Source organism: Curtobacterium sp. ZW137 (assembly GCF_003762905.1).
Lineage (GTDB): Bacteria > Actinomycetota > Actinomycetes > Actinomycetales > Microbacteriaceae > Curtobacterium.
The window spans coordinates 1-56,814 of record NZ_RJKS01000004.1 but is presented as its reverse complement, the minus strand read 5'-3'; the positions used below and the strand labels follow the sequence as shown (position 1 = coordinate 56,814).

The window sequence follows — 56,814 nt, the reverse complement described above, 5'->3', positions numbered from 1 at the left end:
GCTCCGGCGGCGACCAGCGGATCCGTGGACGGAGCGGCTACCAGTACGTCGGCGACGAGGGTGCTCCGCCGGAGGGCGTCGACCCCGCTGCGGCGCAGGCGTCGATGGGCCGGCTGCACATCCTCGAGGTCCAGCGGCTCATCCGGATGATGCCGAAGGTCGTCATCGCGGTGGTCCCCGGGTGGGCGGCCGGCGGTGGGCACTCGCTGCACGCGATCTGCGACCTGACGATCGCCAGCGCCGAGCACGGGAAGTTCAAGCAGACCGATGCCGACGTGGGCTCGTTCGACGGCGGGTACGGCAGCGCCTACTACGCCAAGCAGATCGGGCAGAAGCTCGCGAGAGAGGTCTTCTTCCTCGCCGAGGAGTACTCCGCACAGCGCGCCTACGAGATGGGTGCCGTCAACCGGGTCGTCCCGCACGAGGACCTGGAGCGGGAGGCCATCCGCTGGGGCGAGATCATCCTCGGCAAGTCCCCGACGGCGATCCGGATGCTCAAGTACGCGTTCAACGCGGTCGACGACGGCATGGTCGGCCAGCAGGTCTTCGCGGGCGAGGCCACCCGTCTCGCCTACGGCACCGACGAGGCGGTCGAGGGCCGCGACTCCTTCCTCGAGAAGCGCAAGCCCGAGTGGACGTCCTTCCCCTGGCACTACTGATGGTCCGGCCACTGGTCGCGCTGGGCACGTCGGACCCGTCGGCGGTGCTCCGCGGCCTGGAGGCTGCCCTCGCCGGCGGCCCCGCGCTGCTGCCCGTCGCCGAGAGCGCTCCGGCACTGCCGACGCCGGCCCCGGCCGACGTCCCGCGGCGGGTCGCCCTGGTCGTCGAGACGAGTGGGTCCACCGGCACCGGCAAGCGCGTGGCGCTGTCCTCCGAGGCGCTCCTCGCCGGTGCGGCCGCCGCCGACGCGGCGCTCGGCGGCCCGGGTGGCTGGGTGCTGGCGTTGCCGACCCACTACATCGCGGGCCTCAACGTCCTGACGCGGTCGGTCGCCGCGGGGACCACCCCGTCGATCGTGGCACCGGGGCACTTCGACGCGGCGGCGTTCGCGGACGCCGCCGACCGGCTCGTCACCGGACCGGCCGCGCCGCGTCGGTACACCTCGCTCGTGCCGGTGCAGCTCGCCCGGGTGCTCGACGACGAGCGTGCGACGTCCGCCCTCGCCGGGTTCGACGCGGTGCTCGTCGGTGGGCAGGCGACGCCGGCCCCGCTCCGGCAGCGCGCCGTCGACGCGGGCGTGCACGTCGTCACCACGTACGGCGCGAGCGAGACGAGCGGGGGCTGCGTGTACGACGGCGTCCCGTTCGGCACCGTCGGCACCGAGCTCGTCGACGGGGAGCTCTGGCTCCGCGGTCCGATGCTCGCCGAGGGGTACCTCGGTGACGACGAGCGCACCGCATCGACGTTCGTGGAGCGGGACGGCCACCGGTGGTACCGCACGGGGGACGCCGCGACGATCGAGGACGGCACGGTGCGGGTGCTCGGACGCCTCGACGACGTCGTCATCTCCGGCGGCGAGAAGGTCCCGCTCGGTCTGGTCGAGCGCCTCGTCCGCGAGCTGCCCGGTCAGGAGTCCGCGGTGGTGACCCGGCGGGCGTCGGGGGAGTGGGGCGAGGTGCCGGTCGTCGTCACGGCACGCCCGCTCGACCTGGAGCGCGTCCGGGCCCACGTCGGTGCCGCCCTCGGCCGGGCTGCCCGACCGGCCGATGTCCTGGTGCTGGACGAGGTGCCGATGCTCGCATCGGGCAAGCCGGACCGCCGCGCGATCCGCTCGATCGCCGATCCGTCAGCGGCTTCATAGCGGTGCGGGGCGTCGCGTCCGCGCAGCCCGAATAGGATTGACGGTCGTGGCACGATCGAAGAACGAGACCCAGAAGCAGGGCCGCTCCGGCAACCCGGCGAAGGCAGCTGCCCCGGCACGCACGAAGCGACGGGCGACCGCCAGCGACTGGATCGGCGGCGCACGGCTCCGCACCCTGACGCTCGGTGTCGTCCCGGTCGTGCTCGGCACCGCCGTGGCCTTCGTGGACAGCGGGATCACCGGCGACTTCGGCGACTACATCGCGAAGGACGGTCACCTCGCGATCGCCCTGCTCGCCCTCGCCGTGGCACTGTTCCTGCAGATCGGTGTGAACTACAGCAACGACTACTCCGACGGGGTCCGGGGCACGGACGAGTTCCGCGTCGGCCCCGCCCGGCTCACCGGCGCCGGCCTGGCGAAGCCCCGCACGGTGCTGACCGTCGCGCTGACGTTCTTCGGCCTCGCGGCCGTCGCCGGCATCGTCATCGTGGTGCTCACCCAGCTGTGGTGGCTGCTCCTCGTCGGTGCCGCAGCGATCGTCGCTGCCTGGTTCTACACCGGCGGCAAGAAGCCCTACGGCTACAACGCGCTCGGCGAGGTCTTCGTCTTCGTGTTCTTCGGCCTCGTCGCGGTCCTCGGCACCCAGTACGTGCAGATCCGGGAGATCACGCACAGCGGCTGGGCGGCGGCGATCGCGGCCGGGTTCTTCGCCTGCGCGGTCCTGATGGTGAACAACATCCGCGACATCGACGAGGACCGGCTCGCCGGCAAGCGGACCCTGGCGGTCGTCGTCGGCCGTCCGGTCGCCCGCGTGCTCTACGGCGTGTTCCTGATGCTGCCGTACGTCGCGCTGCTCTGGTTCGTGCTGCTGTACTTCCGGACCGGCTTCACGTACTTCTCGCTGCTGCTGGCACTGCCGGCGCTCGCGATCGGGGTGTCCTCGCGGAAGCCGCGCGAGCTCATCACGGCGCTCCAGCTGTCGTCGTTCGCGTCGCTGGCATTCGGCCTGGTGCTCGGCATCACGCTGGCCCTGCAGCCGTAGGCCCTGCAGCCGTAAGCCCTGCAGCCGCAAGCCCTGCGGCTGTTGACGCCGGAGCCTGGGCGCGGGAGCGGTAGCGGCTCAGTCGGCGGCCGGGTGGTCCCGGCGCTCGGCGTGCCGATCGGCATCCGAGACCGGCCGCGCGGTGGGAGCGTCGGTGTCCTCGGCGTCGACGAAGTCGTCCTCGAAGTCCGAGTCGGCGTCGTGCTCCGGACGCCCGCGCCGGTTCGCGAGGTTCGTCGTGACCTGGCCGCGCAACCGGGGCAGTGCGATGTACGACACGAGCAGCCCGATGAGGGCCGCGCCGATCGTGGCCCAGTACCAGGGCAGCCCGATCACGAACAGCACGACGAGCGCCGCCGCGAAGATGCCGAGACGGGCGAGGGTGTAGACGAGCCACGCTTTCACGCGGCAAGTCTACGGACGCCCGACCGTGAGGTCGGTCACAGCCTCACGACGTACGCTGCACCGCATGATCCGCTTGTGGCTCGTCGTCGTCGTCGCCGCCGTGGCGTTCACGGTGTACGCGCTCATCGACTGTGCGACGATGCCGAAGCAGCGCATCCGGTCGCTCCGTCGCGGTCTCTGGCTGCTGCTCATCGTGATCCTGCCCGTCGTCGGCAGCCTGCTGTGGTTCGTCCTCGGTCGTGCACCTGCCGCTCCGGAGCGCACGGCCCGGTACCGTGGTCCCGAAGACGACCCGGACTTCCTCGGCGAGCAGGCTCCCGAGCGGCCCCGCACGGACAAGGACCAGGACGACGCGACCCTCCGAAACCTCGAAGAACAGTTCCACGACACGGACGACGACGGCCGCACCGATCGCTGACGGCGACGGACACCCCGCGTCCGGCAGTCCGGCGTCGGACTTCGCCCTCGCGCTGCTGCAGGAGTTCGCCCGCGCCGGTGTGACCGAGGTCGTGGTCAGCCCGGGCTCACGCTCCCAGGCGCTGGCCCTCGCCGCCGTCGCGCTCGAACGCGCCGGCGGCATCACCGTGCACGTCCGTCTCGACGAGCGGACCGCCGGGTTCTTCGCGCTCGGCCTGGCGATCGAGACCGGCCGACCCGCGCTGGTCGTCACGACCTCGGGCACCGCCGTCGCGAACCTGCACCCGGCCGTGCTCGAAGCGCACCACTCCGGCGTGCCGATGCTCGTCGTGTCCGCCGACCGGCCGAGCGAACTCCGCGGCATCGGCAGCAACCAGACCACCGTGCAGCCCGGCATCTTCGCCGACGCGGTGTCGTTCGTCCGGGAAGTCGAGGCGCCGACCGCCCACGGCGTCGACGACGGCACCCGCGAGGTCGTCCGGGGCATCGCCCGCGAAGCCGTGGCCGCCGCCTCCGGACACACCGGTCAGCCCGGTCCGGCCCAGGTGAACGTGGCGTTCCGTGAACCCCTGTCGGCCACACTGCACGACGTCGCGGGCGTCCCCGACGACGAGATCGACACCGCCTACGCCACCCGACGCGTGCACACCGGCCTGCCCGTCGCGGAACTCACGCCGGACGACGACCCCGCGACCGTGGTGATCGCCGGGCACGACGCCGGCGAGGACGCCGAGCGGGTCGCGTGGGAGCTCGGAGCGCCGCTGCTGGCGGAGGTGTCGAGCGGGGCGCGCTACGGCCGGAACCTCGTCGTCACCTACCGCGAGCTGCTCCGCGACCCGGAGTTCGGCGGCCGGGTCCGCCGCGCCGTCGTGCTCGGACACCCGACGCTCAGCCGAGAGGTCCCGGCGCTCCTGCAGCGCGACGACGTCGAGGTGGTGACCGTCCGTGGGGCGGGGGCCGACCCGTACGAGCCGAGCCGAGCCTCCCGTCCGGACGAACCGACCACGCTCGTGTCCGACGTCCGCGTGACGGGCCGGACCAGCCCCGGACACCGTGCGTGGGTGGGACGCTGGGTCGCTGCCAGCCGTGCCGTACTCGGCGACGGCGACGCCGGGCCAGACCTCGACGCGAAGCGGTCCGAGGACCGCGCCGAGCGGAACCGGTTCCTCAAGGACGAGGTGGCGCTCCGTCGTCGACCCGTCGACCGCGCCATGCTCGCCGACGCCGTGTGGGGTGTGACCTGGCCGCACGACCGGCTCGTGCTCGGCGCGTCGCAGATCATCCGCGTCGCGGACGGCCGCGTCGCCGGCAAGAAGATCCGGGTGCACGCCAACCGTGGGCTCGCCGGCATCGACGGCACCGTCTCGACGGCGCTCGGCATCGCCGCTGCGCTCGAGACGACACAGGCGGCGGGCGGAACGACACGGGTGCTGCTCGGCGACCTGACCCTGCTGCACGACGTCGGTGCACTGGTCACGGGCACCGAGGAACGGACCCAGCGGGTCCAGGTGGTCCTCGGCAACGACGAGGGCGGCGCGATCTTCCGCGGGCTCGAGGTGGCGGAGACCACCCCGGCCGCGGACATGCGGCGGATGATGACGACGCCGCAGCACGTCGACGTCGAGCGGGTCGTCACGGGGCTCGGGTGGGAGTACCGCCGGGCCGCGACCTGGGGCGACCTCGAACGGGTGCTCACCGACCCCGCCGAACGGGTCGTCATCGAGGTGCCGCTGGCCGACTGAGCGGCGCTGCGGCGGGCCGGGCGGTGCGCGTCGGCGCCGTTCCGCTACGCCAGTGCGTCGCGGATCGGGCGGAACTTCAGCGCGGTCTCGGCGACCTCGCGCGCCGGGTCCGACCCGCCGACGATGCCGGCACCGGCCCACGCGGTGACCGTCCCGTCGTCGTCGATCTGGGCGCTGCGGAGCGCGAGCATCCACTCGCCGTCACCCGACGCACCGAGCCAGCCGACCGGCCCGGCGTAGCGTCCGCGGTCGATGCCCTCGAGCTCCGCGACGAGCCGCACCGCGACGTCGGTCGGGGTCCCCGCGACCGCGGCCGTCGGGTGCAGCGCGTCGGCGATGTCGAGGGACGTCGTGTCCTCCGGCAGGGTGGCCTGCACGTCGCTGGCGAGGTGCCACAGGTTCGGCAGCTGCAGCCGGAACGGCTCCGGGTCGACGCGGAGGTCCGCGGCGAGCGGTCGGAGCGCGTCGACGAGGGACGCGATGGCGAACGTGTGCTCCTCGACGTCCTTCGCGCTGGATGCCAGCGCCTCGGCGGCGGCACGGTCCGAGACGGCGTCGCTCCCACGGGCCGCGCTGCCCGCGAGGACCCGCGCGGTCAGACGGGTGCCGTCGGTGCGGGCGAGGGTCTCGGGGGTCGCGCCGACGAGCCCGTCCACCGCGAACGTCACGCACTGCGGGTACGTCGCGGCGAGGTCGAGGAGCAGCGCGCGGCGGTCGGCGCCGGCAGGGAGGGTGCCGACCAGGTCGCGGGCGAGCACCACCTTGCGGGCATCGCCTGCGGTGATGCGGCGGACGGCCTCGGCGACGGACGCGGCGTAGGCGTCCTCGTCGATCCGGCCGGGAACGAGCGCGACCGACAGGTGCGGGCCGACGTGCGGCACCGGTAACGAGGTACGCGTGAAGGTCAGGGGAGCGGGGTCCGGCGTCGTGTCGATCGCGGTCAGCCACGCCTTGCCGCGGCGGCGCCCCACGACGACACGGGGGACGATGAGCACGCTCGTCGCCGCGGAGTCGTCGGCGAACGCGAAGGCGCCGAAGGCCACGAGCCCGGAACCGCGGAGCTGCACCGGGTCGTCGACGACGGCACGCTCGACGATGTCGCGCCACACCTCGGCGGCGTCGCGCATCCGGGACGGGCCGGTGAACTCGAACCGCAGCGCCTCACCGATCCCGATGATGCCGTCGCCGTTGCGCACGAAGGCGAGCGGCTGGTCGGGGAGGGTGTGTCGGAGCACGGCGCCCGGGTCGTCGAGGATCCGGGTCGAGACCGTGAGCGGCGGAGCCGCCGTGGCGGTACGGGTCACGGACCGATCGTACGCGCCGGACCTGCCGGGCAGCGCCGCGCCGGACCTGCCGGGCAGCGCCGCGCCGGATTCGCCGGACAGCGCCGCGGCGGGTGTACCGGCAACGTACGGGACGGACCTCTAGGATTGGTCGGGTGAGCAGAGCGGACATGCACAAGCGGCCGGACGAGGTGGCGGCCATGTTCGACGACGTCGCGGAGAAGTACGACCTGACCAACGACATCCTCTCCGCCGGCAACGCCCCGCTGTGGCGGGTCGCCACCGTGCGCGCCGTCGATCCCCAGCCCGGCGAGCGCGTGCTCGACATCGCGGCCGGCACCGGCACCAGCGCCGCGGCCCTGGCGAAGAAGGGCGCAGAGGTGAGCGCGCTCGACCTGTCGGCCGGGATGATCGCCGTCGGCCGTGAACGCCACCCGGAGATCACCTTCGTCGAGGGGGACGCGGAACACCTCCCGTTCGACGACGACACCTTCGACGCCGTCACGATCTCGTTCGGTCTCCGCAACGTGAACGACCCGATGCAGGCGCTCGGCGAGATGCTCCGGGTCCTGAAGCCCGGCGGCCGCGTCGTCATCTGCGAGTTCTCCACCCCGCCGCTCGCCGCGCTCCGGTTCGGCTACGGCACGTACCTCAAGCGCGTCCTCCCGGGCATCGCGCGCCTGTCGAGCAGCAACCCGGCGGCGTACCGCTACCTCGCCGAGTCGATCGAGGCATGGCCGGAGCAGCAGGTGCTCAGCCAGTGGCTCCGCGGCGTCGGGTTCACGATGGTGGCGTACCGAAACCTGACTGCCGGCATCGTCGCGCTGCACCGCGGCCGGAAGCCGGTCGCCGGCACGGTCCGCGAATCGGTCGCACGCCGCGCGAAGGCCCGGCGCGAGCACCAGGCCACCGGCGAACAGCCGCGCGTCGAGCCGACCGACGGCTGACCTGCCCCTCCATCCGCACACGGACCCCCGAACCACGGAGCAGCACTTGAACCCGAGCGTCCCGGTCGCACGTCGCGCACCGAGTCTCCGAGCCTCGCTCGGCATCGGCGAGCGGTTGTTCGCCAGCCCGGCCGAGCGTCGGTTCATCACCGCCGTGGACGACGGGCTCGAGCTCGTCGAGCAGGGGCTCGAGGACGCGATGCGTTCCGCCGACACCCTGGCCGACACGACCAGCCGGTACCTGCTCTCCGCGGGTGGCAAGCGCATCCGGCCGACGCTGACCCTGCTCATCGCACAGCTCGGCAACGGCGTCACCGACCACGTCGTGAAGGCTGCGGTGAGCGTGGAGACGACCCACCTCGCCTCGCTGTACCACGACGACGTGATGGACGAAGCGCCCGTCCGCCGCGGGGTCCCGGCAGCGCACGTGACCTACGGCAACAACGTCGCGATCCTCACCGGCGACCTGCTCTTCGCCCGTGCCAGCCTGATCACCGCCGACCTCGGGCCCGAAGGCATCCGGATGCAGGCCGAGACCTTCCAGCGCCTCTGCATGGGCCAGCTGCACGAGACCACCGGGCCGCAGCCGGACGACGACCCCGTCGAGCACTACATCCAGGTCCTCAGCGACAAGACCGGATCGCTCATCGCGACCGCCGCCCGCGCTGGGATCCTGTTCTCCGGCGCCGACCGTGCCTACCTCGAAGCGGTCGGGACCTTCGGCGAGAAGGTCGGCGTCGCCTTCCAGCTCGTCGACGACGTCATCGACCTCGCTCCCGCCAAGGACAAGACGGGGAAGATCGCCGGCAACGACCTCCGCGCCGGCGTCGACACCCTGCCGTTGCTCCAGCTCCGTCGCCGCGCGGCCACCGAGCCGGGCGCCGCAGAGCTCGTGGCGCGCATCGAACGGGACGTCACCGGCGCCCCGGACGACGCGGTCACGACCGACACGTACCTCTCCGCGGTCGCCGCGCTCCGCGAGCACGAGGCCACGGCCGCCACGCGGGCGCTCGCCGCGCAGTGGGCGACGGAGGCCGTCGTGGCCCTCGCACCGCTGCCGGACGGCGTCGTCAAGCGCGCGCTCACCCGCTTCGCGGAGTCCGTGGTCGACCGCAGCCGCTGACGCGGCCGACCGCAGCCGCTGACGCCGCACCCCACAGACCAGCACAGCCACCGGGAGCACCCCACCCGAACGAACTGGAGACGATCAGTGCCCACCCTCCGCCTCGCCATCGTCGGCGCCGGCCCCGCCGGCATCTACGCCGCGGACATCCTCCTGAGGGAAGCGCACGCGTACGACGTGTCGATCGACCTCTTCGAGCAGCTCCCGGCCCCGTACGGTCTCGTCCGCTACGGCGTCGCGCCGGACCACCCCCGCATCAAGGGCATCATCAACGCGCTCCGCGACGTGCTCGACCGCGGGGACATCCGGATCTTCGGCAACGTCGAGTTCGGCAAGGACATCACCCTCGACGACCTCAAGAAGCACTACAACGCGGTCGTCTTCTCCACCGGCGCGATCAAGGACGCTGACCTCGACATCCCCGGCGTCGCGCTCGAGGGCTCGTACGGCGCCGCGGAGTTCGTGAGCTGGTTCGACGGCCACCCGGACGTCCCGCGCACCTGGCCGCTCACCGCGGAGAGCGTCGCGGTCATCGGCAACGGCAACGTCGCCCTCGACGTGTCCCGCATCCTCGCGAAGCACGCCGACGACCTGCTCCCGACCGAGGTCCCGGACAACGTCTACCAGGGTCTCAAGGCGTCCCCGGTCACCGACGTCCACGTCTTCGGACGTCGTGGCCCGGCGCAGGTGAAGTTCACCCCGCTGGAGCTCCGCGAGCTCGGCGAGGTCCGGGACGTCGACATGGTCGTGTACGACGAGGACTTCGACCACGACGAGGCCTCGCTGACCGCGATCCAGACGAACAAGCAGGTCATGGTCATCAACCGCGTGCTCGAGCAGTGGCGGAAGCGTGAGGTCGGGCAGGCCAGCCGTCGTCTGCACCTGCACTTCTACGCGAAGCCCCTCGAGTTCGTCGGCGAGGACGGCAAGCTCACCGCGATCCGGTACGAGCGCACCCGGCCGAACGGCCAGGGCGGCGTCGAGGGCACGGGCGAGATCCGCGAGATCCCGATCCAGGCCGCCTACCGCGCGGTCGGCTACTTCGGCTCGCCGCTGCCGGGGGTCCCCTTCGACGACCGGCACGGCGTCATCCCGAACCACGAGGGCAAGGTCCTCGACGACGACAACCGCCAGATCCCGGGCATCTACGCCACCGGCTGGATCAAGCGCGGACCGGTCGGGCTCATCGGGCACACGAAGTCCGACGCGATGGAGACGGTGCAGCACATCGTCAACGACCAGGCCAGCTGGTGGACGCCCGAGGACCCCTCCGACGAGGCGATCCCGGCGCTCCTGGCCGAGCGTGGCGTGGAGTACACCGACCTCGAGGGCTGGCACCGCCTCGACGAGCACGAGATCGCGCTCGGCGAGCCGCACGGTCGCGCCCGCGTCAAGGTCGTCCCGCGTGACGAGATGATCGACGCGTCGCTCGGACGCACCTCCGACCGGGTCTGACGGGTCCGGCCCGTGACCACCGTGCGCCCCGCCCTCGCCACCGAGGTGCGGGGCGTGCGTCTGACCGGGGTCGACGTCGCACGCGCGATCGCCCTGCTCGGGATGATGGTCGCGCACGTCGGCGGGGCCGCCGAGCAGCTGGACTGGTCGGACCCGTCGGCCTGGGACGCGGTCGTGAACGGCCGCTCCTCGACGCTGTTCGCGGTGCTCGCCGGGGTGTCCGTCGGCCTGGTGAGCGGTCGGACGTCACCGCCCGGTCCGCCGGAGATCACCCGGATCCGCGTCCGGCTCGCGCTCCGAGCGGTGGTCGTGGTGGTCATCGGCATCCTGCTGATGGCACTCGGCACCGACGTCTACGTGATCCTGCCGACCTACGGCGCGCTGTTCCTCCTGGTGATCCCGGCGCTCCGGTGGCGTCGACGGACACTGCTCGTCGCGGCCGGTGTCTGCGCGCTGCTGTCGGCTCCGGTCGCGCTCGCGATCGTCCCGCTCTACGCGGGCGGCGGGGTGTTCGGGGCGCAGCTCGGGCTGGTGTACCCGGTGGTCACCTTCCTGGCGTACGTCCTGGTCGGGCTCGCGGTCGCCAGATCCGGTGTGGAGGCCCGGATCACCCAGGTCGCGCTCGTCGCGATCGGCGCACTGGTCGCCACCGCGGCGTACGTGCTCGGCGTGCTCGCGGCGCCGGTCCCGCCGGATGCGGCGAGTGCGTTCCCGGGGGTGCCGTTCGTGCCCCTCGGTTCGTCGTCCGAGCAGGCGTTCGCGCAGGTGTTCCTGTCGCCGCGGGACCACTCGTCTTCGATCGTCGACGTCGTCGGCACCGCGGGGATCGCGGTCGCGGTGATCGGGCTCTGCTCGCTGGTGTTCGACGGGCGCGGGCGTCTGCTCGAGCGCATCGCGTTCCCGCTCGCGGCGGTCGGGTCGATGCCGCTGACGATCTACGCGCTGCACCTCGTCGTGCTCGCCGTGCTGCCGCCGCTGCCCGACTCCGCCGGGACGTGGTGGTGGTTCGCGATCGGGACGATCCTGTTCGCGATGCTCTGGCGCCGCTTCCTCGGCCGCGGCCCCGCCGAGCGCTTGATCACCCGCCTGACGGCGCTCGCGCGCTGACCGCAGCCGGCGGGACGGCGGCGAGCCGGGCCTCCCGGCGGTCGACTACTGCAGGGCGGCGGTGAGCCGCGCGACGTTGTCGAGTACCTGCGAGCGACGCGTCCGGGCGAGCCAGGTGTCGAGGTCGAGCTCCGTGCTCTCCTGCCGGTAGGAGCTCTGCACGCTGCGGAGCGCGTTCACGAAGCGCTCCCCGCGCACCATCACCGAGATCTCGAGGTTCAGGCTGAACGAGCGCATGTCCATGTTGCTCGAGCCGATGACCGCGACGTCGTCGTCGATCGTGAAGTGCTTCGCGTGCAGGATCGTCGGTGCCTTGTACAGCCAGATCTTCACGCCGGCGCGGAGGAGTCCCTCGTAGTAGGAGCGCTGGGCGTGCCACGTCATCGCGTGGTCGCCGATCTCGCCGACGAAGAGCTCGACCTCGACCCCGCGCTGCGCGGTCGTCGTGATGGCGTAGAGCATCGAGTCGTCCGGGACGAAGTACGGCGAGGTGATCGACACCTTCTTCTGCGCCGAGTAGAGCAGCGCGTTGAACAGGCGCAGGTTGTTCTCACCGTCGAAGCCAGGGCCGGACGGGACCACCTGGCAGTCCAGGGCGTCCCCGCGGTCCGCACGCTGCACGGGGTCGCTCTCGCGGAGCAGCAGCTCGTCGGTCTCGCTGTACCAGTCCGTCACGAAGAGCGCGTTGATGCCGGCGACGACCGGACCCTCGAAGCGGGCGAAGAGGTCCTTGTACGCCAGGCCCTTCTCGATGTGCGCCTTGAGGTCGTACGACTTGTCGATGAGGTTCTGCGACCCGGTGAACGCGACCGAGCCGTCGATCACCATGATCTTGCGGTGGTTCCGGAGGTCGGGGCGCTGGAACTTCCCCTGCAGCGGCTGCAGGGGGAGCATCAGGTGCCACTCGATGCCGGCCCGGTCGAGGAACGCCAGCGTGTCCTTGTACCCGGGGTACCCGCGGCTCGCCCAGTGGTCCATGAGGAACCGGACCGTCACGCCACGGGCCTGCGCACGGGCGAGGGCGTCGAAGAAGTCCTGCGTCGTCGCGTCCATCGTCGCGATGTAGAACTCGACGTGGACGAACCGGCGGGAGTCGTCGATCGCCCGCGTCATCTCGGCGATGGACTCCTCGTAGTCCGGGTACAGCTCCGCGGAGTTGCCACCGACGAGGGGCATCGCGCCCAGCTTGCGGTTCAGCTCCGTGATGCTCTCGAACCACGGCGGACGGGGGTGGTCACGGCGGACGCGCTCGATCCCCTCGGTCTGTTCGAGGATGTACGCGTTGATCTCGGTCTGCTTCTCACGCCGCGCCTTCGGCAGCTTCGTCGACCCGATGACCAGGAAGACGATGAACCCGATGTAGGGGATGAGGAAGATCGCGAGCAACCAGCCGGTCGCCGTCTGCGGCTTCCGGTTGATCGGCACGTAGATGATCGAGAACGCACGGATCGCCAGGTCGAGCAGGACGAGCAGGACGGTCAGGGTGACGGTGAGCCAGTGCTCCACGGGGATGTCGAGTCGTCGGTGCTGCGCGCGTCAGCGGAAGTTGATGAACTGCAAGGGGACGTCGAACTCTTCGCCCTTGAGCAGCTGGATGGTGTTCTGCAGGTCGTCGCGGCTCTTCGAGGAGACCCGGAGCTCATCACCCTGGATCTGGCTCTTCACGCTCTTCGGTGCCTCGGCCCGGAGGAACGCACCGATCTTCTTCGCAACGTCCTGCTCGATGCCGTTCTTGAACTTCGCCTCGATCCGGAACTCCTTGCCGGAGGCGTACGGCTCGCCGGCGTCGATGCTCTTCAGGCTGATGCCGCGCTTGATGGCCTTGGACTCGAAGACGTCGAGAACGGCCTTGGCGCGCTCGGCGGAGTTCGCCTTGATGAGGACGTCCTCGCCGCTGAACGCGATCGAGGCGCCGACACCCTTGAAGTCGTAGCGCTGCTCGATCTCCTTGGCGGCCTGGTTGAGGGCGTTGTCCGCCTCCATCTTGTCGACCTTGCTGACCACGTCAAAGGAGCTGTCTGCCATGCCCGACAGCCTATCCGGCGGCGCGGAGGTCGGTTGGTCACGAGCACGTTCGGCCATCCGGTATGCTGTTGTGGCGCCTCCGGTTGGTGACTACACGGGCTGGGTGCGCACATGGCGAGTTACCCAAGCGGCCAAAGGGATCTGACTGTAAATCAGCCGGCGTAGCCTTCGGGGGTTCGAATCCCTCACTCGCCACGTGTCCATGTGCTGAAGAACTCACTGCGCATGGTGACGAGATACAACAGGGCCCCGTTTCGACGGGGCCCTTTCTCATTGGTCCCGTGTCTGATTGGTCCCGTGTCTGATTGGTCCCGTGCGAGGCGCCGGGTCGTCCTGGGAGGATCGGGGCATGACTGCTGCGCCGACCCCGACCGAGCTCGCCGACCTCGCCGAAGCGATCGCCACGGAAGCCGCGGCGCTCGCCGCCCGCCGACGAGCGGAGGGTGTCGAGGTCGCGGAGCGGAAGTCGAGCATCGTCGACGTCGTCACGGCCGCCGACCAGGAGGTCGAGGCGCTGGTGCGGACCCGCCTCGCCGAGGCCCGCCCCGACGACGGCTTCTTCGGGGAGGAGACCGGGGCCAGCACCGGCACCTCCGGCATCACCTGGGTCGTCGACCCGATCGACGGCACCGTCAACTACCTCTACGGCAGCCCGCTCTACGCCGTCAGCATCGGCGTGGTCCGCGGCGAGCCCGACCCGGCGGTGTGGGAACCGATCGCGGGCGTGGTCGTCGCGCCGGCCACGGGCGACGTGTACCGCGCCGTCGCCGGGGGACCGGCGCTCCTGAACGGCGTTCCGGTGCGCGTCGCCCAGCCTGCGTCGCTGGCCGAGGCCCTCGTGGCGACCGGCTTCGGCTACACGGTGGAACGACGGCGCGAGCAGGTCGCCGTCCTCGCCGGGCTCCTCGGCGAGGTCCGGGACATCCGCCGCGGGGGATCGGCTGCGCTCGACTGCTGCGCCGTCGGCACCGGGGTCGTCGACGCCTACTACGAGCGTGGGATCAACCCGTGGGACATGGCCGCCGGGTCGATCGTCGCCGCCGCGGCCGGTGCCGTGGTCCGCACGTGGGACGCCGGTGGGACGCGGTCGTTCCTGTTCGGGTCGCCCGCGATCGCCGACCCGCTCGAGGCGCTGGTCCGTGCAGCGGAGACCGAAGCGCTCGGCAGCTGACCCCCGCTCTGGGGCGTCCGTGTGGTCATGACCACGACTGGCGTCACGCTACGACCCCTGGTACCGTCGCTCGGGTCCCGTTATCTGCTCGTTACACACGAGCGCCACTGCCTCGATCAGGATCCTCGCCGAAACGCATGCCCGAAGCTCCCGCCACGCCCATGTCCACCGACCGTTCCGATGCCCCGGCCCCCGCTGTGCACCTGACCCGACGGGCACGGATCGAAGCGGAACGCGCGGCAGTGAAGCACGACGTGCAGCGGGTCGACGCGCTCGGCACCGGGCCTGCTCGGGCAACGGCCGCCGTTGCGGACGAAGCAGCGATGCCCGTGACTCCGCCGGCGCCCGCGTCCCCGGTCCTGCCGGCGTCGACGCTCGCACCGGAGACGCCGCCGGCTCCGAGTTCGCCCGTCGTGGCTCCGGTCGCAGCGCGTCCGACCACCCCGGCTCGTCCCGCGGCAGCGCCGTCCGTCGCCGCTCCCGTCCGTCCGGCGGCTCGCCGCTCGACCCCGCAGGGTGCCCGCGTCGAGGCAGCGCGAGTCGACCGCGCGACCCGGCACCTCGGTGCCGGCCGTCCCACGACACGGCCCGTGTCCACCACCGCCCCGCAGCGGGGTTCGGCCTTCCGCCGGAACGCCTCCCGCGTGACGGCACTCGGCGCGCTCCTCTTCGTCGCCGGCCTCGTCGTCTCGACCTCCCTCCCCGCGCAGGCGCTCTACACGCCCGAGCCGGGATCGACCACGGTCCGCGGCACCACCGTCGCGGGGGAGACGCAGTCGCTCAGCGTCGGCGCCGCCACCGAGGGTGAGACCAACCGCGACGCGTACACGGTCTCCGACGCGACGCAGTACAAGAACGTCGACTCCTCGTCCTTCACGAACGACCCCACCGGCACCATCCAGTGGCCGTTCCTCACGGGCGTGCCGATCACCTCCGGGTTCGGCGGCCGTCAGGTCGAGGGCTGCTCGTTCTGCTCGACGAACCACCAGGGCGTCGACTTCGCCCCGGGTGAGGGCACCCCGATCCGCGTCATCGCCGCCGGCACCGTCACCAAGGTGCAGGCGGACGACGGCGGGTTCGGCAACGACGTCTGGGTCGAGCACGACGTCGACGGCAAGCAGTTCACGAGTGTCTACGGCCACATGGAGGACAACTCCTTCAAGGTCGTCGAGGGCCAGCACGTCGAGGTCGGTGACGAGCTCGGTCTCGTGGGTTCGACGGGCAACTCGACGGGCCCGCACCTGCACCTCGAGGTCCACGTGGACGGTGTCCCGGTGGACCCGCTGGCGTGGCTCAAGGCCAACGCGAACTAGCCTCGCGGGGCGGCACGCCCGGGCGTCACGGCCGGTTCAAGACCACCGTCCGGGTTCTGCTATCCTCGTGTGGTGCCGCTCGCGGTACACGCCCCGATAGCTCAGTGGTAGAGCACTTCCATGGTAAGGAAGGGGTCGTCAGTTCAATCCTGACTCGGGGCTCCGACCCGGCGAGAACTCATCGCCGGATCTGTGGCGGGGTAGCTCAGTTGGTTAGAGCACACGACTCATAATCGTGGGGTCGCGGGTTCAAGTCCCGCCCTCGCTACCGCAAGCCCGGCGTCCGCGCCGGGCTTTCGTCGTTTCCGGGGGCTGTCCGTCTCGGCGCTGTCCGTCTCGGGGAGCCGCCCGCGACGAAAGCGACAGCGTGCAGCCAGATGCGCGGCGCATTCCGCCGTGACTTGTCGCTCGGGGTGCGAACGGCCCCGGTGCGAACGGCCCGGCGCGAGCGCAGCGGCCGCGCGGCCCGCGGCTCGCGGCAGCGCCCGCGCGGCTCGCGGCAGCGCCCGCGCGGCTCGCGGCAGCGCTACCGCGGCGGCGCGACGAGCACGCCGGCGGCGCGGAGCGCCCCCTCGACGAGCCCGGTGACGTGGTGCCACCCCGCCCGCCGCCGCGCGGCGCCGATCGACCCGCCCGCCACGGCCGTGCCGGGCGCCGCGTGCCGCAGCGTCAGCGTGGAGCGACCCCCGAACGTGGAGACGACGAGCTCGTAGCGGCGGTACTCCCGCGACGGGTGCACGAGTGCGCCGAGGAGCACGGTGAGCAGCCGGTTCCCGGACTCCGCGACGATGGCCCCCGGCGTCGCGTCCACCCGGTGTCCCGCGGAGCGCAGCGCGGCCCCCGCGAGCTCCATCGCCGTGTACCGGTCACCGGTGTGCACGGCGAACTCGATCGTGCTGTCCACTTGCATCCCCCTCGAAGACGAGCGCGCCCCCCGGCGCCGGATGAACAGCATAGCCGATGCATACTCATGAACCACAAGGGTGACGGCGAGCACCCCGAGTGCGGACCCGGCGTCGGTAGACTGCCCGTCGTGTCAGTGAACCCCGAGCTCGTCGGCAGGACGTTCCCGCCGGCCCCGCCGTACCTGGTCGGTCGTGAGAAGGTGCGCGAGTTCGCCCGCGCCACGTTCGCGACGAACCCGATCCACCACGAAGCCGACGCCGCCCGTGCCGCCGGGTACGACGACGTCGTCGCACCGGCCACCTTCGCGGTCGTCGTGCAGGAAGCCACGCTCGCGCAGCTCCTCGCGGAGCCGGACGCCGGCATCGACTTCTCCCGCGTGGTGCACGGTGAGCAGAAGTTCACCTACGACCGCCCGATCGTCGCCGGCGACGAGCTCACCGCGACCCTGACGGTCACGAGCGTCAAGACCCTCGGCGGCAACGCGATGGTCACCGCCGAGTCCGCCGTGGTGGACGCGCACGGCGAGCACGTCGTCACGGCAACGTCCACCCTCGTCGTCCGAGGAGATGACGCATGACCGCCCAGGCCGCGCAGCGCGCACAGACCGTCCCCGTGACCGAGGTCGGCACGATCGTCGCCGAGCGCGACGTGCACATCACCCGTGACTCGCTCGTCCGCTACGCCGGTGCCTCGGGTGACTTCAACCCGATCCACTACCGCGACGACGTGGCCGCGTCCGTCGGGCTCCCGGGCGTCCTGGCGCACGGCATGCTCACGATGGGCCTCGCGGTCCAGCCGGTCTCCGAGTGGCTCGGCGACCGCGGCTGGGTGCGCTCGTACGGCGTCCGCTTCACCCGTCCCGTCGTCGTCGACCCGGAGCAGGGCGCGTCCGTCGGCGTCGTCGCCAAGGTCGGGACCGTCGACGACGAGGGCCGTCCGCAGCGCATCGACCTCACCGTGACCGCCGCCGGGCAGACCGTGCTCGGCAAGGCGCAGGTCACGGTGGCGTTCCACTGACCGTGGCATCGACCGTCCTCGCGGACCTCACGACGCTCGGCGTCGGCGGGGCGGCGTCACGGCTGCTCGTCGCCGAGACCACCGACGAGCTCGTCGCGCACGTCCAGGACGCCTGGTCCGACGACGACTGGCTCGTCGTCGGCGGCGGGAGCAACCTGCTGGTCGCGGACGCCGGCTTCGACGGCACGGTCGTCCTGGTCCGCACCCGCGGTGTGGAGCACGAGGAGACCGCGGACGGCGTCACCGTCCGGGTCGCCGCCGGCGAACCCTGGGACGCGTTCGTCGCGTCGACCGTCGAGCACGGGTGGACCGGCCTGGAGGCCCTCAGCGGCATCCCGGGCACCATCGGTGCGTCCCCCGTGCAGAACATCGGCGCCTACGGGGTCGAGCTCTCCGACGTGCTCACCCGGGTCGAGTTCCTCGATGCGGAATCGGGGGAGCGCGCGTGGGTCCCGGCATCCGAGCTGGCGCTCGGCTACCGCACCTCGACACTGAAGCACGGGCGTCGCGGCGTCGTCCTCACCGTGGAGTTCGCGCTCGGCACCGACACCGACGGGGGAGTCCCGGTGCGGTACGCCCAGCTCGCCGGGTCGCTCGGGGTCGAACTCGGCGCCCGCGTCGCCCCGGCCGAGATCCGATCGACGGTGTTGGCGCTCCGTGCCTCGAAGGGCATGGTCCTCGACGCCGGCGACGCGGACACCCGGAGCGCGGGGTCCTTCTTCACGAACCCGATCGTGTCCGCGGGGTTCGCCGAGTCCCTGCCCGCCGACGCGCCGCGCTGGCCCGCCGGCGACGACGTCAAGCTCAGCGCCGCCTGGCTCATCGAGCGCGCCGGGGTGCACCGCGGGTACGCGCTCGCGGGGTCCCGCGCGGGGATCTCGTCGAAGCACACGCTCGCGCTCACCAACCGGGGCGGCGCCACCGCGGCACAGGTCGCGGAGCTCGCCCGGTTCGTCCAGGTGAGCGTCCTCAACCGCTTCGGAGTGACGCTCGTGCCGGAACCCGTCGTGGTCGGCGACCTGCTCGCCTGACCCGCACCGGGCCTCCCGGCCGTGCCGTCCGCACCGTCTCGTGCCGGAACGAGACAGTCCCCGTCCGGAAGTCGGACGGGGACTGTCGTCTTCGGGGAGGACCGCTAGGCGAAGAACGCCGCCAGGCGTGCGACGCCCTCGGCGATGTCGTCGTCGCCGAGCGCGTACGACAGCCGGAGGTAGCCGGAGGGACCGAACGCCTCTCCGGGGACGACCGCGACCTCGGCGTGCTCGAGGATGAGGTCCGCGAGCTCGAGCGTCGTGGTGGGCGTGGAACCGGCCCACTCGCGGCCGAGCAGCGCCGTGACGTCGGGGTAGACGTAGAAGGCGCCTTCCGGCGTCGGCGTCACGAAGCCCGGGATCGCGTTCAGCCCCGCGACGATCGCCTTGCGGCGGCGGTCGAACGCCTCGCGCATGGCGGTCACCGGCTCCTGCGGGCCGGTGAGTGCGGCGATCGCGGCGCGCTGCGAGACGTTGGAGACGTTCGACGACAGGTGCGACTGCAGGTTCGACGCGGCCTTCACAGCGTCGGCCGGGCCGATGAACCAGCCGACCCGCCACCCGGTCATCGCGTACGTCTTCGCCACCCCGTTCACCAGGATGGTGGTGTCGGCGAGTGCGGGGACGGCGTCGAGGATGCCGGTGAACGCGATGCCGTCGTAGACCAGGTCCTGGTAGATCTCGTCGCTGATCACCCAGATGCCGTGCTCGAGCGCCCACTCGCCGATGGCGCGGGTCTGCTCGGCGGAGTACACGGCGCCGGTCGGGTTCGAGGGGGAGCAGAACAGCAGTGCCTTGGTCTTCGGGGTGCGCGCTGCCTCGAGTTGCTCGACCGTGACGAGGTAGTCCTGGTCGCTGCCGGCGAAGACCTCGACGGGTTCGCCACCCGCGAGCCGGATCGCCTCGGGGTAGGTGGTCCAGAAGGGGGCGGGGAGGATGACCTCGTCGCCGGCGTCGACGATGGTCTGGAACGCCTGGTAGACGGCCTGCTTGCCGCCGTTGGTGATGATCACCTGGGACGGGTCGACGGTGATGCCGGACTCGCGGGCGGTCTTCTCCGCGACGGCCTGCTTGAGCTCGGGGAGGCCCGTCGCGGGCGTGTAGCGGTGGTTCTTCGGGTCCTGGGCGGCGGCGACGGCGGCGTCGACGACATGCCCGGGCGTCGCGAAGTCCGGCTCGCCGGCGGCGAAGGAGATCACCGGGCGTCCGGCGGCCTTGAGGGCCTTCGCCTTGGCGTCGACCTTGAGCGTCGCGGACTCCGCGATCGCGGCGATGCGGGACGCGATCCGGGGACGCTGGGTGGTGGTGGACTCGGGGCCTTCGGCTGCGGTGCTCACGGGCCAAGCCTATCGGCGCGGCACGCCGGAGCACCCCTCAAGTGGACACCGTGTGACGCACTCCCGTACACTCGTCTGCGGTGGTCACGGCCCGCTGGTAGCGGAACCGTGCCACACAGAAGGTCTCTCCTTCTGAAGGGCGGTGGCTCAATTGGTAGAGCAGCGGTCTCCAAAACCGCAGGTTGCAGGTTCGAGTCCTGTCCGCCCTGCAACTCTGGAAGGGTAGAAGTTGGCGAGCAAAGACATGGAGACGACGGCGGATGACGTCGTCGCCAAGGCGAAGCACGACCGGGCCGGGCGCCGCGGTCCCTTCGCTGCCATCGCCCTGTTCATCCGCCAGGTGATCGGCGAACTGCGCAAGGTCGTGACGCCGACCCGCAAGGAGCTCTTCAGCTACACCGGCGTCGTGCTGGTGTTCGTCGTCGTGATGATGATCCTCGTGTCGGTGCTCGACTTCGTGTTCGGCCTCGGCGTCGGCTACGTCTTCGGCAACGGCCCGACCGCCTGATCGGGTCAGCCACCCGACCACCACTGGCAGGCCGCCCGGTTCATCTCCGGCGCAGATCGAAGATCCCGCCGACGGACCGTGCACGTACAGTCACCAGGGCCGAACGCCAACCCGATCCGCACCACCGAACGGAAAGAACCGACAGTGTCTGACAACTCCCGCGACGACATCGACCTCGCGACCGCTGCAGAGCAGTCCTCCGAGGTGGAAGAGAACCAGGAAGGCGACGTCGAGACGGGCGAGCTCCGTTCGGCCGAGTCCGCCGAAGAGCGTGCGATCGAGGTCGAGGACGAGGACGACGAGTCCCTCGGCCTCAGCGCCGAGCCCGACGACGGTGACGTCGACGGCATCGACGAGACGCTGACCGCCCTCGCCGAGTCCCGCGACGCCGAAGCCGACGCCGTCGTCGACGACGCGCTCGAGATCGACACCGCCGACGAGGCAGAGGCCGCCGTCGAGGCCGTCGAGGACGAAGAAGAGTCCGAGCTCGAGGAAGAGTCCGCCGACGAGGCGAACGCCACGATCGCCGCCGAGGAAGCCGCGGACGCGCTCGAGGACGACGCCGAGGGTGACGCGGCCGAGGGCGACGACGAGGCCGAAGAGGCCGAGGTCGACCCGTACGAGGCATTCAAGGCCGAGCTGCGGATGAAGCCGGGCAAGTGGTACGTCATCCACTCCTACGCGGGCTTCGAGCGCCGCGTGAAGTCGAACATCGAGAACCGCATGGTGTCGATGTCGATGGAGGACTACATCTACCAGGTCGAGGTCCCGATGGAGGACGTCGTCGAGATCAAGAACGGTCAGCGCAAGCTCGTCACGCGCGTCCGGATCCCCGGCTACGTGCTCGTGCGCCTCGACCTCAACGAGGACTCGTGGTCCGTCGTCCGGCACACCCCGGGTGTCACCGGCTTCGTCGGCAACGCGCACAACCCCACGCCGCTCCGCTTCGACGAGGCGTTCGGCATGCTGAAGTCGCTCGTCCAGGTCGCGGAGGCAGCGCCCACCAAGGGCGGCAAGGGCTCCGGCCTCACGCAGGCCCAGCCGGCGGCAGAGGTCGACTTCGAGGTCGGCGAGACGATCACCATCAAGGAAGGCTCGTTCGCGGGTCTGCCCGGGTCGATCTCGGAGATCAAGCCGGAGAGCGGCAAGCTCACGGTCCTCGTCTCGCTCTTCGAGCGCGAGACCCCGGTCGAGCTCAGCTTCGACCAGGTCACCAAGCTGTAGCGCTCCGAAAGATCGACTACACTCATCGAGTTTGGGTCCGAACGCCTCGTGCGTCGGGCTCGTCACCGCGAGTCGGATCCGCCGACCACGCGGGAGAGTGCACGGATCCCCGTGCGTTCGCAACCAGGAGGAAACAGACATGGCACCGAAGAAGAAGGTCACGGGCCTGATCAAGCTGCAGATCAACGCGGGAGCCGCCAACCCGGCCCCGCCGATCGGTCCGGCGCTCGGTCAGCACGGCGTGAACATCATGGAGTTCTGCAAGGCGTACAACGCCGCGACCGAGTCGCAGCGCGGCAACGTCGTCCCGGTGGAGATCACCGTCTACGAGGACCGTTCGTTCACGTTCGTCCTCAAGACCCCGCCGGCTGCTGAGCTCATCAAGAAGGCTGCGGGTGTGCAGAAGGGGTCCGCGACCCCGCACACGGTCAAGGTCGCGAAGATCTCGATGGACCAGGTCCGTCAGATCGCCGAGACCAAGCAGGCCGACCTGAACGCCAACGACATCGACCAGGCCGCGAAGATCATCGCCGGCACTGCTCGCTCGATGGGCATCACGGTCGAGGCGTAAGCCTCACCCCACTCAGGTCCACACCCCCAACACTTCCGTGGGAGAGCCTCGCCGGCTCGCCAACCACGTATCTCGCAAGGAGACCACCATGGCGAAGAAGTCCAAGGCCTACCAGGCCGCGGCCGCGAAGATCGAGGCCGACAAGTTCTACACCCCGACCGAGGCCGTCGCCCTGGCCAAGGAGACCGGCTCTGCGAAGACCGACTCCACGGTCGAGGTCGCGCTCAAGCTCGGCGTCGACCCCCGCAAGGCGGACCAGATGGTCCGTGGCACCGTCATCCTGCCGCACGGCACCGGCAAGACCTCCCGCGTCATCGTCTTCGCGACGGGTGCCGCGGCTGAGGCCGCCATCGCCGCCGGCGCCGACGAGGTCGGTGGCGACGAGCTCATCGCGAAGGTCGCCGAGGGCTACACCTCGTTCGACTCCGCGGTCTCGACCCCGGAGCTCATGGGCAAGGTCGGTCGTCTCGGCAAGGTGCTCGGCCCGCGTGGCCTCATGCCGAACCCGAAGACCGGCACCGTGACCCCGAACGTCGCGCAGGCCGTCAACGACATCAAGGGCGGCAAGATCGAGTTCCGCGTCGACAAGCACTCCAACGTGCACTTCGTCGTCGGCAAGGCCTCGTTCACCCCGGAGCAGCTCGACGAGAACATCACGACCGCGCTCGAGGAGATCAACCGCCTCAAGCCGTCCGCCTCGAAGGGCCGTTACGTCATGAAGGGCGCCGTCTCGACGACCTTCGGCCCGGGCATCCCGCTCGACGTCAACAGCATCTGACGACCTTCGGCACAGGGTTCACAGGACCCATCCCGCTGGGCGTCAACGGCATCTGATCGATCTGATCTGATCTGCTCCAGCAAGGCCCGCACCGGTTTCGGTGCGGGCCTTGCTGCGTCCACGGCGCGGCGCGGCACCGCCCGGTAGCGTTGCATCGTGCGCACCCTGGTCAACGCCCTGCGGCTCATCGCCGTGATCGCCGTCGTCGCCGCGATCGTCGCGCAGTTCATCCGGAGCGTCGGGAGCCCCACGTACGCCTTCTTCAACTTCTTCGGCTACTTCACGATCCAGTCGAACGTGTTCATCGCCGCGGCGTTCGCGATCACGCTGGTGGCTGCGGCGCGACGGAAGCGCGACGGGCTCGGGGTCTCGGTGTTCCGCGGCGCCGCGACGGTGTACATCGCCACCACGGGAATCGTCTACAACACCCTGCTCGTGAACGCCGCCCTCGACAACTCGTTCACCGTGCAGTGGTCGAACGACGTCCTGCACAAGATCCTGCCGGTGTACGCCGTGCTCGACTGGCTGCTCTTCTCCGACCGTGCGAAGCTCCTGCTCCGGCACGTCTGGTGGTTCCTGCTCTACCCGGCGGTGTGGCTCGTCGTCATCCTGATCCGCGGCGCGACCGACGGCTGGGTGCCGTACCCGTTCCTCGACCCGGCGCAGGGCTACGGCGTCGTGGCGCTGTACTCGCTCGGGGTGGCGGTCTTCATCGCGCTGATGGGCGTCCTGGTGGTCGGCATGAGCCGGCTCCGTCTGGTCAAGCTCTGAGCGACGCCGTGGCGTCACCGGGAGCCGCCGACGCGGTGGCGTCACCGGGAACCGGCGGAGCCCCGTCGGGTCCGGGACTCCGCCGACCCGGGGTGCAGTCCGCACCGTCCCCCTGGACGCGGGGTGCACCCTCCCGCGGTGTCCGATGGACGGGGCGCTCCGTTGCACTCCGGGACACGACGGGTCTACCGGTCGAGGACGGATCAGGAGCACTCGGCCAGCTCGAACCACGCACGCCGACGACGTCGGAGCACGTGGAGTGATGACTGCGGCCGGGGTCCGGGGCTGCTGTGGAGGTCAGCATACGACGCACGGGCCGGGCTGGTCCAGGGGGACTACGAGCGGGCGTTGCGGAGCCGGTCGAGCACCATGTCCGCGAGGGTGATGAGGCCGCGGATCTGGTCGTCGTCGCGGTCGATCCACCGGCACTCGGGCTCGTCGGCGATCGGCACGAAGTCGTCGTGGTGCTCCCAGACGAACAGGGTGCGCTCGGCGCCGAGGACGTACTGCTGCCACCAGACCTGCCGGAGGTAGTGCCGGGGGACGCGTTTCCAGCCGGTCGAGGTCGTCTTGATCTCGGCGAGCAGGAGCCGGCCGTCACGGTCGTGGCCGACGCCGTCGGGGGTGGCGAGGTGTGCGCGGTTCGCGGCCGCGTGGAACAGGTGCGCCGACGGGAGGATGCCGTGTGTGGCGGCGACCCACGCGGCGATGACGGGTTCGCGGTCCTTGCCGTGCTCGGTGTACGCGTTGCCGGAGAACCGGGACCCGTAGCGCTTGTCCATCACGACCGCTTCGACCGCCCGCAGGGACGCGAGCCGGGCGACGTCCGTGGCGGTGATGCCGGCGGCGCGGGCGCGGAGCCAGGCGACCCGGTCGGACGAGTGCGCGACGATCCGTTCCGAGTGGCCGCGCAGGGCGGTGAAGGTGTCGTGGACGGCCGCAGCCGACGCACCCGGGCCGGGCACGGCCTCCAGGCTGTCGCCCCACAGGGTGGGCTGCACGATCGTCACCCGTCGATTCTCACCCCGACCACCGTCAGGACGAAACCGGCGCACCGCGCCGCGCCGGACCGCGTGGTCAGGAGACCAGCTCGCGCCCCTCGGCGAACGCGACGAGCTCGTCGACCCCGGCGGGGGAGAGCGCGTAGCCGATCGCCAGCGCCGCCGCTCCCTGCAGTGCCGCGATGCCGCCCGCCCGGGACGGCGCGATCACCAGGTGCTCGGTCGCGAGCGGCATCGAGCGGGAGTAGACCACCTCTCGCACACCGGCGAGGAGGTGCTCCCCGGCCTGCGTCATCGAACCGCCGAGGACGATGACCGACGGGTTGATGAGCGAGATGCACGTCGCGAGGACCTCGCCGATGTCCCGACCGGCCTGCCGCACGGCGCCGATCGCGTCGAGGTCCGACCGGTTCACCAGCTCGATGACGTCGGCGCTGGTGTGCACGTCGTGGCCCCTGGCGCGGAGCGCACGGGCGATCGCCGGGCCGGACGCGACCGCCTCCAGGCAGCCGGTGTTGCCGCAGTGGCACGGCATGTCGCCGGCGCGCGAGACCCGGACGTGGCCGATGTCGCCCGCCGTGCCCTGCGCGCCGCGCTGGAGGGTGCCGTCGGACACGATCCCGGAGCCGATGCCCGTCGCGACCTTGACGAACAGCAGGTGGTCGACGTCCGGCCACCCGTGCTCCCGCTCGCCGAGCGCGGCGATGTTCACGTCGTTGTCGAGGAGGACGTGCGCCTGGATGTGCTGCCGGAGCCACGCGGGGACGTCGAAGCCGTCCCACCCGGGCATGATCGGCGGGTTCGCCGGTCGGCCCGTGGAGAACTCGACCGGTCCGGGGACGCCGATGCCGATCGCGATGACGTCGTCGCGGGCGCGGCCGACCTCGTCGAGGAGCTCGTCGATGGCCTGCACGAGCCAGGTGAGCGTGGGGACCGGGCCGGCGGCGATGTCGATGCGTGCCTCGCGGGTGGCGAGCGGCGCGGCGACGAGGTCCGTGACGGCGACGCGTCCGTGGGAGGCGCCGAGGTCGGCGGCGATCACCAGGCGTGACGTCGGGCGCAGGGCGACCTGCGCCGGCGGGCGGCCGCCGGTGGACGCGGCCGTCTGGACCGGACCGACCAGTCCGACCTCGCTGAGGGCGTCGAGGCGCACGCCGATCGTCGAGCGTGCTGCCCCTGTCAGTGCGGCGAGCTCTGCCCGGGTCCGCGGCACACCGTCGCGGAGGATCTGGAAGAGCTCGCTCGTCCCGACCGGAGGCGACGCTGCCGTCCGTGTCAAGTCGACCATGGAGGGAGTGAAACACACATCGAACGAGACGCGCAACGAAGTCCGTCGAAGATTTGCGAACTTCTGCTTGACCGCCGACAGAAGTCCTCGTAGTGTGACGCACGGTCGACGTCGACCACACCACTCGATGAGGAGAACCTGGTGACCCAACCGCTTTCGGTCCAGCTCTACACGGTCCGCGACGCGCTCAGTGCCGATCTGCCCGGCACCCTGCAGCGCATCGCCGGCATCGGATTCACGAACGTCGAACTCTTCGGCTACGTGGACCGCGCCGACGAGTACGCAGCCGCACTGAAGGACGCCGGCCTCGCCGCGCCGAGCGGCCACGCCCGGCTGCTGGACGCGGGCGAGCAGGACCTCGAGCGCATCTTCCACGCCACGGCGACGATCGGCACCGAGACGCTGATCGACCCGCACATCGACGAGGCCCGCTGGACCACCCGCGAGGACGTCGAGGCGATCGCCCGCGAACTCAGCGCACTGGCCCCGCGTGCGGCGGACCACGGTCTGACCATCGGCTACCACAACCACGCGTTCGAGTTCTCGAACCGCATCGACGGCGTCAGCGCCTACGAGGTCTTCGCCGGCGCGCTGTCCGACGACGTCGTGCTCGAGCTCGACACGTACTGGGTGAAGGTCGGCGGCGACGACCCGGTGGCCGTCATCGAGCAGCTCGGCGACAAGGTCCAGTTCCTGCACGTCAAGGACGGCGACGGCTCGCACGACGACAAGAAGCAGGTCGCGGTCGGCAACGGCATCATGCCGATCCGCGAGATCATCGCGGCGGCGCCGAACGCGCTGCACGTTATCGAGCTCGACGACCACGAGGGTGACGTGTTCCAGGCCGTCGCCGACTCCTACACCTTCCTGCAGGGAGCCAACGCATGACCGACACCGCTGTGACCCCCGCGGTCAGCAAGTCCACCAAGACCGGCCCGGTCGGCGTCGGCGTCATCGGCGCCGGGGTCATCTCGGACCAGTACCTCGGCAACCTCACCGTCTTCCCCGACGTCGAGGTCCGCTTCATCGCCGACATCGACGAGCCCCGCGCCGCGGAGCAGGCCGCCAAGTGGGGCGTCGCTCGCTCGGGTTCGGTGGCGGAGCTCCTCGCCGACGACGACATCGAGATCGTCGTGAACCTGACCATCCCGGCCGCCCACGTCGAGGTCGCCCTGCAGGCCATCGCCGCCGGCAAGCACGTCTGGGGCGAGAAGCCCTACGCTCTCGACCGCGAGAGCGCCGCGCAGCTCCGCGACGCCGCAGCTGCCGCCGGCCTCACGGTCTCCGTCGCCCCGGACACGTTCCTCGGCGCCGGCCTGCAGACCGCGCTCCGCACCATCCGCGACGGCCGGATCGGCACGCCCCTCAACGGCCTGACGCTCTTCCAGAGCCCCGGCCCGGAGTCCTGGCACCCGAGCCCCGAGTTCCTCTTCGCCTACGGCGCCGGCCCGCTGTTCGACATCGGCCCGTACTACATCACGACCCTCGTGCAGGTGTTCGGCCCGGTCGCCAAGGTCACCGCGACCTCGTCGAAGTCGCGTGCCACGCGGACCATCGGCTCGGGTCCGAAGGCCGGCACCGAGTTCCCGGTCGAGGTCCCGACGAACCACTCGGCCCTCATCGAGTTCGAGAACGGCGGGAGCGCCCAGAGCGTCTTCTCGTTCGAGTCCGACCGCGGCCGCACCGGTGTCGTCGAGATCGCCGGTGAGACCGGGACCGTCGTGTTCCCGGACCCGAACAACTTCGACGGCGACACCGAGCTGTACTCGCTCGGTGCCGACGAGCCCGAGACCATCGCGGCCGTCGGCTCCACCTACTCGCGCGGCACCGGCGTGGTCGACCTGGCCCGCTCCCTCCGTGCGGGCGAGACGAACCGGGTTCCCGGTGCGCTCGCCTTCCACGCCCTCGACGTGATGGTCTCCATCGCCGAGAGCGCCGAACGTGGCGAGGCGGTGCTCGTTGCGAGCACCGTGTCGCCCTCCCAGACCCTCGACGAGGGCTGGGACCCCGCAGAGCAGACCCTGGTCTGACCTGCGGGACCGCGGGGCAGACCCTGGTCTGACCCGCAACACCACACAGCAAGTACCCGAAGCACCACCCACTGCACCATCTCAACGACGAGAAAGTAGAGAGTCATGCGCACTGCCATCCGCGCACTGGCCATCACCGCGGCCGCGGCACTCACCGTGACCGGCCTCGCAGCCTGCTCCTCCGGGTCGTCCGGTTCCTCCGGCGACTCCAAGACGCTCACCTACTGGGCGTCGAACCAGGGCACGTCCCTCCAGAACGACAAGGAGGTGCTGACCCCCGTCCTCAAGAAGTTCACCAAGGAGACCGGGATCAAGGTCAACCTCCAGGTCATCGGGTGGAACGACCTGCAGACGAAGATCCAGACCGCCGTCACCTCGGGCCAGGGCCCGGACGTCGTCAACATCGGCAACACGTGGGCGACCTCGCTCCAGGCCACCGGCGCCTTCCAGGAGTTCGGTTCCTCGGAGATGAAGGCGATCGGCGGGTCCGACAAGTTCGGCAAGGTCGCGCTCTCGACCGGTGGCGCCCCCGGCAAGACCGTCACGAGCGTCCCGCTCTACGGCCTCGCCTACGGCCTGTACTACAACAAGGCGATGCTGAAGGACGCCGGGATCACCCCGCCCACCACGTGGGAGGACCTGGTCACCGACGCCAAGAAGCTGACCACCGGCAGCACCTACGGGTTCAGCCTCGCCGGCGGTTCGTACACGGAGAACTCGCACTTCGCGTTCATCAACTCGGCCCAGAACGGTGGCGAGTGGTTCGACAAGGACGGCAAGCCGACCTTCACGTCCAAGGCGAACGTCGACGGCATCAAGCGCTACCTCGACCTCATGCAGGTCTCCAAGGTCGCGAACCCGTCGAACGCGCAGTACGACAACGCCACCCAGTCGGTGACGGACTTCGCGAACAAGAAGGCCGCGTTCATCCTCAACCAGAACAACGCGAACGCGACGATCGAGTCGCTCGGCATGAAGTCGGACGAGTACGGCGTCGTGGCACTCCCCGCCCCGACCGGCGCGAAGGACATCGCGTCCTTCCCCGCCGGCATCAACCTGTCGATCTTCAAGAACACGAAGAACAAGGACGGCGCCCTCAAGTTCGTCAAGTACATGACCAGCGCATCCACGCAGACGACGCTCGACAAGCCGTACTCGGCGCTGCCGGTGCTCGCTGCTGCGGCTGACTCGGTCACCGACGAGCAGACGAAGACGTTCCTCGACATCTACAACAACAAGGCGAAGCCGCTCCCGCTGGTGCCCGCCGAGGACCAGTTCGAGTCCACGGTCGGCAAGGCGATGAACGACATGTTCGCCAAGATGGCAACCGGTGGCACCGTGTCCACTGCTGACATCAAGTCCGCGCTCCAGACCGCCCAGGACCAGGTGTCCCAGGCGAACGGCTGATCCACACCCAGCCTGGAGGCCCGGGGCGCGTCCGCAGGGCGCGCCCCGGGTCTCCACCCCTCAGCTCCACAGCCGCTGCCACGGCTGGCACAGCACCCGAAAACCACCTGAAGCCGAAAGGCCCTGCCCATGTCCACGACGGTCCTGCCTGACTCCGAGGCCATCGACCTGACGCACACGAAGGCGCCGACCCTGTCGGGTCCACCGCCGCGTGGGAAGCGCCGCCTGCAGTGGCTGCCGTACGCGCTCGTCGGTCCCGCCATCCTCTTCGAGCTGCTGATCCACATCGTGCCGATGCTCGTCGGCATCTGGATCAGCTTCGTGCAGCTCACCAAGTACTTCATCGCGAACTGGGGCGCTGCGCCCTGGGCAGGCCTGCACAACTACGCGGTCGCCGTGGACTTCAACCAGGCGATCGGCAAGGGACTCCTCAACTCGTTCCTCATCACCTGCGCGTTCACGGTCCTGGTGGTCGGCCTGTCGTGGGGCTTCGGCATGATGGCGGCCGTCGCGCTGCAGAAGCCGTTCAAGGGCCGCGGCCTGTTCCGCACCCTGTTCCTGGTGCCCTACGCGCTGCCGATGTACGCCGGCGTCATCACCTGGAAGTTCATGTTCCAGCGTGACTCGGGTGCCCTGAACCACCTGCTCGTCGACCAGCTGCACCTCTTCAACGGTGTCGCCCCGTTCTGGCTCATCGGCAACAACGCCTTCGTGGCCGTCGTCGTCGTCGCGATCTGGAAGACCTGGCCGTTCGCGTTCCTGATGCTCATGGCCGGCCTGCAGTCGGTCCCCGCTGACGTGTACGAGGCCGCTTCGGTCGACGGTGCGAAGCCGTTCCGCCAGTGGCGTTCGATCACGCTGCCGATGGTCCGCCCGGTGAACGTGACCCTCGTGCTCGTGATGTTCCTCTGGACCTTCAACGACTTCAACACGCCGTACGTCCTCTTCGGTTCGACGGCGCAGCCCCCGGCAGCCGACCTGCTCAGCTTCCACATCTACAACGCCTCGTTCATCACCTGGAACTTCGGCTCCGGTGCCGCGATGAGCGTGCTCCTCCTCCTCTTCCTGCTCGTCGTCACCGGCATCTACCTCGCCGTCACCAACCGGAGGTCCGTCCGTGCGTGAAACAATGGGCGCCAAGTCCTTCAAGGTCATCGTCCTGGCACTCCTGACCGTCTTCACGGTCGTGCCCCTCTACGTGATGATCACCACGGCCATCAAGCCGCTCGGTGACGTGCAGAACGACTTCACGTGGATTCCGACCAACATCACCTTCCAGCCGTTCATCGACATGTGGTCGACGGTTCCGCTCGGCCGGTACTTCATCAACTCGCTCGTGGTCTGCACGGTCGCGACGGTGTTCTCGCTGATCATCGCCACCTTCGCCGCCTACGCGGTGTCGCGGTGGAACTTCAAGGGCAAGAGCGCCTTCACCACGACGGTGCTCTCGACGCAGATGTTCCCCGGCGTGCTGTTCCTGCTCCCGCTGTTCCTCATCTTCACGAACCTCGGGCAGACCCTCGGCATCCAGCTCGTCGGCAGCTGGCTCGGCCTGATCATCACCTACCTGACGTTCACGCTCCCGTTCTCGATCTGGATGCTCGCCGGGTACTTCGAGACCATCCCGCGTGAGCTCGACGAGGCCGCGATGGTCGACGGCTCGGGCCCGATGGGTGCGCTGTTCCGGATCATCCTGCCCTCGGCCCGTCCGGGTCTGGTCGCCGTGGGGATCTACTCCTTCATGACGGCATGGGGCGAGGTGCTCTTCGCCTCGGTGATGACGAACGGCAACGGGCAGACGCTCGCGGTCGGTCTGCAGCAGTACTCGACGCAGACGAACGTGTACTGGAACCAGATCATGGCCGCGTCGCTCGTGGTCTCGATCCCGGTCGTCATCGCGTTCCTCGTCGTGCAGCGCCAGTTCGTCGCCGGCCTCACCGCGGGTGCGGTGAAGTAAGCGCCGACGGCAGCGGCGGCGCTGATCGGCACCGCACAACCCAAGACGGTTCGCACCACGGTTTCCCGTGGTGCGGACCGTCTTCCGTTGTGCGACGCCGGGCCGAACCGGGCGCGACGCCGCGCCGCGCACGACAGGATGGACGCATGAGCGACACAAGGGGACGACAGCTCCGGCCGGGGCAGCGCAGCCGCGTGCACGTGTACGACGTCGACGCCCGGTCCAGCCGGCTCGTGTTCGAGTCCGGCACGGTGCTCGTCGAGGCGCCGAACGTGCTCGACGAGCAGACGCTGGTGCTGAACGCCGACGGCGACCTCTGGCTGCTGCGCCTGCCCGAGCGGGGCACGGACACCGTCCTGGACGAGACCGCGCTCGAGCGCGTCCCGATGCACGGCGTGCCCGAGATCAACAACGACCACGTGCTCGACCCGTCCGGCCAGGCCGTCGTGGTGAGCGGCCGCGACGGCGAGCTGTACCGCGTCCCGCTGCCGGCCGGCGGCACCGGGGAACGCATCACGGACACCGCGGCAGCGCTGCCGGTGTTCCGCAAGTTCTACCTGCACGGGATCGCCGCCGACGGCTCGTCGCTCGCGGCGATCGTGGGGGAGCGGACCGAGGACGGCGTCTGGACGACCGACGTCGCGCTCGTCGATCCAGCCACGGGGCACCCGACGTTCCTGACCCGCGACGAGCACCCGGACGACGGCGTCTCGTTCGCCGGCGACCAGCTCGTCTGGAACTCGGAGCGGTTCACCCCGGGCACCGCACAGCTGGTGTCGCTGTGGCCCGGTGCGACCGACCCCGTCCGGATCACGAACGACGACCGGGTGAACTGGTTCCCGCACGTGTCGCCGGACGGTGCGCACCTGCTGTACCTGTCGTACGAGCCGGGCGTGCAGGGCCACCCGGCCGATCACCGCGTGGAGCTGCGGCTGCTGCCGGGCGTCCTGGTCCGCGGAGCCCGGATCGCGGTCGTGCCCGAGACCCTCGTCACGCTCGACGGCGGCCAGGGAACGGTCAACGTGCCACCGTGGGCCGCGGACTCGACGTGGTTCGCGTACTGCGACTACCCCGGTTGAACGCCGGAACGACAACTGCGCAGTCGAGCGACTGCGCAGTTGTCGTCCTGGTGCGCGGGACTAGACCTCGCGGACCTGCCCCTGCTTGATGTGCAGGCGCCGCTCGGCACGCTTCGCGACCCACGAGTCGTGCGTCACGATCACGACCGTCAGGCCGCGGTCCTTCCACTGCCGCTCGATGAGCCCCATGATCTCGTCACGGGTGGCCTCGTCGAGGGCACCGGTCGGTTCGTCCGCGAGCAGCACGCTCGGGTTCTTCACGAGGGCCCGCGCGATCGCCACGCGCTGCTGCTGCCCACCGGAGAGCTCCGCGGGGAGGTGGTCGAGCCGCTCGCCGAGGCCGACCTCCTGCAGGGCGTCGGTGGCGCGCTGCCGGATCTCGGACCGGGAGCGGTTCGCCAGCGACCCCGCGAACGCCGTCTCGACGTTCTCCAGCGCCGTCAGCGTCGGGATCAGGTTGAAGCTCTGGAAGACGAAGCCGATCTCCGTCGCCCGGAGGTCCGTCAGCGCCCCGTCACCGAGCTTGGCGACGTCGCGCTCGCCGAGGTTCACCGACCCGGCACTCGGCCGGTCCAGCGCGCCCAGCATCTGCAGCAGCGTGGACTTCCCGCCGCCGGTCGGGCCCTGGATCGCGACGAGCTGCCCCTGGGGGATGGTCAGGTCCACGTTCGTCAGGGCGGTGACGGTGCGGTTCTTCTGCTTGTACGTCTTGCTGACGTTCGTCAGCTTGTACATCGGGACGGAGGCTCGGCTCGCCTCGCCGGCAGCGGGTGCGGTCTCGGTGGTGGTCACGGTTGCTCCTGTCGTCGGGTCCGATGGGTCGGTTCTCGTTCGCGCGTCGGCCATCAGGCCACGCTCCGCAGGGCCTCGGCCGGACGGAGCCGCGATGCGCGCCAGCCGCCGAGGGCACCGGCGATGAGGCCGCCGAGGATCGCCAGTCCGATCGCCAGCAGGATGACCTCGACGGTCACGGGGGCGTGCAGGACGACGTCCGTGGTCGACGCGGTGCTCGCGCCGCCGCCGCCGAAGCCGCCGGCCGGAGCGCCGCCGGTCGTGCCGGAGCCCGCCGCGGCGGTCGCGGCACCACCCGGGAACCCGCCGGCGCCGCCGGTCCCGCCCGCCCCACGGCCCGTGGTCGAGGTGGCGCTCGCCGAGATCGTCGGGGAGATGACGTTGACCACGAGGATGCCGATCAGACCAGCTGCGGCACCGATCACGCCACCGATGAGGCCCTGGACGAGGGACTCCCCGGCGACCTGTCGGGTGATGCGGCCGTTCGACCAGCCGATCGCCTTGAGGGTGCCGAACTCACGGGTGCGTCGGGTGACCCCGGAGATCGTGAAGAGGATCGCGATGAGGAACGCCGCCGCGAGGACCAGGATCGAGAGCCACGTCCCGAGGTTCGAGACCAGGCTCGACGCGGTCGAGAGCGAGCCCGAGACGCTCGAGGCGAGGTCCGACTCCGTGGAGACCGTGGCGCTGGTGAGCTTCGCCTGCAGTGCGGTCTTGATGGTGCTGACGTCCGAGGACGACTGCGCGGACACGTAGATCGAGGTGACCTTGCCCTTGAGGTCCGCGAGGGTCTGGGCGGTGTCGAGCGGCACGTAGGTGTTCGAGCCGGTGGTCGATGCGGAACCGGTCGAGGCGACGATGCCGATCACGGTGAACTTGGTGCCACCGATCGAGAGGGTGTCACCGACCGCCTTCGACTCGCTCTTGGCGTACGACGAGTCGAGCACGACGACGTCCTTGCCGGCGTCGGAGGCCGTGAACGTCCGGCCCTTGGTGATCTCGGTGCTCGTCAGCGGCCCGACGGCGTCGCCGGAGACCGGGATGCCGGTCACGGTGAACGAGTCGACGTTGAAGGAACCGCCGCCGAAGCCGCCGCCGCCGGTGCCGCCGCTCGGCGGACCGTTCTGGGTGGAGGTCCCGGAGTCGGTGGAGCTGCTGCTGTCGCTCGAGCCCTGCTGTACCGAGCCGGAGAACGTGCTGTTCTCGAGGGTGAGGACCCCGGTCGCGGCCTTCACGCCTGCCGTGTTCGTGACGGTCGTCACGTTCGCCGCGGTGAGGGTGCTCGTGCCGCGCGTGACGGCGAGCTTCGACTGCGACAGGTTGGTGCTGCCCGAGGAGCCGGAAGCGCTCTGGTCGCCGAAGTCGAAGCTCGGGCGACCGGTGCTCGACGACGTCGGCGTCTCGGTCTTCGAGACCGTGATGTCGGTGCCGACGCCGTAGACGGACTGCAGCACGCTCGACTGTGCCGACTTCACACCGCTGGAGATCGAGGACACGATGACGACGAGGGCGATGGCGAGTGCCATGCCGATCGCGATGATGACGGTCTGCTTCTTGCGGTTCGTGAGTTCGCGCCTGAGGTAGGTCAGGAACATGGTTCTCCTCGGTGGTGGGCCGGCACACGGGTCACCGGCCGCGCATCGGGAGCGCGGCGGGGCCGACTGAGGAGAAGCTAGGCAGCGCTGTTATGGGCGCACCCTCGCGTCCCTATGAGCTCCCTAAGGGCCCGGGTCAGGACGCGTCGCCGTAGCTCCGGCGCAGGTGCTCGGCGTAGCCGCCGGGGGTCCGTCCGTCGAAGCGTCCGCTCGTGACCACCGGCAGCTCCGTCGTCGCGTCGACGCGCAGCCCGAGGGCACGGGCGCGTTCGACGAGCCGGACGTCCTCGTGCTCCGGCACGGGGTCGAACCCACCCAGGGCGACGTACGCCGTGGCGAGCACCCCGAGGTTGGCGCCGTGCACGTGGCCGAGGGTGGCCCCCGGCGGATGCGCCGTCGTCCAGCGTGCGAGGACGACCGGGTCGAGGTCGTCCGGGTCCGGCACCACGGCACCCACGAGCACGTGGACACCGGCGGCCAGGGCATCGGCCTGCTGCACGAGCCAGCCCGGCGCGACGCGGGAGTCGGCGTCGGTGTGGGCGAGCCACCGGGTGCCCGGGTCCTGCTGGAGTGCATGCTGGAGCGCCCGTGCGACACCGAGCGAACGTGCTCGTCCGACGCCGACGCGCGGCGTCTCGAGCACCTCGACCGGGCACTCGCGGGTGATCCGGGCGGTGTCGTCGGTGCAGCCGTCGAGGACCACGGTCACCCCGACCGCGACGTCGGGGCGTTCGGCACGGAGGCGCTCGGCGGCCACGAGGACGGCGTCGAGACAGTCGGCGATCCGGTCCTCCTCGTCGTGCGCGGGGACGACGACGTCGATGCGCTGACGGGCGCTCACCGGACGACCCCCTCGGCGCGGGCGACCGAGACGACCCCCGGGCCGGGCAGGACGCTCAGCACGAAGTCCTCCTCGACGTGGCGCACGAGCGCCGGACGCGGCCACCGTTCGGCGAGGCGGGCGTCGACGGCGTCCCCGCTCGAGACCGCCTCGTCGTCGGGGTGCCGCCAGTGGCACGCCACGAGGACACCGTCGTCGGCGAGCGAGCCGAGGACGCGGTCGACGGTCCGGTCGAGGTCCGCGTCGGAGAGGTAGTAGCCGACCTCGGACAGCACGACGAGGTCCCACGTCCCCTCGGGCCAGTCATCCGGCAGCGCCGCCTGCAGGAAGCGGGCCAGCGGTGCGCGTGCACGAGCACGGTCGAGGGGCGCCGCGGCGATGTCGGTGCCGAGGACGTCGTCCGCGCGCTCGGTCAGCGCCGCCGTCAGGACACCGGTCGCGCAGCCGATCTCGAGCGCGGAGCGGTAGCGCTCGCGGGGGAGTGCGGCGAGCGTGACGGCACGCTTCCGGCGCTCGTACCAGGAGCCGTCGAAGTCCCACCCCTCGGGCTTCCGGGCGTAGTGCGCGTCGAACGACTCCCGTGACCGCGAGCTCGCCGGCGTCCGGACCGCGGTGCCGAAGAACCACTCGACGTCGCGGAGGTGGTGCGCCGCGTGCCGCTCGTCGACGATCGCCTCGTCACCCGGTGCCGGGGAGAGCGGCAGGACCTGCGAGCGGTACGCGGCGAGAGCGGCGCGCTTCCGGTCGAGGACGTCGTCGGACAGGGCGAGGGCGTGCGCCGTGTCCCACGGTGCCGCGGGGGCGTCCGGGCGGTCCCAGTGCCACGCCCAGATCGGGTAGGACAGCAGGTCGACCTCGGGCCGTCCGGAGGCGACGGCCTCGGCGACCTCGCCGGCGACGCGGTGGTCGCGGTGCCCGTCCCCGCGCCACGGGGCGACGAGCAGCGTTCGGCCTCCGGAGGCCTCGGCCGTGGCGTCCAGCCGTGCGACGAGGGCGTCGCGGAGGGTCTCCGGCTGCTCGCGGAGTCCGACGTCCGGCACCCCGAGCGAGCCGGCGGTCACGTCCGGGTGCAGCGCCACCAGGGCGTCGCGGAACTCTCCGGCGCGGACCGCGGCGAGTTCGTCCGCCGTGGTGGTGGGGGAGTCCGGGTGTGACCCCTCGCCGAGCGTGACGAGGACGACGTGCACGGGGACCCCGGCGTCGGCTGCCGTGGCGATCAGTCCGCCGGCGCCGAGTGTCTCGTCGTCGGGGTGCGGCGCGACGACGACGACCGCGGCGACGTCGGTGAGTTCGACGGGGAGGGGCGTGACGGCGTCGAGGAACGGGGTCCAGGTCGCCGCGGGCGTCCCGGGTTCCCGGTGGTCGAAGCTCACCACGCGACACCGCCGCGCTCGAGGACCATCCGGCCGATGCGGGCGAGGTCCCGGTCGCCGTGGTCCTGGAGGACGTAGAGCTCGAGGTCGGCGACCCGAGCCGCGACGGCGGCGTCGGAGGTCAGCGGTGCCGGGCCGAGCGCACCGATCACCCGTGTCCGCACGCCGTCGACGGCCCGGCGGACCCGGGAGCGGACGACCTGTGCGAGCAGCGCCCAGTCGACGTCATCGGCGGAGGCGCCGGAGTCGGCGTCGATCCTGGCCGCGGCGTCCGCCAGCGCGTCCTCGGCGTCGGCGAGGTCCGCGACGACCGCCCCGAGCGCCACCCGGAGCAGTTCGGCGTCCGGACGTGCGGCGGCGTGGTCGCGGAGGACCCGGGCGAGCCCGACGGCGCCACCCCACCAGCACGCGGCGACACCGATCCCGCCCCAGGCGAAGCCCGGGCGCGTGAGGTACCAGCCGGGATCGCCGACCGGGGCCGCGCGGACCCCGTCGAAGTCCACCGGACCGCTCGGCACGTCCGGCATCCCGCGCGCCACCCAGGCATCGTCGTGCGTGGTGACGCCGTCCTGCCGGAGGTCGACCGCGAACAGCTGCCGGTCGTCGCCGCGGTGCGCGGTGACCAGTGCGTGCGAGAGCGTCGACGCGAGCGAGCACCACGGCTTCGTCCCGTCGAGCACGACGGACCCGTCGCTGCCCGGGGTGGCCGTCAGCCGCGTCCCGGGCCCCTCCGCCGCGAACACGCCCCACGACGACCCGTCCGGCACGTCGATCCCGGCCTGGGCCAGGATCCCCAGCGCGTCGAGGTGCGGTTCGACGGTCCTGGCGAGCGCGACGTCGACCGCGGCGACGGCTGCGAGCGTCACGAACGCCCGCCCGGCCGTGCCCGCGGACAGGGGTGGGGTGGTGGACGCGACCGCCCGCGCGACAGCGAGCCGGTCCGCCGGGGCCGCGCCGGGCCTCCCGGCCGTGTCCGTCAGTCGGCCGACGTCGACGGCGCGTGCGTCAGCGGGCCAGGCGGTGGATCGGATCATCCTGCCAACCTACGGATGCGACCCCGAGACGGCTGACCGTTCATCCACAGACCGCCGAGTGGGTCTCCACAGACCGCTCATAGGAAACTCTCGATACTCGAAGACGTGACCATCTCCCAGCCTGCAGCAGCTCCGCGCCTCACGCGTGCCGACGGTTCGCCGTTGCGCATCCTCGTCGTCGACGACGAGGCCAGCCTCACCGACCTCCTCTCGATGGCGCTCCGCTACGAGGGCTGGGACGTCACGAGTGCGAACGGCGGCCAGGACGCCCTCGCCAAGGCGCGCGAGTTCAAGCCGGACGCGATGGTGCTCGACGTGATGATGCCGGACCTCGACGGCCTGCAGGTCCTCAGCCGGCTGCGGCAGAACAACGACGACACCCCGGTGCTGTTCCTCACCGCGAAGGACTCCGTCGAGGACCGCGTCACCGGGCTCACCGCTGGTGGCGACGACTACGTCACCAAGCCGTTCTCCCTCGAAGAGGTCGTCGCGCGTCTCCGTGGCCTCATCCGCCGATCGCAGATCTCCGTCTCCGAGGCCGGTGACTCCCGCATCGTCGTCGGCGACCTGGTGCTCGACGAGGAGTCGTACGAGGTGTCCCGTTCCGGCCGCCCGATCGAGCTGACCGCCACCGAGTTCGAGCTGCTCCGCTTCCTGATGCGCAACCCGCGCCGCGTGCTGTCCAAGGCGCAGATCCTCGACCGCGTGTGGTCGTACGACTTCGGCGGCAAGTCCTCCGTCGTCGAGATCTACATCTCCTACCTGCGCAAGAAGATCGACGCCGGGGAGACCCCGATGATCCACACCGTGCGCGGTGTCGGGTACGTCATCAAGCCCACCTCCTGAGACCCTTCGTCCCATGACACTGCGCCGCCGGCTCGTCCTGAGCATCGTCGCCCTCGTCGTCGCCGTCAGCGCGGTGATCGGCGCGGGCAGCATCATCGCGCTCGCCTCGATCCAGACGGGCGCGATCGACCAGCAGCTCCAGACCGCGACGAAGCGTGCCACGAACAAGTTCGGGCAGGGGCAGACCTCCCAGCCCCCGGGTGACGACGTGCTCCGCCCGGCGGGACAGGCAGCCGGGACCCTGACCGCGTACTACTTCACCGGCGGTCGTGCCGGTGGCATCGTGATCGAGGACGACGGCTCGCCCTCGTCGCTCAGCGCCGACCAGCTGCAGCGCCTCGGGCAGGTCAAGGTCGGCATCGCCCCCGCGACCATCGACCTCGGCAGCACCGGGACCTACCGTGTCGCCGCCGTCCGCGTGGACAACGGGTACCTCGACGACGCCGTGCTGGTGGTCGGGCTGCCGATGTCGCCGGTCTACCAGAGCGTGTGGTCACTGCTCTGGGTGGTCATCTTCGTCGTCGGTGCCGCCCTCGTGGTCGCCTCCGTCGTCGCCGCGGTCGTCGTCCGGCGCTCCCTCCGCCCCCTCGAACGCGTCGCGGAGACCGCGTCCACGGTCGCGCGGATGCCGCTGGAACGCAGCGACGCCCTCGACGGCGTGCGCGTCCCCGACACCGATCCACGCACCGAGGTCGGCCGCGTCGGCGCCGCGTTCAACCGGATGCTCGGACACATCGGCGGCGCCATGCAGGCCCGGGAACGCTCCGAGCAGAAGGTCCGGCAGTTCGTCGCCGACGCCTCGCACGAGCTCCGCACGCCGCTGGCCTCGGTCCGCGGCTACGCCGAGCTCACCCGCCGGATGGGCGGCGACCTGCCGCCGGACGTCGTCTACGCGATGAGCCGCATCGAGTCCGAGTCCGTCCGGATGACGTCGATGGTCGAGGACCTGCTGCTCCTCGCCCGCCTCGACGAGGGCCGGGAGATCCAGTTCGACGACGTCGACCTGACCGGGCTGGTGTTCGACGCGGTGAACGACGCGCACGCGGCGTCGCCGGACCACGAGATCTCCGTCGACGTGCCCTCCACGCCGGTCGTCGTGCTGGGGGATGCCGCGCGGCTGCACCAGGTGATCGTGAACCTCGTCACCAACGCCAGGACGCACACCCCGGAGGGCACCCGCATCACGGTCGGCCTCACCCCCGTCGGTGACGGCGTGGACCTCACCGTCCGGGACACCGGGCAGGGGATCGACCCCGAGTTCCTGCCGAAGCTGTTCGAGCGGTTCGCCCGGGCGGACAGCTCGCGGTCGCGGAGCGCCGGCTCGACGGGCCTCGGGCTCGCGATCGTCGACGCGGTCGTGCAGGCGCACGGCGGGTCCGTCGCGGTGGCGAGCGTGCCGGGGGACACCGTGTTCACGGTGCACCTGCCGGCTGCGCCGCCGGAGGGCGCCGACGGCGCCGCGGCCGCCGGCGCCGCCGCCGCCGCTGGCGCCGCGCCCGCCGACGATGCCTGGGCCCACGTGCCGAATCGCGCGTAGGAAGTCGAATCGCGCGTAGGAGGTCGGAAGTTCCGACCGCCTACGCGCGATTCCACTTTCCAGCGCGCGCGTGATGGGAACCTTCGCAACCACCCGACGGGAGGCGCGGTGCCAGCCGGCACCGAGCCTCCCGTCCGCCGTTTGGCCGCGCCCACCGCGTCTGCTACAGTTCTCGAAGCCAAAGACCGCCGGATGTCGTCATGCTCGCATGACGGTCGAAGGTCCTCACTCGTGAGGCATCCCGCGCAGGTGTTCAGAACGACTCCCGCCATTCTGGTGGAAGCAGCTCCGAGCCTCTGCGCCGGAGCTTTTTTCATGTGTGCGGACCTGGGGCTACCGGCAAGACCCCCAAGGAGAACCATGGCGAACAAGGAAGCTGCGGTCGCCGAGCTCACGGAGTCCTTCCGTAGCTCGAACGCCGTTCTGCTCACCGAGTACCGCGGTCTCACGGTCGCGCAGCTCAAGGAGCTCCGCAACTCGATCCGTGAGCACGCCACGTACGCCGTGGTGAAGAACACGCTGACCAAGATCGCGGCGAACAACGCCGGCATCTCGTCGTTCGACGACGAACTCGCCGGTCCGTCCGCTCTCGCCTTCGTCCACGGTGACACCGTCGCCGTCGCGAAGTCGCTGCGTGCATTCGCCAAGGCGAACCCCGAGCTCGTGGTGAAGGGCGGTTACTTCGACGGTAACCCGCTCACCGCGACCGAGGTGGACAAGCTCGCCGACCTCGAGTCCCGTGAAGTTCTGCTCGGCAAGCTCGCCGGCGCCTTCAAGGCCTCGCTGTTCGGTGCTGCGTACCTGTTCAACGCACCCCTCTCGCAGGCCGTCCGCACGGTGGACGCCCTCCGCGAGAAGCAGGAGTCCGCGGCCTGATCCGGCACGCGTTCCACAACCACATCACGTACTGAGTAGTAGGAGAAAATCATGGCGAAGCTTTCGCAGGACGAGCTCATCGAGGCCTTCAAGGAGCTCACGCTCATCGAGCTCTCGGACTTCGTGAAGAAGTTCGAAGAGGTCTTCGAGGTCACCGCGGCCGCCCCGGTCGCCGCTGCCGCTCCGGCCGGCGCTGCCGCTCCGGTCGAGGCCGCTGAGGAGAAGACCGAGTTCGACGTCATCCTCAAGTCCGCTGGTGACAAGAAGATCCAGGTCATCAAGGAGGTCCGTGGCCTCACGTCGCTCGGCCTGGGCGAGGCCAAGGCGCTCGTCGAGACCGCCGACGCGAAGATCCTCGAGGGTGCGAACAAGGAGACGGCCGACAAGGCGAAGGCTGCCCTCGAGGCCGCTGGCGCCACGATCGAGCTCGCGTAGTAGCTCTGCTACTGTCCACGCTCGCTCGCGCACGGGTTGCTCCGTCAGGATCGCCCATCGTGTGAGAGATCGCGCAAAGCGACAGTGCTCGGCCGGATTCCGGTCGGGCACTGTCGCTTTTCCGTACCCGTTGACGCCTGAGCCGCGTCGCGGCTGGGTTGTGGACGGAGTGCGTTGTCCACAGGCACGGTGGCCACGCCCCGTGAGACGGGGCCGGGCGGCAGGGTGCTCGTGTGCATCCCGCGAACGCGATCCTCCTGGTCCGAGTCGACGAGCTCGATCGTGCTGCGGCACGCCGGCATCAACGCCGTCGATCCGCCGGTGAGCTCGAGCGCGTGCGACACGGTGTCTACGTCCCGCGCGCGGAGTGGGAAGCGCTGGGGCCCGCTGCACGGCACCTCGTGCGGATGCGAGCCGCTGCGCCGGCGCTCCCATTCGGAGCAGTGTTCTCTCACGACTCGGCGGCGGCGGTGCTCGGAATCCCGCGGCTGTCGGCGTGGCCGTCCCGGGTGCACGCGACCCTTCCGTCGGCAGCAGCGGACAGTCAACGCGTCGGACTGACGCTCCACGCCGGCCCGGTCGACCTCGACGGAGGAGCCTTCCACGGCGTGCCGTTCGCCGCGCTGCCGGTGACGGCGGTGATGCAGGCTCGGCGCGCCGACTTCGCCGAGGCGGTCGTCGTGCTGGACCACGCCGTGCGGAGGGGCGTCGATGCCGACGCGCTCCGGCAGCTGCTGGACGACGGGCCGCGGTGGGGGACCGCTCGCGCGCTCGAGGCGCTGGACGTGTGCGACGCGGCCCACGAGTCGGTCGGGGAATCCTTCGCCGCCGCGCGGTTCCGGCAACTGGGCATCCCGCCGGTGGTCCCGCAGGCTGAGTTCGTGATCGGCGGGTCGGTGCACCGCGTGGACTTCTGGATGCCCTCACTCGGCGTCGTCGTCGAGTTCGACGGGCGGCAGAAATACGAGGACGCCTCCATGCTGCACGGACGAACGGGAGCGGATGCGCTCTGGGCGGAGAAGCTGCGGGAGGACCAGCTCCGCGCGCTCCCGGTCGTGCGGGGGTTCATCCGCGTGACCTGGTGGCACCTCGTCGAGCCGGAACGGCTGCGCGCGCTGTTCCGCGTGCACGGGGTGCCGTGCCGGTGACAGCGGACGGTGCTCGCACTGGTCGGAAGGTCGGGCCTGGCTCGCGCTGGGCGGCGCAAACGGAGAAGTCCAGGAAAGCGACAGCGGTGAGGTGGGCAGCACGGGAGGACTGTCGCTTTGCCGCACCGCTTCCGGACACTGCGGAGGGCGGCGGGGTCAGGGCAGCGTGCTGTGGCGGCGGCCGTAGAGCGCGTAGAGGGCGGCGCCGGCGAGCATCCAGATGGCGAATGCGATCCACGTGCCCGCGCCGAGGAACACCGCGAGCAGGGCGCAGCTGAGCGTGCCGAGGATCGGGACGACAGGGAAGAACGGGACGCGGTACGAACGCTCGAGCCCGGGCTGCGAGCGACGCAGGACGATCACGGAGACGTTCACCAGCGCGAAGGCCACGAGGGTGCCGATGCTCGTCGCGTCCGCGAGCTCGCCGAGGGGCACCAGGGCGGCGACGATCGTCACGACGACACCGACGATCAGGGTGTTCGCGATCGGGGTCCCGGTTCGGTGCGAAACCCGGCCGAAGACCTTCGGCACCAGTCCGTCGCGCGCCATCGTCAAGAGGATCCGTGTCTGGCCGTAGAGCACGGTGAGCACCACGCTGGCGATGGCGATCACGGCGCCGATCGAGAACACCAGCGCGACGAGCGGCTGCCCCGTGACGTCGACGACGATGCGGACCAGCGACGCCTCGGTGGAGGAGAACGACGTCCACGGCCGGGCACCGATCGCGGCGATCGCGACCAGGATGTACAGCGCCGTGATGAGCGCGATCGAGCCGATGATCGCGCGGGGGAGGTCACGGCGGGGGTTCTTCGCCTCTTCGCCGGCGGTGGACGCGGCGTCGAACCCGATGTAGGAGAAGAAGAGCCGGGACGCGGCTGCGGTGACGCCCGCGGCACCCATGGGTGCGAGCGGCTCGAAGTTCCCCGCGCGGAACGCACTGAACGCGACGATGACGAAGAACACCAGGAGCGCGATCTTCACCATCACCATCAGGGTGTTGACCCAGGCGCTCTCGCGGGCTCCCGGCAGCAGGACGGCGGTGGCGATGAGCACGAGTGCCGCCGCTGGCAGGTTGACGACGCCACCGTCACCCGGGGGCGCCGAGAGCGCGGCGGGCAGGTGCAGCCCGAACACCCGGAGGGTCTCGTCGACGTACTCGCTCGCGCCGACGGCGACCGCGGCGACGGACACCGCGTACTCGAGCACGAGGCACCAGCCGCACACCCAGGCGATGCCCTCGCCCATGGTGGCGTAGGTGTACGAGTAGCTCGACCCGGACGTCGGGACGGCTCCGGCCATCTCGGCGTACGACAGTGCGGAGAGCAGGGCGGCGACCCCGGCGACGACGAACGAGATCCAGACCGCGGGCCCGGCGAGCGGGACGGCGGTACCGAGGACCACGAGGATGCCGGTGCCGAGCGTGGCACCCACGCTGATCATCGTGAGGTGCCAGACGCCCAGGGTCCGTCGGAGCGGCTCGCCGTCCACACCCGAGGCCGCTTCGCTCTGCAGCTGGTCGATGGGCTTGCGGCGCGTGAGCTGGTGCCGGAGCGACGTGACGGTGGACGGGTCGGGGCGGGACGGCGCGGACGGCATGGGACCTCGTGGTGCGTGGAACGGGACGGGTCATGCTCGCACGGCCCCGAACAGGGGTCAATTCCACAGATCGGTCCAGCGGAGGGGCCGATGTCCCACGGCGGGGCTACATTTGCTCGGGTGAGCGGACCGTCCGGGTCGCGCCGGGCGGAAGGAGCTCGCATGAGCATGCCGGGGATGCGTGGCGGTGGCGGTGGTGGCCGCGGCGGCCGGATCTCGAGCGGTGACTTCGACGCGCAGAAGGCGGCGAACGCCGAAGCTCCGCAGATCCCGCACCTGCTCAAGCGGATCGCCGGGCTGTTCGTCCCGCACCGTCGGGCGATCATCTTCACGACCGTGCTGGTGCTCATCGGTGCCGCGCTGTCCGTGATCCCACCGCTCCTGACGCAGAAGGCGTTCGACCTCGGGCTGTTCCCGAAGTCCGGCACGCCGGACGTCCCGGTGCTCGCCGAGCTCGTCACCGCGATGGTGGTGCTCTGGATCGCGAGCGCCGGGGTGGGCGTGTGGCAGACCTACCTGACGGCGACGGTCGGCAACAAGGTGATGGGCGCCATGCGGATGCGGCTCTTCGCGCACCTGCAGCGCATGGAGCTGGCGTTCTTCACCCGTACGAAGACCGGCGTCATCCAGTCCCGCCTGCAGAACGACGTCGGTGGGGTCGCGAGTGTCCTGAACAACACGATCTCCTCGGTGCTCGGCAACACCGTGACGGTCATCGCCGCGGTCGTCGCGATGCTGCTGCTGAGCTGGCAGATGACCCTCGTCGCGGTGGTCCTGCTGCCGCTCCTCGTCATCGCCCAGCGGAAGGTCGGGCAGGTCCGCGCCAAGATCGCCGGACAGACGCAGGAGTCGCTCTCCGACATGACCGCGATCACGCAGGAAGCCCTGAGCGTCTCGGGGATCCTGCTCGCGAAGAGCTTCAACCAGCAGCGCAGTGAGACGCACCGGTACGGCGACGAGAACCGGAACCAGATCGCGCTGCAGGTGCGCCAGCAGATGTCCGGGCAGTGGTTCTTCGCGATCGTGCAGATCTTCCTGTCGATCATCCCGGCGATCATCTACCTGGTCGCCGCGTACCTGATCCTCGGCGGCATCCCGATCACGGCCGGCACGATCGTGGCGTTCACGACCGTGCAGTCCCGGCTGCTGTTCCCGACGGTGGGGCTCCTCCGGGTCGTCCTCGACCTGCAGACCTCGGGTGCACTCTTCGCCCGCATCTTCGAGTACCTCGACCTGAAGCCGGCGATCACGGACTCGCCGACCGCACGCAAGGTCGATGAGTCCCGGGTGGGACACGTCGCCTTCGACGACGTCACGTTCACCTACCCGGACGGCGAAGCCGACAAGCCGACGCTCCGCGGGGTGTCCTTCGAGCTGCAGCCGGGCCAGTTCGCGGCGTTCGTCGGACCCTCCGGCGCGGGCAAGACGACGGTCTCGTACCTCGTTCCGCGACTCTACGAGGCGACGCGGGGCTCGGTCCGCTTCGCCGGCGCCGACGTCCGGGACCTCGAGCACGAGGACCTGATGCGGCACGTCGGCATCGTCTCCCAGGAGACGTACCTGTTCCACGCGACGATCGGTGACAACCTCCGGTACGCCAAGCCCGGCGCCACGCTCGAAGAGCTCGAGCGAGCCGCGCGGGCGGCGAACATCCACGAGACGATCGCGTCCTTCCCCGACGGGTACGACACGATCGTGGGGGAGCGCGGCTACCGGCTGTCCGGCGGCGAGAAGCAGCGGATCGCCATCGCGCGCGTGATGCTCAAGGACCCGCCCGTGCTCGTGCTCGACGAGGCGACGAGTGCGCTGGACTCGATCTCCGAGCGCGTCGTGCAGACCGCGCTCGACGCGGCCGCACGTGGGCGGACGACGATCTCGATCGCGCACCGACTCTCGACGATCCGCGATGCCGACGTGATCTTCGTACTCGACCACGGGCAGATCGTGGAGCAGGGCACGCACGACGAACTCATCGCACGGGACGGCACGTACGCGACGCTGCACCGACAGCAGAACGCACCGGTCGACGCCCTGGACGCCTGACGCGCCCGGGGGGAAGGAGCGGGGCGGGCGCGGGCCGAGCCTCCATGCCGGGGCGGAGGCCGAGGCCGAGGCGGACCCGGACCGGCGGATCCGGACCGGCGGATCCGGACCGGCGGATCCGGACCGGCGGATCCGGACCGGCGGATCCGGACCAGCGGACCCGGTTCGGCGAGCCCGGACCTCCCCGCCACCCGCGTCGAGACCGGCGACCACATCGGGCAGACGGCGCTGACCCGGGAGGCACTGCTCACCACCGCCGTCGCCCTCACCGAGGTCGCGGTGCTGGTCGTGCCCGCCACCGCTCTCGACCAGATCGTGCGGTCCACCCCCGCGCTGGCTCGCGACATGGGCGACGTCATCGACCGGCGTCGCGCCGAGGTCTCGGCAGCGGTGACGGCCCACGTCGCGCCCACAGGGGCGCCCTCCTCGCTCGCGTCGTAGCCGCCCGTCACGCTCCGGAGGGACTCGGGTGCGCCGCCTAGACTCGTCCGCGTGCGTTACGCGAACTCCGTCGTCGACCTCGTCGGCGACACCCCGCTGGTCAAGCTGAACCGTGTCACCGAGGGTGTCCGGGCCACCGTGCTCGTCAAGGTCGAGTACCTGAACCCCGGTGGCTCCTCGAAGGACCGCATCGCCACGCGGATCATCGACGCCGCCGAGGCGTCGGGTGACCTGCGTCCGGGCGGCACGATCGTCGAACCCACGTCGGGCAACACCGGCGTCGGCCTGGCGCTCGTCGCCCAGCAGCGCGGCTACCGGTGCGTCTTCGTGCTGCCGGACAAGGTCGGCGAGGACAAGCGCAACGTCCTCACGGCGTACGGCGCCGAGATCGTGGTCACGCCGACCGCGGTCCCGCCGGAGCACCCGGAGTCGTACTACTCGGTGTCGGACCGTCTCGTGCGGGAGATCCCGGGGGCGTACAAGCCGAACCAGTACGCGAACCCGAACGGGCCGCGCAGCCACTACGAGACCACCGGTCCGGAGATCTGGCGCGACACCGAGGAGCGCATCACCCACTTCGTCGCGGGTGTCGGCACGGGCGGCACCATCTCGGGGACCGGCAAGTACCTGAAAGAGGTCTCGAACGGCGGCGTCCGCATCGTCGGCGCGGACCCGGAGGGCTCCGTCTACTCCGGTGGCACCGGTCGCCCGTACCTCGTCGAGGGCGTCGGCGAGGACTTCTGGCCGACCGCGTACGACCCCGAGGTCCCAGACGAGATCATCGCCGTGTCGGACGCCGACTCGTTCGCGATGACCCGGCGGCTCGCCCGCGAAGAAGGGCTGCTCGTCGGCGGCTCCAGCGGCATGGCGGTCGTCGCGGCGCTCCGAGCTGCACGCGACCTCACGGAGGACGACGTCGTCGTCGTGCTCCTGCCGGACGGCGGCCGCGGGTACCTCGGCAAGATCTTCAACGACCGGTGGATGCGCTCCTACGGCTTCGCCGAGACCGACGACGCCCGCACCGTCGGGTCGCTCATCGCCGGCAAGGACGGCCGCCTGCCGGACCTCGTGCACGCGCACCCGTCCGACACGGTGCGCGAGGTCGTGGACATCATGACCAAGTACGGCGTCTCGCAGATGCCCGTCCTCAGCGCCGAGCCGCCCGTCGTCATCGGTGAGGTCATCGGCGCGGTCGCCGAGAAGGACCTGCTCGAGCAGGTCTTCACCGGGGCGGCGAACATGGCGGACGCGCTGACCGGCTTCGTCGGCGACCCGCTGCCGCTCATCGGCGTCGGCGAGTCGGTGTCCGCCGCTCGTCGCGCACTGGAGAGCGTGGACGCGCTGCTCGTCGTCGAGGACGGCAAGCCGGTGACCGTGCTCACCCGCCACGACCTGCTCACCTACCTGTCCGAGTAAGCCGACCAGTCCGAGTAAGCCGACCAGTCCGAGTAAGCCGACCTGTCCGAGTGAGCGCGGCAGCGCACCCAGCGAGCGGTGCGCGGCCGACGCGATCCGAGCCTCCCGTCCGACCTGGAGAACGCACCATGACCGAGTTCAGCACCCGAGCCGTCCACGCCGGACAGGAGCCCGACGGCGCCACCGGCGCCGTGATCCCGCCGCTCCACCTGACGTCCACGTACGTGCAGGACGGCATCGGGGAGATGCGGGGCGGCTACGAGTACTCCCGCTCCGGCAACCCGACGCGGGACTCGCTGCAGACGATGCTCGCGGACCTCGACGGCGGCGTCGCCGCGTACTCGTTCGCCTCCGGCCTCGCGGCCGAGGACGCACTGCTCCGCGCCACCCTGTCGCCCGGCGCCCGCGTCGTGATGGGCAACGACGTCTACGGCGGCACGCACCGCCTGGTGAACCGGCTGCACGTGCCGTGGGGCGTCGAGCTCGTCGTCGTCGACATGAGCGACCTCGACCTGGTCCGCGCCGCACTGCAGGACGCACCGGCGCAGACCGTGCTCTGGGTCGAGACGCCGACGAACCCGCTCATGAAGATCGCGGACATCGAGGCGCTCGCCGCCCTCGGGCACGACGCCGGCGCGCTCGTGGTCGTCGACAACACCTTCGCGTCGCCGTACCTCCAGCAGCCCCTGTCGCTCGGCGCCGACGTCGTCGCGTACTCCACCACGAAGTACCTCGGCGGCCACTCGGACGTCGTCGGTGGCGCGATCGTCCTGCGCGACCAGGAGCTCGCCGACAAGGTGGCGTTCCTGCAGTTCGGCGGCGGTGCGATCTCGTCCCCCTTCGACGCCTGGCTCACGATCCGCGGCATCAAGACGCTGCCGATCCGGATGGAGCGGCACTCGCAGAACGCGCAGGCCGTGGCCGAGGCGCTCGTCGGCGACCCCGCCGTCGAGCGCGTCTACTACCCGGGCCTCAGCGACCACCCGGGGCACGACGTCGCGGCGAAGCAGATGCGCGGCTTCGGCGGGATGCTCTCGGTGGCGCTCGCCGGCGGGCCCGACGCAGCCAAGCGGTTCGCGGAGTCCACCGAGCTGTTCGCGCTCGCCGAATCGCTCGGCGGGGTGGAGTCGCTCATCGGGTACCCGAGCGAGATGACGCACGCGTCGGTGAAGGGCACCGAGCTCGCCGTCCCGGAGAACGTCGTGCGGCTGTCGGTCGGCATCGAGGACGCCGGCGACCTGGTCGAGGACGTGCGACAGGCGCTCCGCCGCTAGCCCGATGCGGTGGAGCCGGCGGGCGCGGCGGGCCCCTCCGCCGCTAGCCTGATGCGGTGACCACGACGGCGACGAGGACGACCCTGTTCAGCAGGGGGTACGCCCTCCCGACCATCGGGATGGTCGCCATCGTCGCCGTCGCCGCGTTCCAGAACCTCGCCATGACCACGGTCATGCCGGAGATCAGCCGGGACCTGCACGGCGAGACCCTGTACTCGCTGAGCTTCGCCGCGCCCCTGGCCGCCGGCGTGCCCGGGATGGTGCTCGCCGGCAACTGGACGGACCGAGCCGGAGGCCGGGTGGTCGCATGGGTGTCCGCCGCGCTCTTCGCCGTCGGCACGGCGATCGTGATGCTCGCCCCGACGATGCCGGTGTTCCTCGCCGGGCGTCTGGTCGAGGGGTTCGGCGCCGGCGCGATCGACGTCGTCCTCTACGTGCTGGTCGCCCGGATCTTCCCGGAGGACCTGCACGGCCCGGTCTTCGCCGGGTTCGCCGCCGCCTGGGTGGTGCCCGCCCTGGTCGGTCCGGCGCTCGCCGGCTTCGTCACCGAGCTCGCGAGCTGGCACTGGGTGTTCGCGGGGGCCCTCGTGATCGCCGTCGTCGCGTTCTCCCTGCTCGTCCCGACGCTCCGGCACCTGCACGCGCCGGCCGCCGCGCTCCGGCCACCGTGGCAGCGGAGCCGGATCGTGTGGTCGGTCGCTGCCGCCGTGGCCGTCCTGCTCCTCAACGTGGCACCGGACCTGCCCGTCGCCCTGGGTGCCGTCGCGGTCGTCGTCGGGCTGGTCGGCGCGTGGTTCGCACTCCGTCCGCTGCTGCCACGCCGCACGTTCACCGCCGGCCCCGGGCTGCCGTCCGTGGTCCTGCTCCGCGGGGTCCTCGCCGCCGGGTTCTTCGGCAGCGAGGCCTACGTCCCCTTCCTGCTCCAGGCGCAGCACGGGCTCTCGCCGTCCGCCGCCGGGCTCGCGCTCACCGTCGCCGCGCTCAGCTGGGCCGGTGCGAGCTGGGTGCACGGGCGGATGGGGGAGCGCCGGCTGGCCGCCGCCCGTGCCTTCGGCGTCGGCCTCGGGCTGGTCCTGGTCAGCCTCGTCGCCGCTCTGGCCGTGGCAGTCGCGGACCTGCCGGTGTGGGTGCTCGTCGCGGGCTGGTTCGTCGGCGGTGCCGGGATGGGCGTCGCGTACCCGCGGACGTCGATGCTGACGCTCCGGTTCTCCAGCGAGGGCGACGACGGGTTCGCCAGCTCCGCCCTGACCATCGCGGACGCCTCCGGCAGCGTGGTCGGGCTCGCGGTCGCGGGGATCCTGTTCACGGCGGTCGGGGGCCGTGAGGACGCGCTCGCGTTCGCGTCGGTCTTCGCCGCGATGATCGTCATCGCGCTCGTCGGGCTGTTCGCGGTGCGGCGGCTCGGGCCGGTGCCGCCGCCGTCGTCGTCGGGCGGGCCGTCGTCGGGCGCGCCGTAGTCGGGCGCGCCGTCGTCGGCCCCGCCGTCGTCCGCTGCGACGACCGGGTAGCGTGGCAGACCCGTATCGAGGAGGAACCGTGCGCCGCATCCTGGCCGCCGCCGCACTGGCGGTGAGTGCCGTCGCCGTGCTGGCCGGGTGCACCGGCACCACGTCGCAGGCTCCGACGCCGGTCAAGAGCACGGACCTCACCAGCTCCGACGGCGGGTTCGACCAGCACGCCGTGGTCGGTGTGGTCCTGCAGGCCTCGGACGCGGACACCCTGCCCGCGGAGTTCCGCACCGAGCTGACCGAGGCCGGCTTCCGCCCCGATGTGCGCGTCGCCACGGCTGCCGACCCGGTCTCGTCGCAGCGCACGGCCGTCCGTGAACTCGTCCGCACCGGCGCGAAGGCGCTGCTCGTCCAGGCCGAGGACGCCTCGGCACTGACCGGGGAGCTCCAGACAGCGCACGACGCCGGGGTCGTGGTCGTCGGGCTCGGAGACCGCTTGCCGGCGAGCGGCACCGGCGGGGACGGCGTCTCCGCGGACTACCGCGTCACCGGGGACACCGACGCGGCGCTCGTGGAGCACTCCGTCGACGCGGTCACCGCACTGCAGCGGGGTGAGAAACCGGCCGACGGCTGACGCGACCCGGGTGCACTGGTCGCGCCCCGGGCTGACGCGACCCGGGTGCACTGGTCGCGGTCCCACCGGACGGGAGGCCCGTGTCGGCCCGGCACCGCGCCTCCAGGCCGCTGACCACGCGCGTTCGCACCCATCACGCGCGCGCTGGAAAGCGGATTCGCGCGTAGGCGGTCGAAAGAAGCGACTGCCTACGCGCGAAACGACTTCCTACGCGCGGAAGGACCGCCTACGCGCGGAAGGACCGCCTACGCGCGGAAGGACTGGCTACGCGCGGAAGGACCGCGCGCGGGCCAGCTCCACCAGGCGGGGAAGGACTGCGCGCGGGTCAGCTCCACCACGCGGGGAAGGACCGCGTGATGGTGTCGACCAGGGCCTTCCGGGAGCGCCGCGTGCCCGCGAGCCACGCCTCGATCGCCCCGACGAAGCCCTGCGCGACGAAGCCCGCAGCGACGTCGTCGAGGAGCTCGGGCCGGGAGGCCGCGTCGAGCTCCCGGATGTGCAGCGCACTCGACACCGTGAAGTGCTCCACGAGCAGCCGGTGCAACGAGGCGTCGTTCGGGTCCGGGAGTGCCCGGACGTAGATCTCGCGGTGCAGCACCACGTGTTCGACGACGGCGTTGATGCCCTTGCGGGTGATCGCCGCGAGTTCGTCACGGTCGGCGCCGCGCTCGTACGCCGCCCGACGTGCCTCGGAGTCGTCGTCACGGATCCGGTCGAGTTCCGGGGTGAGCACGTCGGCGAGGAGCGACCCCGGCGACACGGCGTGGGAGTAGAAGGTCGCACGGTTGATCCCGGCGGCGCGCGTGACGTCCGCGACCGTGATCTCGGAGACGGGACGGTCCGCGGCGAGTCGGAGGATCGCCTCGCGCAGCGCTGCCGTCGTGTGCAGGATCCGAGCGTCCACCATGACGCCCACCCCCTCTTCCGTGCTGATCCGCCCGGAGCCCCGAGCCCTCCGACGGTACCGCAGGTGCACGCCCCGCGAGCAAGCCGGGGAACCGACACGCGGCAACGCCCGGCAACGGGTGTCGGCGCGGCTCGTTGTGGCCCGTAGGATGAACGCGCGGACGAATCGATTCGAGCGATCCCGCGATCACCCCTCCCCACCGCCCCTAATCGTCGAAGGACCCTGTTGTGACCGCGCCCGCGACCACTGGTTCGCTCACCGTCATCCTGCACCCCGGGGACTCCCTGTCCCGGGCGCAGCGCCTCGTCTACGTCTTCGTGCTCGGAGCGCTCACCGCGCTCGGTCCGTTCACGATCGACCTGTACCTGCCGGCGTTCCCGTCGCTGAAGGAGCAGTTCGGCGTCACCGACGGCGCCGTCCAGCTCACGCTCACTGCCACCACGCTCGGCTTCGCGGTCGGGCAGCTGCTCGTCGGTCCGTGGAGCGACAAGGTCGGCCGACGGCTGCCGCTGATCATCGCCACGTCCGTGCACGTCGCCGCGTCGATCTGCGCCGCGATGGCCCCGAACATCGAGGTCCTCGCGGTGTTCCGCGTGCTGCAGGGCATGGGCGCAGCTGCCGGCGGTGTCGTCGCGATGGCAACGGTCCGCGACCTGTTCGGCGGCAAGCCCCTCGTGCTGATGCTGTCCCGTCTGGCGATGGTGAACGGCCTCGCGCCGATCCTCGCCCCGCTCATCGGCTCGCAGATGCTGCGGTTCGTCAGCTGGCGCGGCATCTTCGTCTTCCTGGCCTGCTACGGCCTGGCGGTCGTCATCGCGTCCATCCTGCTCATCGTCGAGACGCTGCCGCCGGCACGCCGCCACGAGGCCGGGCACGCCACCATCGGCCAGCGGTACCGGGCGCTGTTCTCGGACCGGATCTTCGTGGGGGTCGCGCTCATCGGGGCGATGGTCTTCAGCGGACTGTTCTCGTACCTCAGCGCGTCACCGTTCCTGTTCCAGGACGTCTTCGGGCTCGACGCGCAGCAGTACGGGCTGCTCTTCGCCGTGAACTCCGTCGGGGTCGTGGTCGGGGTGCAGATCTCCTCCCGGCTGGCGCAGCGCGTCGGGCCGCAGTGGATCCTGGCGTGCTCGACGGCGACGCTGTTCCTGGCCGCGACGGCGATCATCGTGCTGGACCTGCTCGGGGCAGGGCTCGTCGGGGTCCTCGTGCCGCTGTGGTTCTTCATCGCGGCGTGCGGGTTCTCGTTCCCGCTGGTCCAGGTGATCGGCCTCGCGGCGCACGGGAAAGAGGCCGGGACCGCCGCATCGGTGCTCGGCGCGCTGAACTTCGGCGTGGCAGGGCTGATCTCGCCGATCGTCGGGTGGCTCGGCATCTCGCAGGCGGCGCCGATGGCCGCGGTGATGGCGTGCACCTCGGCGGTCGCCATCCTGCTCCTGTGGTTGGTCGTCCGCCCGCGGTCGGTGCCGGCGCTGACGCACTGACGCGGGGCGCGGCGGTGACTGACTCGGAACGACGAGGTCGCTGTCGTACGACGACGATGTCGTCGTTCCGAGTCGGTCGGTCTCGTGGTGGACCCCGGACGGGGAGCGTCCGCGTCCATAGGCTGTGCCCATGAGCGACGCGGTGGAGCAGGCACGGGCGGCAGCCGAGGCAGCACGGGTCGCCGCCGAGGAAGCGCGGCGCCTCGCAGACGAAGCCGCCGCGCGCGCCGAGGAACTCGCCGCGGCACTGGCGCAGACACCCCTCGTGCCCGACGCGGAACCGGCGGTCGCAGCGTCGCCGGCTCCCTCCGGCCTGGAGGCACCACTCGCCCCCGTCGCGGAACCCGCCGTCGCGGACGTGGCGGCAGCGGGGTCGGCTGACGCGACCGCCCCGGGACCGGCGGCGGCTTCGACGACCGGCACCGAGCCTCCCGGCGGCGTGGAGGCGACCGGTGGCGCGGACCCGACCAACGGCGTGGAGGCGACCGGCGGCGCGGACCCGACCAACGGCGTGAGCGGCCCACTCGGGGACGCGGCGATCGCCGCGATCCGGGACGGCTACGCCGTGGAGGGCAGCGCCCTCGAACTCGGCGCCCTGGTGAACGGGGAGGCACGCCCCGACGTGCAGGTGCGGATCCCGCTCGGGATGCTGAACCGGCACGGGCTCGTCGCCGGCGCGACCGGCACCGGCAAGACCCGCACGCTCCAGGTCCTCGCCGAGCAGATCGCGGCGAACGGGGTGCCGGTGTTCGCCGCGGACATCAAGGGGGACCTGTCCGGGCTCGCCGTCGCGGGGCAGGGCAACGAGAAGCTCCTCGCCCGCACCGCCGGCATCGGGCAGGACTGGACCCCAGCCGCCAGCGAGGCAGAGCTGTACTCGCTCGGCGGGCAGGGCACGGGCGTGCCGATCCGGGCGACCGTGTCGGGCTTCGGGCCGCTGCTGCTGTCGAAGGTCCTCGGGCTGAACGACACGCAGGAGTCCTCGCTCGGGCTGGTGTTCCACTACGCCGAACGGGCCGGACTGCCCCTCGTCGACCTCGCGGACCTGCGGAGCGTCCTGACGTTCCTGGTCAGCGACGAGGGCAAGCCGGAACTGGCGGAGCTCGGTGGCCTGTCGAAGCAGACGGCGGGGGTGATCCTCCGCGAGCTCATCACCTTCGCCGACAAGGGCGCCGACGCGTTCTTCGGCGAGCCGGAGATCGACACGCAGGTGTTCCTGCGGACCGCGCCGGACGGCCGCGGGATCGTGAGCCTGCTCGAGGTGCCCGGGGTCCAGGACCAGCCCGAGGTGTTCTCGACGTTCCTGATGTGGCTCCTCGCGGACCTGTTCAACGAGCTGCCGGAGGTCGGCGACCAGGACAAGCCGAAGCTCGTGTTCTTCTTCGACGAGGCGCACCTGCTCTTCAGCGGGGCGTCGAAGGACTTCACCGAGCAGATCGTCCGGACCGTGCGGCTCATCCGGTCGAAGGGCGTCGGGATCTTCTTCGTCACGCAGACCCCGAAGGACGTACCGAACGACGTGCTGGCACAGCTCGGCTCCCGGATCCAGCACCAGCTCCGCGCGCACACCCCGGACGACGCGAAGGCGCTCCGCGCGACCGTGTCGACGTACCCGACGAGCGACTACGACCTCGGCGAGGTCCTCACCTCCCTGGCCACCGGTGAGGCGATCGTCACCGTGATGAACGAGAAGGGCGCACCCACCCCGGTCGCGTGGACCCGGCTGCGCGCGCCGCAGGGGTCCATGGACCCGATGCCGTCGGCCGCGATGGAGGCCCGGGTCGCCTCGTCCCCGCTGCTCGCCACCTACGGCACCCGCGTCGACCCCGACTCGGCGCACGAGATGCTCGCCCGCCGGATGGAGGCCGCAGCCGCGCAGTCCGCCGCAGCCGAGGTGCAGGAGGCCGCCGCGACCGCAGCGGCGGACGCCGCGAAGGAGGCTGCGCGTGCCGCCGCCGCGGCCGCGAAGGAAGCGGCAGCGCAGGCGAAGCAGGAGGAGCGGGAGCGTGCGGCGGCCCAGAAGGAGTACGAGCGGACGCAGCGGGAGTTCGAGAAGGCCGAGCGCGCGGCGCAGTCGCGGCGATCGCGGACGACCTCGACGCGGCGGACGACGTCATCGCGGAAGGCGGACGACCCGCTGTCGGACCTGCTCGGGGGAGGACTCGGCGGCACCATCGCGAAGGAGGTCGTGCAGGGGATCTTCTCCACCCTGCGACGGCGACGGTAGCGCGCTGCCCGGCGCAGCGCGGCGGCGACGGCTAGTTGTAGTTCCCCGGGACGTTGTGAACGGGTGACGTAAGTGAAGACCTCCGGGACGATGTGAGTTACCACACACCACGTCGTCACCGGAGGTCTTCG

At 71.1% G+C, this 56,814-nt stretch carries 53 protein-coding genes and 4 tRNA genes (1 of these 57 only partly in view); 42 read left to right on the top strand and 15 right to left on the bottom strand.

What is annotated here, in order from left to right; all coding sequences use genetic code 11:
- The 3 genes in view from EDF55_RS13560 to EDF55_RS13550 are tightly spaced (at most 46 nt apart) and all read left to right on the top strand, a layout consistent with a single transcriptional unit that may run on beyond the window.
- Positions 1-659, top strand: partial view of a 1,4-dihydroxy-2-naphthoyl-CoA synthase gene (locus EDF55_RS13560; protein WP_123655506.1) — the 3' portion only. The gene continues 271 nt to the left of window position 1, outside the view; only the last 659 of its 930 coding nucleotides appear in the window; the start codon falls outside the window, past its left edge; it ends in the stop codon at positions 657-659.
- Entirely contained in the window at positions 659-1,801 is a 1,143-nt protein-coding gene (locus EDF55_RS13555; protein WP_123655505.1) for an AMP-binding protein, read from the top strand. Before EDF55_RS13560 ends, EDF55_RS13555 begins: the two co-directional genes overlap by 1 nt.
- A gap of 46 nt (positions 1,802-1,847) precedes the next feature.
- Positions 1,848-2,843, top strand: a complete 996-nt coding sequence (locus EDF55_RS13550) for a 1,4-dihydroxy-2-naphthoate polyprenyltransferase (protein ID WP_243698237.1) — start codon at positions 1,848-1,850, stop codon at positions 2,841-2,843.
- A gap of 78 nt (positions 2,844-2,921) precedes the next feature.
- On the opposite strand, the gene EDF55_RS13545 is transcribed toward EDF55_RS13550, so the two are convergent.
- The gene (locus tag EDF55_RS13545) at positions 2,922-3,248 is read right to left on the bottom strand and encodes a DUF4229 domain-containing protein (protein WP_123655504.1); all 327 of its coding nucleotides are present in this window, start codon (positions 3,246-3,248) and stop codon (positions 2,922-2,924) included.
- A 64-nt stretch (positions 3,249-3,312) separates the two neighbouring features.
- Here EDF55_RS13545 and EDF55_RS13540 point away from each other — a divergent pair, with 64 nt between their 5' ends.
- Both EDF55_RS13540 and menD read left to right on the top strand, forming a co-directional pair.
- Positions 3,313-3,666: a PLD nuclease N-terminal domain-containing protein gene (locus EDF55_RS13540; protein WP_123655503.1), complete on the top strand. Its 354-nt coding sequence runs from the start codon at positions 3,313-3,315 to the stop codon at positions 3,664-3,666.
- Complete coding sequence (gene menD, locus EDF55_RS13535; protein WP_123655978.1) at positions 3,659-5,407, top strand: 2-succinyl-5-enolpyruvyl-6-hydroxy-3-cyclohexene-1-carboxylic-acid synthase; 1,749 nt, start codon at positions 3,659-3,661, stop codon at positions 5,405-5,407. Before EDF55_RS13540 ends, menD begins: the two co-directional genes overlap by 8 nt.
- A gap of 44 nt (positions 5,408-5,451) precedes the next feature.
- On the opposite strand, the gene EDF55_RS13530 is transcribed toward menD, so the two are convergent.
- Positions 5,452-6,711, bottom strand: a complete 1,260-nt coding sequence (locus EDF55_RS13530; RefSeq protein ID WP_123655502.1) for an isochorismate synthase MenF — start codon at positions 6,709-6,711, stop codon at positions 5,452-5,454.
- A gap of 134 nt (positions 6,712-6,845) precedes the next feature.
- On the opposite strand from EDF55_RS13530, the gene EDF55_RS13525 reads away from it, so the two are divergent.
- From EDF55_RS13525 to EDF55_RS13510, 4 genes are all read left to right on the top strand, one after another.
- On the top strand, positions 6,846-7,637 hold the full coding sequence (locus EDF55_RS13525) for a demethylmenaquinone methyltransferase (protein ID WP_123655501.1): 792 nt from the start codon (positions 6,846-6,848) through the stop codon (positions 7,635-7,637).
- Between the two features lie 46 nt (positions 7,638-7,683).
- The gene (locus EDF55_RS13520) at positions 7,684-8,760 is read left to right on the top strand and encodes a polyprenyl synthetase family protein (protein WP_123655500.1); all 1,077 of its coding nucleotides are present in this window, start codon (positions 7,684-7,686) and stop codon (positions 8,758-8,760) included.
- An 87-nt stretch (positions 8,761-8,847) separates the two neighbouring features.
- Positions 8,848-10,215 (top strand): FAD-dependent oxidoreductase, encoded by a 1,368-nt coding sequence (locus EDF55_RS13515; protein ID WP_123655499.1) that lies wholly within the window; start codon positions 8,848-8,850, stop codon positions 10,213-10,215.
- Between the two features lie 12 nt (positions 10,216-10,227).
- Positions 10,228-11,322, top strand: coding sequence for a heparan-alpha-glucosaminide N-acetyltransferase domain-containing protein (locus tag EDF55_RS13510; RefSeq protein WP_123655498.1), 1,095 nt, complete (start codon positions 10,228-10,230; stop codon positions 11,320-11,322).
- A gap of 45 nt (positions 11,323-11,367) precedes the next feature.
- Here EDF55_RS13510 and cls read toward each other — a convergent pair whose 3' ends face one another.
- Together cls and EDF55_RS13500 are read right to left on the bottom strand one after the other, a co-directional pair.
- Positions 11,368-12,828, bottom strand: coding sequence for a cardiolipin synthase (cls, locus tag EDF55_RS13505; RefSeq protein WP_123655497.1), 1,461 nt, complete (start codon positions 12,826-12,828; stop codon positions 11,368-11,370).
- Between the two features lie 30 nt (positions 12,829-12,858).
- Complete coding sequence (locus tag EDF55_RS13500; protein ID WP_123655496.1) at positions 12,859-13,347, bottom strand: YajQ family cyclic di-GMP-binding protein; 489 nt, start codon at positions 13,345-13,347, stop codon at positions 12,859-12,861.
- Between the two features lie 113 nt (positions 13,348-13,460).
- Between EDF55_RS13500 and EDF55_RS13495 the strand changes: the two genes are divergently transcribed.
- The 5 genes from EDF55_RS13495 (at position 13,461) to EDF55_RS13475 (ending at position 16,099) form a co-directional block, all read left to right on the top strand.
- Positions 13,461-13,542: transfer RNA gene (locus tag EDF55_RS13495), tRNA-Tyr, on the top strand.
- A 154-nt stretch (positions 13,543-13,696) separates the two neighbouring features.
- On the top strand, positions 13,697-14,518 hold the full coding sequence (locus tag EDF55_RS13490; protein WP_123655495.1) for an inositol monophosphatase family protein: 822 nt from the start codon (positions 13,697-13,699) through the stop codon (positions 14,516-14,518).
- Between the two features lie 323 nt (positions 14,519-14,841).
- The gene (locus EDF55_RS13485) at positions 14,842-15,831 is read left to right on the top strand and encodes a M23 family metallopeptidase (RefSeq protein ID WP_123655494.1); all 990 of its coding nucleotides are present in this window, start codon (positions 14,842-14,844) and stop codon (positions 15,829-15,831) included.
- Between the two features lie 90 nt (positions 15,832-15,921).
- Positions 15,922-15,993: transfer RNA gene (locus EDF55_RS13480), tRNA-Thr, on the top strand.
- Positions 15,994-16,025: 32 nt separating this feature from the next.
- Positions 16,026-16,099, top strand: a tRNA-Met gene (locus EDF55_RS13475).
- A 258-nt stretch (positions 16,100-16,357) separates the two neighbouring features.
- On the opposite strand, the gene EDF55_RS13470 is transcribed toward EDF55_RS13475, so the two are convergent.
- Positions 16,358-16,735 carry a hypothetical protein gene (locus tag EDF55_RS13470; protein WP_123655493.1) on the bottom strand — a complete coding sequence of 126 codons (378 nt, stop codon included), beginning with the start codon at positions 16,733-16,735 and terminating at the stop codon, positions 16,358-16,360.
- 129 nt (positions 16,736-16,864) lie between these two features.
- Between EDF55_RS13470 and EDF55_RS13465 the strand changes: the two genes are divergently transcribed.
- From EDF55_RS13465 to EDF55_RS13455, 3 genes are read left to right on the top strand one after another with little or no spacing between them, the layout of a single operon-like run.
- Positions 16,865-17,314 carry a MaoC family dehydratase N-terminal domain-containing protein gene (locus EDF55_RS13465; protein ID WP_123655492.1) on the top strand — a complete coding sequence of 150 codons (450 nt, stop codon included), beginning with the start codon at positions 16,865-16,867 and terminating at the stop codon, positions 17,312-17,314.
- Positions 17,311-17,754 (top strand): MaoC/PaaZ C-terminal domain-containing protein, encoded by a 444-nt coding sequence (locus tag EDF55_RS13460; protein WP_123655491.1) that lies wholly within the window; start codon positions 17,311-17,313, stop codon positions 17,752-17,754. Before EDF55_RS13465 ends, EDF55_RS13460 begins: the two co-directional genes overlap by 4 nt.
- A gap of 2 nt (positions 17,755-17,756) precedes the next feature.
- Entirely contained in the window at positions 17,757-18,785 is a 1,029-nt protein-coding gene (locus tag EDF55_RS13455) for a UDP-N-acetylmuramate dehydrogenase (protein WP_243698235.1), read from the top strand.
- Between the two features lie 104 nt (positions 18,786-18,889).
- Here the strand turns inward: EDF55_RS13455 and EDF55_RS13450 are convergent, their stop codons facing one another.
- Complete coding sequence (locus EDF55_RS13450) at positions 18,890-20,071, bottom strand: pyridoxal phosphate-dependent aminotransferase (protein ID WP_395867809.1); 1,182 nt, start codon at positions 20,069-20,071, stop codon at positions 18,890-18,892.
- A gap of 187 nt (positions 20,072-20,258) precedes the next feature.
- Here EDF55_RS13450 and EDF55_RS13445 point away from each other — a divergent pair.
- The 6 genes from EDF55_RS13445 to EDF55_RS13420 all read left to right on the top strand — a co-directional run bounded on the left by EDF55_RS13445 (position 20,259) and on the right by EDF55_RS13420 (position 23,974).
- Positions 20,259-20,331 (top strand) — tRNA-Trp (locus EDF55_RS13445).
- Positions 20,332-20,366: 35 nt separating this feature from the next.
- Positions 20,367-20,630, top strand: coding sequence for a preprotein translocase subunit SecE (gene secE / locus EDF55_RS13440; RefSeq protein ID WP_311316796.1), 264 nt, complete (start codon positions 20,367-20,369; stop codon positions 20,628-20,630).
- 144 nt (positions 20,631-20,774) lie between these two features.
- A complete protein-coding gene (gene nusG / locus EDF55_RS13435) occupies positions 20,775-21,854 on the top strand; it encodes a transcription termination/antitermination protein NusG (RefSeq protein ID WP_123655488.1) in 1,080 nt (359 codons plus the stop codon).
- Between the two features lie 139 nt (positions 21,855-21,993).
- Positions 21,994-22,425, top strand: a complete 432-nt coding sequence (rplK, locus tag EDF55_RS13430) for a 50S ribosomal protein L11 (RefSeq protein ID WP_056118868.1) — start codon at positions 21,994-21,996, stop codon at positions 22,423-22,425.
- A gap of 88 nt (positions 22,426-22,513) precedes the next feature.
- Positions 22,514-23,203 carry a 50S ribosomal protein L1 gene (gene rplA / locus EDF55_RS13425; protein ID WP_123655487.1) on the top strand — a complete coding sequence of 230 codons (690 nt, stop codon included), beginning with the start codon at positions 22,514-22,516 and terminating at the stop codon, positions 23,201-23,203.
- Positions 23,204-23,359: 156 nt separating this feature from the next.
- On the top strand, positions 23,360-23,974 hold the full coding sequence (locus EDF55_RS13420; RefSeq protein WP_123655486.1) for a Pr6Pr family membrane protein: 615 nt from the start codon (positions 23,360-23,362) through the stop codon (positions 23,972-23,974).
- A gap of 335 nt (positions 23,975-24,309) precedes the next feature.
- Here EDF55_RS13420 and EDF55_RS13415 read toward each other — a convergent pair whose 3' ends face one another.
- Together EDF55_RS13415 and EDF55_RS13410 are read right to left on the bottom strand one after the other, a co-directional pair.
- Positions 24,310-24,888: a YqaJ viral recombinase family protein gene (locus EDF55_RS13415; protein ID WP_243698278.1), complete on the bottom strand. Its 579-nt coding sequence runs from the start codon at positions 24,886-24,888 to the stop codon at positions 24,310-24,312.
- Positions 24,889-25,051: 163 nt separating this feature from the next.
- A complete protein-coding gene (locus EDF55_RS13410; protein WP_185017393.1) occupies positions 25,052-26,263 on the bottom strand; it encodes an ROK family protein in 1,212 nt (403 codons plus the stop codon).
- A 141-nt stretch (positions 26,264-26,404) separates the two neighbouring features.
- Here EDF55_RS13410 and EDF55_RS13405 point away from each other — a divergent pair, with 141 nt between their 5' ends.
- The 6 genes from EDF55_RS13405 (at position 26,405) to EDF55_RS13380 (ending at position 32,736) form a co-directional block, all read left to right on the top strand.
- Complete coding sequence (locus EDF55_RS13405) at positions 26,405-27,151, top strand: sugar phosphate isomerase/epimerase (protein WP_123655484.1); 747 nt, start codon at positions 26,405-26,407, stop codon at positions 27,149-27,151.
- On the top strand, positions 27,148-28,293 hold the full coding sequence (locus tag EDF55_RS13400; RefSeq protein ID WP_123655483.1) for a Gfo/Idh/MocA family protein: 1,146 nt from the start codon (positions 27,148-27,150) through the stop codon (positions 28,291-28,293). The genes EDF55_RS13405 and EDF55_RS13400 overlap by 4 nt, the downstream gene beginning before the upstream one ends.
- Before the next feature lie 105 nt (positions 28,294-28,398).
- Complete coding sequence (locus EDF55_RS13395; RefSeq protein WP_123655482.1) at positions 28,399-29,700, top strand: sugar ABC transporter substrate-binding protein; 1,302 nt, start codon at positions 28,399-28,401, stop codon at positions 29,698-29,700.
- A 129-nt stretch (positions 29,701-29,829) separates the two neighbouring features.
- On the top strand, positions 29,830-30,825 hold the full coding sequence (locus tag EDF55_RS13390) for a carbohydrate ABC transporter permease (protein WP_185017392.1): 996 nt from the start codon (positions 29,830-29,832) through the stop codon (positions 30,823-30,825).
- The gene (locus EDF55_RS13385) at positions 30,818-31,657 is read left to right on the top strand and encodes a carbohydrate ABC transporter permease (RefSeq protein ID WP_123655481.1); all 840 of its coding nucleotides are present in this window, start codon (positions 30,818-30,820) and stop codon (positions 31,655-31,657) included. Before EDF55_RS13390 ends, EDF55_RS13385 begins: the two co-directional genes overlap by 8 nt.
- Before the next feature lie 146 nt (positions 31,658-31,803).
- Entirely contained in the window at positions 31,804-32,736 is a 933-nt protein-coding gene (locus tag EDF55_RS13380) for a biopolymer transporter Tol (RefSeq protein ID WP_123655480.1), read from the top strand.
- 60 nt (positions 32,737-32,796) lie between these two features.
- Here the strand turns inward: EDF55_RS13380 and EDF55_RS13375 are convergent, their stop codons facing one another.
- The 5 genes from EDF55_RS13375 to EDF55_RS13355 all read right to left on the bottom strand — a co-directional run bounded on the left by EDF55_RS13375 (position 32,797) and on the right by EDF55_RS13355 (position 38,371).
- On the bottom strand, positions 32,797-33,471 hold the full coding sequence (locus EDF55_RS13375; RefSeq protein WP_123655974.1) for an ABC transporter ATP-binding protein: 675 nt from the start codon (positions 33,469-33,471) through the stop codon (positions 32,797-32,799).
- Between the two features lie 110 nt (positions 33,472-33,581).
- On the bottom strand, positions 33,582-35,123 hold the full coding sequence (locus tag EDF55_RS13370) for an ABC transporter permease (protein ID WP_123655479.1): 1,542 nt from the start codon (positions 35,121-35,123) through the stop codon (positions 33,582-33,584).
- Between the two features lie 136 nt (positions 35,124-35,259).
- Positions 35,260-35,964 (bottom strand): glycosyltransferase family 2 protein, encoded by a 705-nt coding sequence (locus EDF55_RS13365; protein WP_260235945.1) that lies wholly within the window; start codon positions 35,962-35,964, stop codon positions 35,260-35,262.
- Positions 35,961-37,337, bottom strand: coding sequence for a PIG-L family deacetylase (locus EDF55_RS13360; protein ID WP_260235944.1), 1,377 nt, complete (start codon positions 37,335-37,337; stop codon positions 35,961-35,963). The genes EDF55_RS13365 and EDF55_RS13360 overlap by 4 nt, the downstream gene beginning before the upstream one ends.
- Entirely contained in the window at positions 37,334-38,371 is a 1,038-nt protein-coding gene (locus EDF55_RS13355) for an acyl-CoA dehydrogenase family protein (RefSeq protein ID WP_123655476.1), read from the bottom strand. Before EDF55_RS13355 ends, EDF55_RS13360 begins: the two co-directional genes overlap by 4 nt.
- 105 nt (positions 38,372-38,476) lie before the next feature.
- On the opposite strand from EDF55_RS13355, the gene EDF55_RS13350 reads away from it, so the two are divergent.
- From EDF55_RS13350 to EDF55_RS13330, 5 genes are all read left to right on the top strand, one after another.
- Entirely contained in the window at positions 38,477-39,217 is a 741-nt protein-coding gene (locus EDF55_RS13350) for a response regulator transcription factor (protein ID WP_123655475.1), read from the top strand.
- Between the two features lie 13 nt (positions 39,218-39,230).
- On the top strand, positions 39,231-40,754 hold the full coding sequence (locus EDF55_RS13345; RefSeq protein WP_123655474.1) for a cell wall metabolism sensor histidine kinase WalK: 1,524 nt from the start codon (positions 39,231-39,233) through the stop codon (positions 40,752-40,754).
- A gap of 360 nt (positions 40,755-41,114) precedes the next feature.
- Entirely contained in the window at positions 41,115-41,630 is a 516-nt protein-coding gene (gene rplJ, locus EDF55_RS13340) for a 50S ribosomal protein L10 (RefSeq protein ID WP_123655473.1), read from the top strand.
- Between the two features lie 51 nt (positions 41,631-41,681).
- The gene (gene rplL / locus EDF55_RS13335; protein WP_123655472.1) at positions 41,682-42,065 is read left to right on the top strand and encodes a 50S ribosomal protein L7/L12; all 384 of its coding nucleotides are present in this window, start codon (positions 41,682-41,684) and stop codon (positions 42,063-42,065) included.
- Positions 42,066-42,508: 443 nt separating this feature from the next.
- On the top strand, positions 42,509-43,213 hold the full coding sequence (locus EDF55_RS13330) for a hypothetical protein (protein WP_123655471.1): 705 nt from the start codon (positions 42,509-42,511) through the stop codon (positions 43,211-43,213).
- Positions 43,214-43,369: 156 nt separating this feature from the next.
- On the opposite strand, the gene EDF55_RS13325 is transcribed toward EDF55_RS13330, so the two are convergent.
- Positions 43,370-44,809, bottom strand: coding sequence for an amino acid permease (locus EDF55_RS13325; protein ID WP_123655470.1), 1,440 nt, complete (start codon positions 44,807-44,809; stop codon positions 43,370-43,372).
- Positions 44,810-44,977: 168 nt separating this feature from the next.
- Here EDF55_RS13325 and EDF55_RS13320 point away from each other — a divergent pair, with 168 nt between their 5' ends.
- The 6 genes from EDF55_RS13320 to EDF55_RS13300 all read left to right on the top strand — a co-directional run bounded on the left by EDF55_RS13320 (position 44,978) and on the right by EDF55_RS13300 (position 52,065).
- The gene (locus EDF55_RS13320; RefSeq protein WP_123655973.1) at positions 44,978-46,852 is read left to right on the top strand and encodes an ABC transporter ATP-binding protein; all 1,875 of its coding nucleotides are present in this window, start codon (positions 44,978-44,980) and stop codon (positions 46,850-46,852) included.
- 288 nt (positions 46,853-47,140) lie between these two features.
- Positions 47,141-47,293, top strand: coding sequence for a hypothetical protein (locus tag EDF55_RS18860; RefSeq protein WP_165931550.1), 153 nt, complete (start codon positions 47,141-47,143; stop codon positions 47,291-47,293).
- 51 nt (positions 47,294-47,344) lie between these two features.
- The gene (locus EDF55_RS13315) at positions 47,345-48,709 is read left to right on the top strand and encodes a cystathionine beta-synthase (RefSeq protein WP_123655469.1); all 1,365 of its coding nucleotides are present in this window, start codon (positions 47,345-47,347) and stop codon (positions 48,707-48,709) included.
- A gap of 128 nt (positions 48,710-48,837) precedes the next feature.
- A complete protein-coding gene (locus EDF55_RS13310) occupies positions 48,838-49,983 on the top strand; it encodes a cystathionine gamma-synthase (protein WP_123655468.1) in 1,146 nt (381 codons plus the stop codon).
- Between the two features lie 56 nt (positions 49,984-50,039).
- Entirely contained in the window at positions 50,040-51,440 is a 1,401-nt protein-coding gene (locus EDF55_RS13305; RefSeq protein ID WP_123655467.1) for an MFS transporter, read from the top strand.
- A 79-nt stretch (positions 51,441-51,519) separates the two neighbouring features.
- Entirely contained in the window at positions 51,520-52,065 is a 546-nt protein-coding gene (locus tag EDF55_RS13300; RefSeq protein WP_123655466.1) for a hypothetical protein, read from the top strand.
- Between the two features lie 325 nt (positions 52,066-52,390).
- On the opposite strand, the gene EDF55_RS13295 is transcribed toward EDF55_RS13300, so the two are convergent.
- Positions 52,391-52,972: a TetR/AcrR family transcriptional regulator gene (locus tag EDF55_RS13295; RefSeq protein WP_123655465.1), complete on the bottom strand. Its 582-nt coding sequence runs from the start codon at positions 52,970-52,972 to the stop codon at positions 52,391-52,393.
- Positions 52,973-53,199: 227 nt separating this feature from the next.
- Between EDF55_RS13295 and EDF55_RS13290 the strand changes: the two genes are divergently transcribed.
- Together EDF55_RS13290 and EDF55_RS13285 are read left to right on the top strand one after the other, a co-directional pair.
- Entirely contained in the window at positions 53,200-54,456 is a 1,257-nt protein-coding gene (locus EDF55_RS13290) for a multidrug effflux MFS transporter (protein WP_123655464.1), read from the top strand.
- Positions 54,457-54,586: 130 nt separating this feature from the next.
- On the top strand, positions 54,587-56,683 hold the full coding sequence (locus tag EDF55_RS13285; RefSeq protein WP_123655463.1) for a helicase HerA-like domain-containing protein: 2,097 nt from the start codon (positions 54,587-54,589) through the stop codon (positions 56,681-56,683).
- Positions 56,684-56,814: the final 131 nt, after the last annotated feature.

What these genes read in the sequence shown, in the direction of transcription:
- EDF55_RS13555 (WP_123655505.1), top strand. Translation starts at nt 659, where the DNA reads ATGGTCCGGCCACTGGTCGCGCTGGGCACGTCGGACCCGTCGGCGGTG.
- EDF55_RS13540 (WP_123655503.1), top strand. Translation starts at nt 3,313, where the DNA reads ATGATCCGCTTGTGGCTCGTCGTCGTCGTCGCCGCCGTGGCGTTCACG.
- EDF55_RS13500 (WP_123655496.1), bottom strand. Translation starts at nt 13,347, where the DNA reads ATGGCAGACAGCTCCTTTGACGTGGTCAGCAAGGTCGACAAGATGGAG.
- EDF55_RS13490 (WP_123655495.1), top strand. Translation starts at nt 13,697, where the DNA reads ATGACTGCTGCGCCGACCCCGACCGAGCTCGCCGACCTCGCCGAAGCG.
- EDF55_RS13485 (WP_123655494.1), top strand. Translation starts at nt 14,842, where the DNA reads ATGCCCGTGACTCCGCCGGCGCCCGCGTCCCCGGTCCTGCCGGCGTCG.
- EDF55_RS13460 (WP_123655491.1), top strand. Translation starts at nt 17,311, where the DNA reads ATGACCGCCCAGGCCGCGCAGCGCGCACAGACCGTCCCCGTGACCGAG.
- secE (WP_311316796.1), top strand. Translation starts at nt 20,367, where the DNA reads ATGGAGACGACGGCGGATGACGTCGTCGCCAAGGCGAAGCACGACCGG.
- rplK (WP_056118868.1), top strand. Translation starts at nt 21,994, where the DNA reads ATGGCACCGAAGAAGAAGGTCACGGGCCTGATCAAGCTGCAGATCAAC.
- rplA (WP_123655487.1), top strand. Translation starts at nt 22,514, where the DNA reads ATGGCGAAGAAGTCCAAGGCCTACCAGGCCGCGGCCGCGAAGATCGAG.
- EDF55_RS13410 (WP_185017393.1), bottom strand. Translation starts at nt 26,263, where the DNA reads ATGGTCGACTTGACACGGACGGCAGCGTCGCCTCCGGTCGGGACGAGC.
- EDF55_RS13400 (WP_123655483.1), top strand. Translation starts at nt 27,148, where the DNA reads ATGACCGACACCGCTGTGACCCCCGCGGTCAGCAAGTCCACCAAGACC.
- EDF55_RS13395 (WP_123655482.1), top strand. Translation starts at nt 28,399, where the DNA reads ATGCGCACTGCCATCCGCGCACTGGCCATCACCGCGGCCGCGGCACTC.
- EDF55_RS13390 (WP_185017392.1), top strand. Translation starts at nt 29,830, where the DNA reads ATGTCCACGACGGTCCTGCCTGACTCCGAGGCCATCGACCTGACGCAC.
- EDF55_RS13380 (WP_123655480.1), top strand. Translation starts at nt 31,804, where the DNA reads ATGAGCGACACAAGGGGACGACAGCTCCGGCCGGGGCAGCGCAGCCGC.
- EDF55_RS13375 (WP_123655974.1), bottom strand. Translation starts at nt 33,471, where the DNA reads ATGTACAAGCTGACGAACGTCAGCAAGACGTACAAGCAGAAGAACCGC.
- EDF55_RS13370 (WP_123655479.1), bottom strand. Translation starts at nt 35,123, where the DNA reads ATGTTCCTGACCTACCTCAGGCGCGAACTCACGAACCGCAAGAAGCAG.
- EDF55_RS13355 (WP_123655476.1), bottom strand. Translation starts at nt 38,371, where the DNA reads ATGATCCGATCCACCGCCTGGCCCGCTGACGCACGCGCCGTCGACGTC.
- EDF55_RS13345 (WP_123655474.1), top strand. Translation starts at nt 39,231, where the DNA reads ATGACACTGCGCCGCCGGCTCGTCCTGAGCATCGTCGCCCTCGTCGTC.
- rplJ (WP_123655473.1), top strand. Translation starts at nt 41,115, where the DNA reads ATGGCGAACAAGGAAGCTGCGGTCGCCGAGCTCACGGAGTCCTTCCGT.
- rplL (WP_123655472.1), top strand. Translation starts at nt 41,682, where the DNA reads ATGGCGAAGCTTTCGCAGGACGAGCTCATCGAGGCCTTCAAGGAGCTC.
- EDF55_RS13325 (WP_123655470.1), bottom strand. Translation starts at nt 44,809, where the DNA reads ATGCCGTCCGCGCCGTCCCGCCCCGACCCGTCCACCGTCACGTCGCTC.
- EDF55_RS13320 (WP_123655973.1), top strand. Translation starts at nt 44,978, where the DNA reads ATGCCGGGGATGCGTGGCGGTGGCGGTGGTGGCCGCGGCGGCCGGATC.
- EDF55_RS13310 (WP_123655468.1), top strand. Translation starts at nt 48,838, where the DNA reads ATGACCGAGTTCAGCACCCGAGCCGTCCACGCCGGACAGGAGCCCGAC.
- EDF55_RS13295 (WP_123655465.1), bottom strand. Translation starts at nt 52,972, where the DNA reads ATGGTGGACGCTCGGATCCTGCACACGACGGCAGCGCTGCGCGAGGCG.
- EDF55_RS13285 (WP_123655463.1), top strand. Translation starts at nt 54,587, where the DNA reads ATGAGCGACGCGGTGGAGCAGGCACGGGCGGCAGCCGAGGCAGCACGG.